This window comes from Bradyrhizobium sp. UFLA05-109 (genome assembly GCF_054185165.1).
Window position 1 is genome coordinate 110,673 of sequence record NZ_JBBIAR010000012.1, and the last position, 56,260, is coordinate 166,932.

Annotated in this window: 53 protein-coding genes and 1 pseudogene (2 of these 54 only partly in view); 17 read left to right on the forward strand and 37 right to left on the reverse strand. The window is 63.8% G+C overall.

Annotation, left to right across the window (positions count from 1 at the left end; all coding sequences use genetic code 11):
- From Q3C01_RS11285 to Q3C01_RS11300, 4 genes are all read right to left on the reverse strand, one after another.
- A protein-coding gene (locus Q3C01_RS11285) for a tetratricopeptide repeat protein (protein WP_458145394.1) crosses the window boundary here: on the reverse strand, positions 1-1,357 show its 5' portion. Its footprint begins 425 nt before the window's first position; the window shows 1,357 of its 1,782 coding nt (coding positions 1-1,357); the start codon lies at positions 1,355-1,357; the stop codon falls past the left edge of the window.
- 567 nt (positions 1,358-1,924) lie between these two features.
- On the reverse strand, positions 1,925-3,229 hold the full coding sequence (locus Q3C01_RS11290) for a sensor histidine kinase (RefSeq protein ID WP_458145395.1): 1,305 nt from the start codon (positions 3,227-3,229) through the stop codon (positions 1,925-1,927).
- Positions 3,230-3,680: 451 nt separating this feature from the next.
- Positions 3,681-4,640, reverse strand: a complete 960-nt coding sequence (locus Q3C01_RS11295; RefSeq protein ID WP_458145396.1) for an ABC transporter substrate-binding protein — start codon at positions 4,638-4,640, stop codon at positions 3,681-3,683.
- Positions 4,641-4,825: 185 nt separating this feature from the next.
- Positions 4,826-5,773, reverse strand: a complete 948-nt coding sequence (locus Q3C01_RS11300; protein WP_458145397.1) for a tetratricopeptide repeat protein — start codon at positions 5,771-5,773, stop codon at positions 4,826-4,828.
- A gap of 104 nt (positions 5,774-5,877) precedes the next feature.
- On the opposite strand from Q3C01_RS11300, the gene Q3C01_RS11305 reads away from it, so the two are divergent.
- Complete coding sequence (locus Q3C01_RS11305) at positions 5,878-6,153, forward strand: GNAT family N-acetyltransferase (RefSeq protein WP_458145398.1); 276 nt, start codon at positions 5,878-5,880, stop codon at positions 6,151-6,153.
- Between the two features lie 62 nt (positions 6,154-6,215).
- Here Q3C01_RS11305 and Q3C01_RS11310 read toward each other — a convergent pair whose 3' ends face one another.
- A complete protein-coding gene (locus tag Q3C01_RS11310) occupies positions 6,216-6,641 on the reverse strand; it encodes a DUF3597 domain-containing protein (RefSeq protein WP_458145399.1) in 426 nt (141 codons plus the stop codon).
- 337 nt (positions 6,642-6,978) lie between these two features.
- Here Q3C01_RS11310 and Q3C01_RS11315 point away from each other — a divergent pair, with 337 nt between their 5' ends.
- Together Q3C01_RS11315 and Q3C01_RS11320 are read left to right on the forward strand one after the other, a co-directional pair.
- The gene (locus tag Q3C01_RS11315) at positions 6,979-7,881 is read left to right on the forward strand and encodes a DUF2189 domain-containing protein (RefSeq protein WP_458145400.1); all 903 of its coding nucleotides are present in this window, start codon (positions 6,979-6,981) and stop codon (positions 7,879-7,881) included.
- 180 nt (positions 7,882-8,061) lie between these two features.
- The gene (locus Q3C01_RS11320) at positions 8,062-8,886 is read left to right on the forward strand and encodes a lytic murein transglycosylase (protein WP_458145401.1); all 825 of its coding nucleotides are present in this window, start codon (positions 8,062-8,064) and stop codon (positions 8,884-8,886) included.
- Positions 8,887-8,949: 63 nt separating this feature from the next.
- Here the strand turns inward: Q3C01_RS11320 and Q3C01_RS11325 are convergent, their stop codons facing one another.
- Positions 8,950-9,210, reverse strand: coding sequence for a hypothetical protein (locus tag Q3C01_RS11325; protein WP_458145402.1), 261 nt, complete (start codon positions 9,208-9,210; stop codon positions 8,950-8,952).
- Between the two features lie 735 nt (positions 9,211-9,945).
- Here Q3C01_RS11325 and Q3C01_RS11330 point away from each other — a divergent pair.
- The 3 genes from Q3C01_RS11330 to Q3C01_RS11340 all read left to right on the forward strand — a co-directional run bounded on the left by Q3C01_RS11330 (position 9,946) and on the right by Q3C01_RS11340 (position 12,762).
- On the forward strand, positions 9,946-10,098 hold the full coding sequence (locus Q3C01_RS11330; protein ID WP_084801802.1) for a DUF1127 domain-containing protein: 153 nt from the start codon (positions 9,946-9,948) through the stop codon (positions 10,096-10,098).
- Between the two features lie 122 nt (positions 10,099-10,220).
- Positions 10,221-11,660: a methylenetetrahydrofolate--tRNA-(uracil(54)-C(5))-methyltransferase (FADH(2)-oxidizing) TrmFO gene (gene trmFO, locus Q3C01_RS11335; RefSeq protein WP_458145403.1), complete on the forward strand. Its 1,440-nt coding sequence runs from the start codon at positions 10,221-10,223 to the stop codon at positions 11,658-11,660.
- A gap of 7 nt (positions 11,661-11,667) precedes the next feature.
- Positions 11,668-12,762, forward strand: coding sequence for a serine/threonine protein kinase (locus Q3C01_RS11340; protein WP_458145404.1), 1,095 nt, complete (start codon positions 11,668-11,670; stop codon positions 12,760-12,762).
- 136 nt (positions 12,763-12,898) lie between these two features.
- On the opposite strand, the gene Q3C01_RS11345 is transcribed toward Q3C01_RS11340, so the two are convergent.
- From Q3C01_RS11345 to yajC, 6 genes are read right to left on the reverse strand one after another with little or no spacing between them, the layout of a single operon-like run.
- Positions 12,899-14,164 carry a threonine ammonia-lyase gene (locus tag Q3C01_RS11345; protein WP_458145405.1) on the reverse strand — a complete coding sequence of 422 codons (1,266 nt, stop codon included), beginning with the start codon at positions 14,162-14,164 and terminating at the stop codon, positions 12,899-12,901.
- Positions 14,165-14,209: 45 nt separating this feature from the next.
- Positions 14,210-15,070, reverse strand: coding sequence for a phytoene/squalene synthase family protein (locus Q3C01_RS11350; protein ID WP_458145406.1), 861 nt, complete (start codon positions 15,068-15,070; stop codon positions 14,210-14,212).
- Positions 15,067-15,450, reverse strand: coding sequence for an Mth938-like domain-containing protein (locus Q3C01_RS11355; RefSeq protein WP_458145407.1), 384 nt, complete (start codon positions 15,448-15,450; stop codon positions 15,067-15,069). The genes Q3C01_RS11350 and Q3C01_RS11355 overlap by 4 nt, the downstream gene beginning before the upstream one ends.
- A gap of 59 nt (positions 15,451-15,509) precedes the next feature.
- Positions 15,510-16,529, reverse strand: coding sequence for a protein translocase subunit SecF (secF, locus tag Q3C01_RS11360; protein WP_458145408.1), 1,020 nt, complete (start codon positions 16,527-16,529; stop codon positions 15,510-15,512).
- Positions 16,530-16,539: 10 nt separating this feature from the next.
- Positions 16,540-18,138 carry a protein translocase subunit SecD gene (gene secD, locus Q3C01_RS11365; RefSeq protein ID WP_458145409.1) on the reverse strand — a complete coding sequence of 533 codons (1,599 nt, stop codon included), beginning with the start codon at positions 18,136-18,138 and terminating at the stop codon, positions 16,540-16,542.
- Positions 18,139-18,184: 46 nt separating this feature from the next.
- Positions 18,185-18,538, reverse strand: coding sequence for a preprotein translocase subunit YajC (gene yajC, locus Q3C01_RS11370; protein ID WP_458145410.1), 354 nt, complete (start codon positions 18,536-18,538; stop codon positions 18,185-18,187).
- Between the two features lie 182 nt (positions 18,539-18,720).
- On the opposite strand from yajC, the gene Q3C01_RS11375 reads away from it, so the two are divergent.
- Complete coding sequence (locus tag Q3C01_RS11375; protein ID WP_458145411.1) at positions 18,721-19,704, forward strand: ATP-binding protein; 984 nt, start codon at positions 18,721-18,723, stop codon at positions 19,702-19,704.
- A gap of 191 nt (positions 19,705-19,895) precedes the next feature.
- Here the strand turns inward: Q3C01_RS11375 and Q3C01_RS11380 are convergent, their stop codons facing one another.
- Together Q3C01_RS11380 and Q3C01_RS11385 are read right to left on the reverse strand one after the other, a co-directional pair.
- The gene (locus tag Q3C01_RS11380; protein WP_458145412.1) at positions 19,896-21,296 is read right to left on the reverse strand and encodes a peptidoglycan DD-metalloendopeptidase family protein; all 1,401 of its coding nucleotides are present in this window, start codon (positions 21,294-21,296) and stop codon (positions 19,896-19,898) included.
- Between the two features lie 109 nt (positions 21,297-21,405).
- Complete coding sequence (locus Q3C01_RS11385) at positions 21,406-22,056, reverse strand: protein-L-isoaspartate(D-aspartate) O-methyltransferase (protein ID WP_458145413.1); 651 nt, start codon at positions 22,054-22,056, stop codon at positions 21,406-21,408.
- A gap of 254 nt (positions 22,057-22,310) precedes the next feature.
- Between Q3C01_RS11385 and Q3C01_RS11390 the strand changes: the two genes are divergently transcribed.
- Positions 22,311-22,682, forward strand: coding sequence for a response regulator (locus tag Q3C01_RS11390; protein WP_458145414.1), 372 nt, complete (start codon positions 22,311-22,313; stop codon positions 22,680-22,682).
- Positions 22,683-22,884: 202 nt separating this feature from the next.
- Here Q3C01_RS11390 and surE read toward each other — a convergent pair whose 3' ends face one another.
- The 12 genes from surE to Q3C01_RS11450 all read right to left on the reverse strand — a co-directional run bounded on the left by surE (position 22,885) and on the right by Q3C01_RS11450 (position 34,953).
- Positions 22,885-23,652: a 5'/3'-nucleotidase SurE gene (gene surE, locus Q3C01_RS11395; protein ID WP_458145415.1), complete on the reverse strand. Its 768-nt coding sequence runs from the start codon at positions 23,650-23,652 to the stop codon at positions 22,885-22,887.
- Positions 23,653-23,782: 130 nt separating this feature from the next.
- Positions 23,783-24,148, reverse strand: a complete 366-nt coding sequence (locus tag Q3C01_RS11400; protein WP_458145416.1) for a hypothetical protein — start codon at positions 24,146-24,148, stop codon at positions 23,783-23,785.
- 94 nt (positions 24,149-24,242) lie between these two features.
- Positions 24,243-25,574: a serine--tRNA ligase gene (gene serS / locus Q3C01_RS11405; protein ID WP_458145417.1), complete on the reverse strand. Its 1,332-nt coding sequence runs from the start codon at positions 25,572-25,574 to the stop codon at positions 24,243-24,245.
- 197 nt (positions 25,575-25,771) lie between these two features.
- Entirely contained in the window at positions 25,772-26,578 is an 807-nt protein-coding gene (tatC, locus tag Q3C01_RS11410; RefSeq protein WP_458145418.1) for a twin-arginine translocase subunit TatC, read from the reverse strand.
- Positions 26,575-27,150, reverse strand: coding sequence for a Sec-independent protein translocase protein TatB (gene tatB / locus Q3C01_RS11415; RefSeq protein WP_458145419.1), 576 nt, complete (start codon positions 27,148-27,150; stop codon positions 26,575-26,577). The genes tatC and tatB overlap by 4 nt, the downstream gene beginning before the upstream one ends.
- Before the next feature lie 83 nt (positions 27,151-27,233).
- A complete protein-coding gene (locus tag Q3C01_RS11420) occupies positions 27,234-27,467 on the reverse strand; it encodes a twin-arginine translocase TatA/TatE family subunit (RefSeq protein ID WP_449383300.1) in 234 nt (77 codons plus the stop codon).
- A 166-nt stretch (positions 27,468-27,633) separates the two neighbouring features.
- Entirely contained in the window at positions 27,634-28,377 is a 744-nt protein-coding gene (gene scpB / locus Q3C01_RS11425; RefSeq protein ID WP_458145420.1) for an SMC-Scp complex subunit ScpB, read from the reverse strand.
- A gap of 18 nt (positions 28,378-28,395) precedes the next feature.
- On the reverse strand, positions 28,396-29,235 hold the full coding sequence (locus Q3C01_RS11430; RefSeq protein ID WP_458145421.1) for a segregation and condensation protein A: 840 nt from the start codon (positions 29,233-29,235) through the stop codon (positions 28,396-28,398).
- Entirely contained in the window at positions 29,232-30,260 is a 1,029-nt protein-coding gene (gene nagZ / locus Q3C01_RS11435; protein WP_458145422.1) for a beta-N-acetylhexosaminidase, read from the reverse strand. The genes Q3C01_RS11430 and nagZ overlap by 4 nt, the downstream gene beginning before the upstream one ends.
- 52 nt (positions 30,261-30,312) lie before the next feature.
- Positions 30,313-31,794, reverse strand: coding sequence for an SPOR domain-containing protein (locus tag Q3C01_RS11440; RefSeq protein WP_458145423.1), 1,482 nt, complete (start codon positions 31,792-31,794; stop codon positions 30,313-30,315).
- Positions 31,795-31,944: 150 nt separating this feature from the next.
- Positions 31,945-33,735, reverse strand: a complete 1,791-nt coding sequence (argS, locus tag Q3C01_RS11445; RefSeq protein ID WP_458145424.1) for an arginine--tRNA ligase — start codon at positions 33,733-33,735, stop codon at positions 31,945-31,947.
- Between the two features lie 9 nt (positions 33,736-33,744).
- Positions 33,745-34,953, reverse strand: coding sequence for a deoxyguanosinetriphosphate triphosphohydrolase (locus Q3C01_RS11450; protein ID WP_458145425.1), 1,209 nt, complete (start codon positions 34,951-34,953; stop codon positions 33,745-33,747).
- Between the two features lie 109 nt (positions 34,954-35,062).
- Here Q3C01_RS11450 and erpA point away from each other — a divergent pair, with 109 nt between their 5' ends.
- A complete protein-coding gene (gene erpA / locus Q3C01_RS11455; protein WP_027527378.1) occupies positions 35,063-35,392 on the forward strand; it encodes an iron-sulfur cluster insertion protein ErpA in 330 nt (109 codons plus the stop codon).
- Here the strand turns inward: erpA and Q3C01_RS11460 are convergent.
- Positions 35,389-36,912, reverse strand: coding sequence for an MFS transporter (locus tag Q3C01_RS11460; RefSeq protein WP_458145426.1), 1,524 nt, complete (start codon positions 36,910-36,912; stop codon positions 35,389-35,391). The two genes, erpA and Q3C01_RS11460, sit on opposite strands and share 4 nt — an antisense overlap.
- Positions 36,913-37,055: 143 nt before the next feature.
- Here Q3C01_RS11460 and Q3C01_RS11465 point away from each other — a divergent pair, with 143 nt between their 5' ends.
- Entirely contained in the window at positions 37,056-37,646 is a 591-nt protein-coding gene (locus Q3C01_RS11465) for a LysR family transcriptional regulator (RefSeq protein WP_458145427.1), read from the forward strand.
- Positions 37,647-37,798: 152 nt separating this feature from the next.
- Here the strand turns inward: Q3C01_RS11465 and Q3C01_RS11470 are convergent, their stop codons facing one another.
- Together Q3C01_RS11470 and Q3C01_RS11475 are read right to left on the reverse strand one after the other, a co-directional pair.
- Entirely contained in the window at positions 37,799-38,686 is an 888-nt protein-coding gene (locus Q3C01_RS11470) for an ABC transporter substrate-binding protein (RefSeq protein ID WP_458145448.1), read from the reverse strand.
- 21 nt (positions 38,687-38,707) lie between these two features.
- Positions 38,708-38,782 (reverse strand): annotated as a pseudogene (locus Q3C01_RS11475) (twin-arginine translocation signal domain-containing protein); the annotation flags it as partial.
- Between the two features lie 547 nt (positions 38,783-39,329).
- On the opposite strand from Q3C01_RS11475, the gene Q3C01_RS11480 reads away from it, so the two are divergent.
- The 3 genes from Q3C01_RS11480 to Q3C01_RS11490 all read left to right on the forward strand — a co-directional run bounded on the left by Q3C01_RS11480 (position 39,330) and on the right by Q3C01_RS11490 (position 41,177).
- Positions 39,330-39,533, forward strand: coding sequence for a hypothetical protein (locus tag Q3C01_RS11480; RefSeq protein ID WP_458145428.1), 204 nt, complete (start codon positions 39,330-39,332; stop codon positions 39,531-39,533).
- Positions 39,533-40,183, forward strand: a complete 651-nt coding sequence (locus tag Q3C01_RS11485) for a hypothetical protein (RefSeq protein ID WP_458145429.1) — start codon at positions 39,533-39,535, stop codon at positions 40,181-40,183. The genes Q3C01_RS11480 and Q3C01_RS11485 overlap by 1 nt, the downstream gene beginning before the upstream one ends.
- Before the next feature lie 91 nt (positions 40,184-40,274).
- Positions 40,275-41,177, forward strand: coding sequence for a hypothetical protein (locus tag Q3C01_RS11490; RefSeq protein WP_458145430.1), 903 nt, complete (start codon positions 40,275-40,277; stop codon positions 41,175-41,177).
- 106 nt (positions 41,178-41,283) lie between these two features.
- On the opposite strand, the gene Q3C01_RS11495 is transcribed toward Q3C01_RS11490, so the two are convergent.
- Positions 41,284-42,729, reverse strand: a complete 1,446-nt coding sequence (locus Q3C01_RS11495) for an MFS transporter (protein ID WP_458145431.1) — start codon at positions 42,727-42,729, stop codon at positions 41,284-41,286.
- Positions 42,730-42,822: 93 nt separating this feature from the next.
- On the opposite strand from Q3C01_RS11495, the gene Q3C01_RS11500 reads away from it, so the two are divergent.
- Entirely contained in the window at positions 42,823-43,755 is a 933-nt protein-coding gene (locus Q3C01_RS11500; protein WP_458145432.1) for a LysR substrate-binding domain-containing protein, read from the forward strand.
- On the opposite strand, the gene Q3C01_RS11505 is transcribed toward Q3C01_RS11500, so the two are convergent.
- Entirely contained in the window at positions 43,752-46,058 is a 2,307-nt protein-coding gene (locus Q3C01_RS11505) for an ATP-binding protein (RefSeq protein WP_458145433.1), read from the reverse strand. The two genes, Q3C01_RS11500 and Q3C01_RS11505, sit on opposite strands and share 4 nt — an antisense overlap.
- A gap of 146 nt (positions 46,059-46,204) precedes the next feature.
- On the opposite strand from Q3C01_RS11505, the gene xth reads away from it, so the two are divergent.
- Positions 46,205-47,002 carry an exodeoxyribonuclease III gene (gene xth, locus Q3C01_RS11510; protein ID WP_458145434.1) on the forward strand — a complete coding sequence of 266 codons (798 nt, stop codon included), beginning with the start codon at positions 46,205-46,207 and terminating at the stop codon, positions 47,000-47,002.
- Positions 47,003-47,065: 63 nt separating this feature from the next.
- On the opposite strand, the gene Q3C01_RS11515 is transcribed toward xth, so the two are convergent.
- A complete protein-coding gene (locus Q3C01_RS11515) occupies positions 47,066-47,893 on the reverse strand; it encodes a tetratricopeptide repeat protein (protein ID WP_458145435.1) in 828 nt (275 codons plus the stop codon).
- A complete protein-coding gene (gene ilvD, locus Q3C01_RS11520; RefSeq protein ID WP_458145436.1) occupies positions 47,880-49,604 on the reverse strand; it encodes a dihydroxy-acid dehydratase in 1,725 nt (574 codons plus the stop codon). Before ilvD ends, Q3C01_RS11515 begins: the two co-directional genes overlap by 14 nt.
- A gap of 443 nt (positions 49,605-50,047) precedes the next feature.
- On the opposite strand from ilvD, the gene Q3C01_RS11525 reads away from it, so the two are divergent.
- Positions 50,048-51,244, forward strand: coding sequence for a DUF418 domain-containing protein (locus tag Q3C01_RS11525; protein WP_458145437.1), 1,197 nt, complete (start codon positions 50,048-50,050; stop codon positions 51,242-51,244).
- A gap of 37 nt (positions 51,245-51,281) precedes the next feature.
- Here the strand turns inward: Q3C01_RS11525 and Q3C01_RS11530 are convergent, their stop codons facing one another.
- The 4 genes from Q3C01_RS11530 to Q3C01_RS11545 all read right to left on the reverse strand — a co-directional run bounded on the left by Q3C01_RS11530 (position 51,282) and on the right by Q3C01_RS11545 (position 54,034).
- A complete protein-coding gene (locus tag Q3C01_RS11530) occupies positions 51,282-51,494 on the reverse strand; it encodes a hypothetical protein (protein WP_458145438.1) in 213 nt (70 codons plus the stop codon).
- A 148-nt stretch (positions 51,495-51,642) separates the two neighbouring features.
- Complete coding sequence (locus tag Q3C01_RS11535) at positions 51,643-51,819, reverse strand: hypothetical protein (RefSeq protein WP_458145439.1); 177 nt, start codon at positions 51,817-51,819, stop codon at positions 51,643-51,645.
- A 195-nt stretch (positions 51,820-52,014) separates the two neighbouring features.
- Positions 52,015-52,206 carry a hypothetical protein gene (locus Q3C01_RS11540; RefSeq protein WP_458145440.1) on the reverse strand — a complete coding sequence of 64 codons (192 nt, stop codon included), beginning with the start codon at positions 52,204-52,206 and terminating at the stop codon, positions 52,015-52,017.
- A 91-nt stretch (positions 52,207-52,297) separates the two neighbouring features.
- Complete coding sequence (locus tag Q3C01_RS11545; protein ID WP_458145441.1) at positions 52,298-54,034, reverse strand: adenylate/guanylate cyclase domain-containing protein; 1,737 nt, start codon at positions 54,032-54,034, stop codon at positions 52,298-52,300.
- Positions 54,035-54,384: 350 nt separating this feature from the next.
- Here Q3C01_RS11545 and Q3C01_RS11550 point away from each other — a divergent pair, with 350 nt between their 5' ends.
- Positions 54,385-56,260 carry the 5' portion of a lytic transglycosylase domain-containing protein gene (locus Q3C01_RS11550; RefSeq protein WP_458145442.1) on the forward strand. It continues 323 nt past the right edge of the window, so the window shows 1,876 of its 2,199 coding nt (coding positions 1-1,876); its start codon is at positions 54,385-54,387; the stop codon falls past the right edge of the window.

The window sequence follows — 56,260 nt, forward strand, 5'->3', positions numbered from 1 at the left end:
CGCGGTCCACCAGCTCGATAGCAGCGTCGATATCGCCAGAGAAAGCCGTTACCCGACCCGCGATGGCAAGCGCCTCCGGGTCGTTCTCGTCAACACTTAGTGCCAATCGCGAAAGCCGCGCCGCTTCTTCAATCACTGACTTCGGATCGACAGCCCATCCATGACTGATATTGTGAAGGTGGCAACTTGCTGCAAACGACGCCGCAGTACCATACCGAGGGTCAATCTCCAAAGCACGATACAACAGCTGGAGAGCCTCTGCTGAGCCCTCGCGGGTAGAAGAATAAAGCCGTGGTGCGGCTCGGAGGTAAAGATCATATGCGCTGAGGTCGTCTGGCCGCCGCCGCGTCGCCAGTTCGATTTCAGCCTGCAACAATCTTGGCGCGATTGCGGAGACAACCCTCTCCGTCATCTGGTCTTGAAGAGCAAAAATATCGCTCAAGTCGCCCTCAAATCGATCCGCCCAAAGATGGGACCCGATCGCCGCATCGATCAATTGGCCGGTAATGCGGACTTTTCCGGCAGCTTTACGGACGCTGCCTTCAAGGACGTAGCGCACGCCAAGCTCGCGCCCGACCTGTTTGATATCGACGGCTCTGCCCTTGTACGCAAAACTCGAATTACGCGCGATGACGAACAGCGCCTTGAACCGTGAGAGCGCTGTCGTGATCTCTTCCACCATTCCGTCAGCAAAATACTCCTGCTCCGGATCACCGCTCATGTTCTGGAACGGCAGAACCGCGATAGAGGGCTTGTCGGGAAGAACGAGAGGTTGACTGGTCTCGGCCGATGATTTCGTCGGCGGTGCCAAGGAAGAGCCGGCATCAATCCGACAACGCCAGGCCCGCATAGGTTCAGCAATATTCTTCAACGGTTGCGGTCCCATATCCTCGAGGGCCATATCGACCTTGCCGCGGATCTGCCGGTAGGCATCATCGGAAATGCAGATGCCACCGGGCTCTGCCAATCCTTCCAGACGCGCCGCGATATTCACGCTGTCGCCAAATATGTCGTTTTCATCGACGATAATGTCGCCGACGTGAACACCGATCCGAAATTCAATCCTTTCTTGCTGCGCTACGTCGATATTCTGAGCAGCCATACCGCGCTGGACTTCGGCGGCGCACCGGGCTGCGTCTACTGCGCTGCCGAACTCGACCAGCATGCCGTCGCCCGTCGTCTTGACGATGCGACCTCGATGCGCGGCGATGGAGGGATCGAGTAGCGTCTTTCGGAACAATTTCAGATTGGCGAGCGTGCGTTCCTCATCAAGGCCCATCAATCGGCTATAACCGGCCACGTCTGCCGCCAGCACCGCCGCCAGTCGCCTTTCCACGCGCTCGCTGCTCAATATCACCCCCATGCTTCGGGGAAACGAATGCCTACATAGCAGAAATCGTAGGCCGATGTCTGGCTAGACCCAATGTCCGATTTGGCTAGGCATATGTCATCCGCTTCAGCAACCGTAACATCCGCCGCTACGCTGGGTATGATCGCTGGTCGTCACCCAGCTTGGGTCAGCGCACGAAGCCAACTTCATTCTTTCGCGAGGCGCTTTGCAGCCGCCTCGCCTTGGTCGGCATCCAACCGCGCACTTGATCAAACCTCGAACCTTCCCTCGATCGCATAGACTAATGGTTGCGTCCCGCATGCTGGGTACCGAAAACCTCTCAGCCCGTGCCGGGGCGCCACCGAACATCAAGCTGGTCGTTAAAACTCCCGGCACATAACAGCGTAACATCCGCAGGCTTCTGACAAAGCGTTGACGGCTCGCGTCGGCGCTGGCGGCCGAATACAGTGTGGACAGTCGCGTCGCCGCCGGTCGGTTGGCTGGATGTCTGCTTATCCGCTGATAGCGGCGGAATAGCAGACATCCCTCAACTACCGCTTGGGGCCCAAAGACAAAAGACGGGCAATCGGTTGATCATGATGGCCGAGCAGGGATCGCAAACTGAAAGAGAGCCCCGCGCGGCTGGCAAGCGCTGACCCAAAGGCGTCCGCCATGGGCTTCGACGATTGAACGGCAGATTGTTAGCCCCATTCCCATGCCGTTGGGTTTTGTCGTGTAGAATGGTTCAAACAGACGCGAGAGGGTCTCCGGGCTAAGCCCAGGACCCGTGTCCTGAACCCCAACGTACAGATCGTTCAATTCGATCTGATGGGTGGTGATTAGCACCTGTCGAGCGCCCTCACTAACTGCGCCCATCGCTTGCAGCGCGTTGAGAATGAGGTTAAGGGCGACTTGCTGAAGTTGGACCCGATCACCGGCAATGATAGGCAGGCCCTTCGCGAGTTGGCTCTCCACTGAGATCCCGTTCTTCAGCGCTTCTCCTCGGGTAAGGTCAATCACCTCCTGTAGAGCCTCGTTCATATCTACCCGATCTAATCGGGGCGACGCCTTCTGCATGAGCGCACGCATTCGACCGACGATGGCACCGACCCGGTCAGCGTCCTTGAGGGCAGCGGCGAGCGCTTCTCTGACCTCCCGCAAATCTGAAGGGTTTCTATCCAGGAAATGCAGCGCCGCAATAACGTTGTTGCGCGCCGCGGCAATCGGCTGATTGACCTCATGCGTGATAGAGGCGCTGAGTTCCCCCATTGTTACGACGCGGTTCGTGTGCGCCAGCTGCATCTGCAACTCGCGCAGCTCCCGCTCGCGGCGGGTGATCTCTAGGGCAATGGCAGCCTGCGCGGCGAAGTCCGTGACCAGCTCAATCTCGTTCTCCGTAAAGGGCTCTATGCGCCGCCGCCCAACACCAAGCGTTCCTATTAGCTCGTCGTTTCTGAGCATCGGCACGATGAGGGCTGCCCGAACACCTAGTTTGGATAGATACTCTCGGTCAGTTTCTCCGGCAGAATTGCATTCGAGATGTGTGGCTAAGTCGGGGATGTGGAGAGGTGACTTGCTTGCGTAGAGGCGACCTAGAAAGCTGCCGTGTTCCCAGAGCGTTGGAGGCAGATACATCTCTGACACTGCGGGACTCAGGTTATATGCAACGAGACGAAAGCCTGCGTCCTCGGCCAAACGGAAGGCGCCCGAATCTGCTCGGCACAGACGTACTGCGCTGTCGATGATCGTGTCGAATGTGGGCTGCAAGTCATGTGGCGACCCGGCAATAGCGCGCAGCACTTCCGAGATGGCCGCCCGTTGCCGAAGAATCTCGGCCAGCTCCTTTTGCAAACGGCCATGAGCAGCTTCATGCGCTTCGCCGGTTTCGAGCTGGTCCATCGCCGCTCCTTTCCCAAACTACATTGCAGCGCGTCGAATGGACGCCGGGACTCGGCAATGCGCCGCTGCTGGCCGAGAACTGTCGCAAACTTTCAATGCCGCGTTCTCCTTTGAGCCGCCTAAACCTAAGGCCTTCTAGCGCGATATGGAAAGTCGAGAACTTTCCTCCCAAAATATGGAAGAGGAGCCTGATGGATCGCCTGGAAGCGATGTCGACCGCCTGAGAGGCTATCGCCCCAGCTGCCCCTCGGAGGTCTGTATCGGGTCACGAGCAGTAATGCTCTGACTGATCGCAAGATTTCCGCTCGACCATCAGAAAGCTACGTCTGCGCCTTTGTAAATACACGCCTTATGACGCGCCAAGCCTCGCTGATAGCGGCGGAATAGCAGACATCCCTCAACTGCCGGTTGGGGCAACTTCCGGACTCATGCATTGCAGCAAGCGGGACTGCTATTCGATCACCTCATCGGCGACGCTCAACAACGCTGGTGGGACCGTGATGCCGAGCGTCTTTGCCGTTTTGAGATTGATTGACAACGTCATCTTGGTCGGAAACTCCACCGGCAGCGCGCTTGGCGCAGCGCCGTGCAGAATCTCGTTAACGAAATAAGCGGCGCGGCGATAGCACCAGCGCAAGTCGACACCGTAGCTGATCAGCCCGCCATCCTGTACGTGCTCACGATACCCGTACACTGTGGGCAGCCGCTTCGCGGCGGCGAATTCGGCAATTTGCCGTCCCACACTCAACAGCAGCCCGGTCTGCAGAACGATGACGACGTCGACCTGCGAACTTGCGAGCGTCTTCAAGGCAAGTTCGATCTCCGTCGGATTGTTGACATCGGCCTCCACGACCGTCATTTCGAGCGCCTCGGCTGCTTCGGCCAATTCCCTTCGCTGCGGAGGGGCCTTCGGATCGTGAAGGTTGGTGAGAAGCCCGATCCGCCTTGCGCCCGGAGCAATCTCGCGGGCAATCTCCATTTGCTTGGCGGGCAATCCAGCGACATAGGGCTCGATCCCCGTCACATTGCCCCCGGGCCGCGCTTCGCTCGCGATCAGTCCGATATGGACGGCATCAGCCAGCGCCGGGCAGACGATCGGGATCACCGACGTCGCAGCGTGTGCCGGAACTGCGGCATTGACGGCAGCGGCCACGATCACAGCGGGCTTCAGCGCCACGATTTCCTGTGTGAGCCGCGGCAGCCGGCCCTGAAATCCCTCGGCATAGCGGGGCACAAACTCGAAGTCCCGGCCATCCACATAACCGAAGCCCCGCATGCCATCCAGAAAATCATCGGCAAACGCCCCCGCCATCTTGCTTTCTGATCCGGACAGCCAGGCGATGCGGGGCCGCTCCTTTTCCGAGCTTTGCGACCATGCCCCGACCGGCCAAGTGACCACCGCGCCGCCCAAAGCGCCGAGGAATATCCGTCTACCGATGTGGACTATCATCGGGGGATCTCACTGGATGGCGTTCCCAATGAGAGACAATATCATCAAAGCGCGCAGTCGCCCACGAGCAGTAATGCTCTGACTGATCGCAAGATTTCCGCTCGACCATCAGAAAGCTGACGTCTGCGCCTTTATGAATACACACCTTATGACGCGCCAAGCCTCTGCAGCGCCTCGCGTGCCGTCGGAAGGCCCGGTCTCAATTCCAGCGCCTTGCGGAAATCGGCGATCGCGCCCTGCTTGTCGCCGAGCTGCATCTTGGCCTGGCCGCGGTTATTCCAGGAAAACGCATCCGAGGGATCGTATTGCAGCGCCTTGTCGTAGTTGGAAAGGCCGCCTCTGTTATCGCCCTGAAAGAGCCGGATCATGCCGCGATTGCGCCAGCCGCGCGCATCGGTCGGCGCCAGCCGGATCGCCTCGCCATAGTCTGCGGCGGCGCGATCGAGTTGCTCGCTGTCGCGATAGACGTTGCCGCGGTCGATATAGGCGAGCAGATCGGGCGCAAGCCTGATGCGCGTCGTGTAGTCGGCGAGCGCGTGCGCCATGTCGCGCTTGCGATAGAAGGCCAGGCCGCGATTGCCGTAAGCCATGGCATAGTTGGAATTGAGCTTGATCGCGGCGTCATAGTCGGCGATCGCGCCGTCGAGGTCGCCCTTGTTGTAGCGGGACTCGCCGCGATTGTTGTAGGCAATCGCCAACGACGGATCGAGCTTGATTGCCTGGTCATAGTCGGCGATGGCGCGGTCGAAATCGTGCTTGAGGGCGTAGACGCGACCGCGATTATTGAAGGCACAGGCGGAAGTCGGATCGATCTCGATGGCCTTGTCGAGATCGCTAAGCGCGGCATCGAACTCGCGCCTATCGGTCAGGACATGGCCGCGGTTGCAATAGGCGGCGGCGAGCTTGCGCCCGGTCTCGCTGCGGGCATCGATCACCGCCGAGCACGCCTTGACGCGGTCGTCCAGCGCGGTCGTGGTCCCGATGCAGGCGTCCCAGGCCTTGGCCGCCGCCTCGCCGTCCGTGGCCGATGCCGGCGCAGCCCAGGCAAGCGTCAGCATGGCCAGCGAGGCCACAAGACCGATCGAGACACGCATGTGACGGATATCTCCCCTGCGACGATGTCCCTTGGTCGCGTCTTGGCAGAGGCGGGTTCACACGCCTAGATCTGGGCCTGCAACGACTGACGGGAAGGATAGGCATGTCGGCAGCGGTACGTGACAACAAGGACAAGAGCCGTTTCGAGCTCGATGTCGGCCAGGAGGTCGCCTTCGCCAATTACCGGCTGACGCCGTCGGCAGTCATCATCACCCACACCGAGACGCCGCGCGCCCTGCGGGGCCGCGGCATCGCATCCGAGCTGATCAAGGGTGCGCTGGAATTGATCCGGCGCGATGGCAGGAAGGTGGTCGCCGGCTGCGGCTTTGTCGTCGACTATCTCGACAAGCACCCGGAATATGCAGACCTCGTCGCGTAGGACCGGAGACTAAAAAGGCCCGCGATCACGCGGGCCTTTTTCGACGTCGAGGGCGCTTGCCGTCAGTGCTTGATCTCCGGCGGCAGCTTGCCGCCATTGGCGGCGAGCTTGGACATCACCTGCTTGTGCAGCCAGACGTTCATGGTGGCGGAATCGTTGGTGTCGCCGGTGTAGCCGAGCTCCTTGGCGAGCTCCTTGCGCGCGGCAAGGCTGGAGTCGATGTCGAGCGCTTTCATGAGGTCGACGATCGAGGTGCGCCATTCCAGCTTCTCGCCCTTGTGCGCGGCGACCGCCTTGTCGACGATCGCGGCCACGTCCACGGTCTGCGCGGGAGCGGCGGATGGCGCAGCGGAAGGTGCGGCAGACGGCGCCGACGCTGAGGGAGCGGAGCCTGCCGGCGTCTCGCCGGAGGTCGCGCTGCCGGCCGGCGCAGCCGCGGCAGGATGGCTGCCGAAGATCGCGCTGGCGATTTTACCGAAAATGCTCATGTCTGCTCCCCGAAAAGGATCCGTTGGAAGGGCCTCGGATGTCAACCTGAAGGCCGAGTTTCTGTGCCGCGTCCGCTGCCTGGGCGAAGCACATCACAGCATCAGCTTATCTGCGGCGAAATGACGACCGAATGACATATTCGCGGTTGCACTGCGACATCGAATTTCACCCAAGCGTGAGGGACAGGCCCTGCGAATGGGAGTACGCTTTCATTTCAGTTCGCGATCCCCGCCGGTCTTCGCGTCTGGTTTGGAATTGCGATTGTCCAGAAAATAGCGGCCGCTTGCGCCGTTTGGCGGCGCGGCATGTGGCCGCGCGGCAAGGGAGCAAGCGACCATGGCCACACTCTACCAGGGCAATGTCCCCAGCATGGTCCAGTCCGCTGACGCGGCTGGACCGGTCATCCGGACCATTCAACTGTCCGACCTGCACGACGCGCTCAAGCTCGGCTGGGAGGATTTCAAGGCCGTGCCGAGCCACGCCATCATCCTCTGCATCATTTATCCGGTGCTGGGCCTCGTGCTCGCACGCGGGGCGATGGGCTATTCGGTGCTGCCGCTGCTGTTTCCGCTGGCAGCGGGCTTTGCGCTGATCGGCCCGTTCGCGGCACTCGGTCTTTACGAATTGAGCAGCCGTCGCGAACGCGGCGAGAACGCCAGCGCCTGGGATGCCATGGACGTACTGCGTTCGCCCTCCTTCGGTGCCATGCTCGGGCTCGGCGTACTCTTGCTTGCGCTGTTCGTGACATGGGTCGCGACCGCGCAGGCGATCTACGTAGCGGCGTTCGGCTACGAAGGCGTCAACAGCATTGCGGACTTTGTCACGCGCGTGCTGACGACAGCGCAGGGCTGGTGGCTGATCGTGGTCGGCTGCGGCGTCGGCTTCCTGTTCGCGCTCGCCGCGCTCTGCATCAGCGTTGTCTCGTTCCCGCTGATGCTCGACCGGCACGCTAGCGCCGGCGAAGCCATGGTGACCTCGCTGCGGGCCGTGGCGAAGAACCCGGTGCCGATGGCAGCCTGGGGCCTGATCGTCGCGGCGCTGCTGGCGCTCGGCACGATCCCGGCGTTCCTCGGCCTCGCCGTCGTTATCCCCCTGCTCGGCCACGCCACCTGGCATCTCTATCGCAAGGTGATCGTATCGGATCCCAACGTACGGCATGACGCTCCGCCGCCGCGCCCGCGCAAGCCGGCTGCCGATTTTCCCGCCAACCTGTTCCCCTGGCGGAATCGGTCGGAGTAAAACGTAAATCACGTTGCTGCGAGTCCGCCGGCTGATCGCTTGCGGACTCGCTCAATATCCTTCCTTTAACCCTGCTCGTAGTTGAGCAGACGCCGCTGGCCCATGGGCCTTGTTTTAGCCGCGGTTGGAACCGACATTCCGCGCCGCCGGTCATCCACTTCACGGAATCGATTTGTTCGAATGACCCCGACGATCTCTCGTCTCGCTCTCGCAGCCTTCGCCCTCACCGCCTCGATTGCCTCAGCCGGGCCCGCGCTCGCCGCAGTCGCCTGCGGTTCCGGCAATTTCGATGCCTGGGTTGCCGACTTCAAGACCGAAGCCGCCGCCAAGGGCATCTCTCAGCAGGCGATCACGACCGGCCTTGCCGGCGTCACGCTGGATCAAAGCGTGCTGTCGCGCGACCGCTCGCAGAAGGTCTTCAGCCAGAGTTTTGAGGAGTTTTCGGGCCGCATGGTGCCACCGCGCATGCAGCGCGGCTCCAACATGATGAAGCAGTACGGCTCGGTGCTGTCGCGGATCGAGCAGACCTACGGCGTGCCGGGCGAAGTGCTGGTCGCCATCTGGGGATTGGAGACCGATTTCGGCGTCAATACCGGGAAGTTTCCGACGCTGCGCTCGCTCGCGACGCTTGCCTATGACTGCCGGCGCGCCGAACAGTTTCGCGGCGAGCTGATGGACGCGCTGCGCATCGTCCAGCGTGGCGATCTCGCACCGAGCGAAATGAAGGGTGCCTGGGCCGGCGAGCTCGGCCAGACCCAGTTCATGCCGTCATCCTGGATGAGATATGCCGTCGACTTCGACGGCAACGGTCGGCGCGATCTCCTGCACAGCGCGCCCGACGTGCTCGCATCGACCGCCAACTATCTTGCGAACTACGGTTGGCAGCGCGGCAAGGACTGGGAGCCCGGCGGCCCTAACTTTGCGGTGCTTCAGCAATGGAACAAGAGCGAGGTCTACGCCAAGACGGTCGCTTATTTCGCGACCCAGCTCGCGCGCGCTCCCTAGGAAGCTTTCGAAGAGATCGAGGGGCCGATCGCGTCGCGACCGGCCCTCCTTGTTCCCTGGCGTTTACTTGCCCGCAGTGGCGTGCATCGCCTTGTTGAGGTGCGCGCCGCACACCCCCATCTTGCCGTTCAACAGCGCGTCCTGGGCCGCAGCGATCTCCTTCTGCGCCGCGAACTTGCCGTCACCGTCGGACATGTTCTCGATCGCGGTCTCGGTCTGCTCGAGATTGGTGGCGCTGCATCCGCCCATCTTCTTCGCGGCCTGCGCGGGAGCGACGGCGAATGCGACGGCGGCAATTGCAATGACCCCTAGTAACGTCTTCATTGTTACCTTCCTTCTCTTATCGTTGCGCAGCCCGACGGCATTGCCGGAATCTGCGGGCGAGATTGTTCCTCGACCGCTGCAAGTTTTGAGAATGAATTCCCCGCGAGAATTGCGTGATATTGCGCGGCGCGCAGAGCTCTCATGCGAAATTTCTGATTTTCATTACGGTTTTGTAATTTAGCTCATGCACGCTCGGCGTGTGTGCAGCGCAGCGAGGACGTTGAGGGTCTGGGTCGGGGGTATCACGGACCGGGATCGGGGCTCAGTGCCGAGCTCAAGCGGGAATCAACGCCAGCTGCGGGACGAAGCGACTGATCAGTCCCGCCTCACGGCCGCTCGGTGGCAGCGTCCCGCGAACCGCTTCAGATGACAAAATAGTGAACTAATACTCAGTTCTATGAACCATAATGCATGCGATTCGCGCATACGAGGGATAGGGTATGAATTCCGCGTGGCGGCTTGCGGTGGGCATATTGCAACATATTTCCGCAACAGGCGGAACTCACAAGAAATGCTACAAATCCGTGATTTCTCGGGAGTTTATCACAAACTCAGGTTTACCGGGGCTGGCTCATGACGGGAGCGCCAACGGGTTAATCGTTCCTTACCAGCGCTATGCGATATCCGCTTAGCTGCATCGCAACATCGGAACTTCCGCAGTGCAGCAGTCCCTTCTATATTCATTTCAACGATGATGCTCAGGTCAAGGGCTGAATCGAACTACAGGAGACTACCATGCTGCTCTCGCTCATCCGTATGATCCACGCTTTCCGGGACTATCAGCGCAACGTTGCTGAACTCTCGCAGCTCAGCGATCGCGAACTGGCCGACATCGGCCTCGACCGTTCGGACATTCCGCGCGTTGCCGCCGGCGCCTACAAGGGCTGATTGGCCTTCACGGACCGGACCAACCGATAGCGCCCGCCTCGTGCGGGCGTTGTCGTTTCTGGGGTGAGAAACGCCATCACGGCGATTCCACTCGAGACTGAAAAGCGCTACCTGTCGCGCCCATGACAGGATCCCACTCCAAGACCAGTTCCAAGACCGTACACATCATCGGCGCGGGCCTCGCCGGCTCCGAAGCCGCCTGGCAGGTTGCCAGATCAGGCGTAGCCGTGGTGCTGCACGAGATGCGGCCGAGCCGCATGACCGAGGCCCACCGCACCGACGGGCTCGCCGAGCTCGTCTGCTCGAACTCGTTCCGCTCCGACGATGCCGCCAACAACGCCGTCGGCCTCCTGCACGCCGAAATGCGTCGTCTCGGCTCGCTGATCATGCGCGCGGCGGACGCCAACCAGGTTCCCGCAGGCGGCGCGCTGGCCGTCGACCGCGAGGGCTTTTCCGCGGCCGTCACCAAGGCGCTGAACGAGCATCCCCTGATCGAGATTGCCCGCGGCGAGGTCGGCGGCCTGCCGCCGGCCGACTGGGACAATGTGATCGTCGCGACCGGCCCCCTCACCTCTGCGCCGCTGGCGGACGCCATCCGCGAACTGACGGATGAAAGCGCGCTCGCCTTCTTCGATGCGATCGCGCCGATCGTGCACCGCGACTCCATCGACATGTCGGTCGCATGGTTCCAGTCGCGCTATGACAAGGTCGGTCCCGGCGGCAATGGCGCCGACTACATCAACTGCCCGATGACGAAGGAACAGTATGACGGCTTCGTCGCCGCGCTGATTGCCGGCGAGAAGACCGAGTTCAAGGAGTGGGAGACCAACACGCCCTATTTCGACGGCTGCCTGCCGATCGAGGTGATGGCCGAGCGCGGGCCCGAGACGTTGCGTCATGGCCCGATGAAGCCGGTCGGGCTGACCAATCCGAACGATCCGACGACCAAGCCGTACGCGATCGTGCAGCTCCGCCAGGACAACAAGCTCGGCACGCTCTACAACATCGTCGGCTTCCAGACGAAATTGAAATACGGCGAGCAGCAGCGCATCTTCCGCAGCATTCCGGGACTGGAGAAGGCCGAGTTCGCGCGCCTTGGCGGCCTGCATCGCAACACCTTCCTCAACTCGCCGAAGCTGCTCGACGGCCAGCTCCGTCTGCGCGCGCAGCCGCGGCTGCGCTTTGCCGGGCAGATGACGGGCTGCGAGGGCTATGTGGAATCCGCCAGCGTCGGCCTGATCGCCGGCCTCTATGCGGCGGCGGACGCACGTGGCGAGCAGCTCGCCAGCCCGCCGGCGACGACGGCATTGGGAGCGCTGCTCGGCCACATCACCGGCGGCCATATCGAGACCATCGAGCCGGGCACGCGCTCGTTCCAGCCGATGAACGTCAATTTCGGCCTGTTCCCGCCGCTTGCGACCCTGCCGACCAAAAAGCCGGACGGCACGCGGCTGCGCGGCAACGAGAAGACGGTCGCCAAGAAACAGGCGATGAGCGCCCGTGCGCTTGCCGATCTCGATCGCTGGATCGCCGATCACCAAAACATCGCCGCAGCGGCGTGAGCCTGTCATGAGCCTACCCAAAGAAGACGCCGCAGTGCTCGCGGCGCGCTGGACCGAGGGCGTGCTTCTGAAGCGCGACGTGTTCTCGACTGTCGAGCGCGGCCGTTTCAGGAGTGAGCGCGGAGAGGTCGATGCGGTGCTGCGCCGGCTCGACGAGGTGCCGTGGTGGTCGTTTGTGCTGGCGCGCCATCTGTTCGCGCGCGAGAAACATGCGCTGGCGCTGGCTAAGGGCCTGAACATCGGCCCCGAGCTGTTATGGGCCGGGCGTCGCGCGCTGGTCCGCGGCTTCGTCGACGGGGTCGCGCTGCATCTGGCCAAGCCGCATGGCAATGTCGCCTACTTCCGTTCCGCCAAGGACGCGCTGCGTCGGCTTCGCCGCGCCGGCATCTGCCATAACGACCTTGCGAAGGAGCAGAACTGGCTGGTCGGCCGCGACGGCCGCGCCTATGTGACCGACTTCCAGCTCGCCGCCTGCTTTGAGCGTCGCGGCCGGCTGTATCGCATTCTCGCCTACGAGGACCTCCGGCATCTGCTAAAGCACAAGCGCTCCTATGCGCCCGAGGCGCTGACGCCAAGGGAGCGCAAGATCCTGGCGAAGAAATCCTTTGCTGCTAGCCTTTGGCTCGCCACCGGCAAGAAGGTCTATCGCGCGATCACCCGCGGTCTGTTCAATTTCACCGACCGCGAGGGCGGTGGCCGCAGGCTGGTCAACGACGCGCCCGTGCTGGCCGATTTGATCCGCAAGAATCCCGCCGTGCGCGATACCGCCATCGTCGCCTTCGCCGACCGTCGATCCGGCGTCGGGCTCTACGCCTTCGTCGAGGCGGACCAGTCGGCGCTCGAAGGCCAGCTTCGCAACGAGCTCGCCGCTGCGAAGGGACCAAAGCCGCCCGAGCATATCCAGGTCGTGCATGCGCTGCCGCGCGATGCCGTCGGCAAGCCGCGCACCGAGATCCTCCAGCTCGTGGCGATGAACCAGCTCGATCTGATCGAGCCGATGATCACGAGCGACCAGGACCGCGCGTTCCTCAAGGATATCCTCGAGCAACGCAAGAACTTGCGCGACCGCTTCAACTTCGAGGCGGATTTGCCGACAAGCTAAAGGGTGGGGCTCTTTACACGTTGGGAGTCTCGATTGCGGCGACACCCCCACCCCAGCCCTCCCCCGCAAGCGGGAGAGGGAGCGCACCTCCTTCGTGGCAAACATTCAAGCCTAGTCCCGACGCGCTAGCTGCGGCTCACGTGCAGCGCGCGCTCAGGCCGGAGGCGCCGAGCTTGGCCATGACCTCATCGAGATGGGCGGCATCGCGCGTCTCGATGACGAGCTGAAGCAGCGTCGCCTTGGCCGGCAGGTCGGAGAAGGTCCGCTGGTGCGAGACCTCGATAATGTTGGCGCCGGCTTCCGCCAAGAGCGCGGCCACGGCGGCGAGCTGGCCCGGCCTGTCGGGAATGTCGAGCGACAATTGCGTCAGCCGTCCCTCGCGCGCGAGCTCGCGGGTCAGCACCGAGGCGATCAGCCGCGTGTCGATATTGCCACCGCTCAGGACAAGGCCGACCTTCTGGCCGGCAAAGCGCGAGGGATCGCTCATGATCGCAGCAAGTCCGGCGGCGCCCGCCCCCTCCACCACGGTCTTCTCGATCGAGATCAGGGTCGCAACGGCGCGCTCGAGCTCTGCCTCGTTCACGAGCGCGATGTCGTCGACGAGGCGGCGGACGATCTCGGTCGTGATCTTGCCTGGCGACTTCACGGCGATGCCTTCGGCCAGCGTGTCGCCGCGCGCGGGCAGGTTGCCGTCATGGACGGCGTTGTACATCGAGGGATAGAGCCAGGCCTCGACGCCGAGAATTCGCAAGGACGGCTTGAGCGCCTTGGCCGCAATGGCGATGCCACTGATCAGGCCGCCGCCGCCGATCGGAACGACCAGCGTATCCAGCTCCGGCACCGCCTTGAGCATCTCGAGCCCGACCGTGCCCTGCCCGGCGATGACGAGCGGATCGTCATAGGGATGGACGAAGATCATGCCGCGCGCATCGCCGCTTGCGCGCGCGAAGGCGGCGGCCTCTTCCAGGGTCGCGCCGGTGACGATCACCTCGGCGCCGTGATGCCTGGTGTTCTCGATCTTCACCATCGGCGTGCCGACCGGCATCACGATGGTCGCGGGAATGCCGAGGCGCTTGGCGTGATAGGCAACGCCCTGCGCATGATTGCCGGCCGACATCGCGATGACGCCGCGTTGCCGTTCCTCCGCAGAGAGCGCAGTCAGGCGGTTGAGGGCGCCGCGCTCCTTGAACGAGGAGGTGAACTGGAGATTTTCGAACTTGAGCCAGAGATCGCAGCCGCAGATCGCGCTCAGCGTCCGGCTGTAGTTGCAGGGCGTCTCGACGATGGCGCCGCGGACCACGTCCGCGGCCGCGCCCACGTCGGCGAGCGTGACCGGAAGGCCGCTCAGGTCGACCGCCGGATCCAGCGTGTCGTGCGAGGTGGTGTCGAGTGCTTCGGCCATAGGGTAATATAGGGCATTTGGCAGGACCCGGCGATACGGGAGCCGCTATTTGGTAAATTGCCGCGACCGCGAGGCCCGCCAGAGCGTCCACAGGGTTCCTAGCCGCGACGGCGGCTGCGGCAGGAAGGGATTGCGATCCGCGCGGGACAGGCGCGCCAGATCGCGGCGCGCCGTTGCCAGCGGCAGGAACGCCGGCCTTGCCGACGGCGGTATCTCCGCCAGCAGCGAGGTCGCCGTCGCGATATGCTTTCGCGCCTCGCTCGCAAGCTCATCCAGCGCCGCGCGCAGCGTCGGCGTCTCCTTGCCGGCAAACACCTCCTCGACGGTGCTGCCGTGGCTCTCCAGGAGTTGCTGCGGCACGAAGAGCTGCCGATGCGCGGCATCGCGCGGCAGGCTCGCGATCACCTGCACCATGCCCTGCACGAGGCCGGCGTGGCGGGCGAGATGATCGACCGCCTCAGACGGCCGCGCGCAGATCCGTGCGGCAAGCGACAACAGCGCCGAGCACGTTTCGGCGAGATACCCCTCCAGCGCGGCCATGGTTGGCATCGGGTCATTGTAGAGGTCGAACTGATGCTCCTCGACGAGTCGCGACAGCGGCTCGACCGGCAGATCGTAGTCGCGGATCGCGACCAGGAGCTCGGCGGCGACAGGATTACCCTCAGCGCTGCCATGGACATGGCCGGCCAGCATGTCGGTCCACCATTGCAGGCGGATCTCGCCCGGCAGCGGCTGGGTCACCTGATCGCGGACGCGAACGATCTCGGCGTTGAAAGCATAGAGTGCGAGCAGCGCGCGGCGCTCATTGGCTGATACGAACAGGGTCGCGGCGTAGCGCGCGAAATCGTGGCTGCGCACGAGATCGGCGCAGAAGGCAGCGTCAGTCGCTGGCGCGCTGCCGCTCATGGCACAGCGATCAGGGCCGCCGCGACCCGCCGCCGCTCGCCGATCATGATGTTGTAGGTACGCACGGCAGGGCCGGTCTGCATCGTATCCAGCACCACCCTCACCGCCTTGAGCGCCTGGCGCAGCTCTGGCGGCGGCAGCCAGACGCCGGCACCGGTGCCGATCAGAAGCGTGTCGATGCTGTTGGCCGCGGCAAAGACCCGCTCCAGCGAATAGCGGTCGATCTTGGCGGGATCGGTCACGTCCCACGCCCAGATCGCGTCGGGCAGGCACAGCAGCGAGCCGCGATGCGACATGCCGGCAAAGGCGAAGCCGCCCTTGCCATAGGCGTCGATCGGCGCCGAGCGCGGGAAATGTGGAGCGTTTGGATCGCCGGCCATGGGATTCGTCCGAATTGGCTAATGCCCTCGCAAACTCCTGCGAGGGCCCGCGGTTCGGATCATGGCCGATTTTTCTTGGCCGGCGTAGCCGGATCCACGGCATCCTCGCGGTGCTCGCCGACGCCGAGATAGATCAGGATCGGGGCCGCGATGAAGATCGAGGTGTAGGTACCGACCAGCACGACGCCGAACATCATCACGGCGGTGAAGCTGTGGATGGCGTGGCCGCCGAACAGCAGCAGCGCGAGCAAGGCCAGCGTCACCGTGACGTGGGTGATGATCGAGCGCGACAGTGTCGAGTTGATGGACTCGTTGAGGAGCTGCGGCATCGGCATCTTCTTGTAGCGCCGCAGCATTTCACGAATACGGTCATAGATGACGACTGTATCGTTGAGCGAGTAGCCGAGAATCGTCAAAAGCGCCGCGATGCTGGTCAGGTCGAAATCGACCTGGCTGATCGACATGAAGCCGATCGTGAGCACGATGTCGTGCACGTTGGCGATCATGGCGCCGAGCGCGAACTGCCACTCGAAGCGGAACCAGAGATAGATCAGGATCGCGACGATCGCGAGCATCAGGCCGAGCATGCCGTAGGCAAGCAGCTCGCCGGAGACGCGCGGGCCCACCACCTCGACGCGGCGGTATTCGACGGTGTCACCGAGCGCGCCGCGCACCTTTTGCACGGCTTCCTGCTGGGCGGCATCGCCGCCGGGCTGCTCCGCAACGCGGATCAGGACGTTCTCGGGACCGCCGAACTGCTGCAACTGGACTTCGCCGAGCCCCAGTGCGTCGAGCGCAGTGCGCATTGCCGCGATGTCGGCGGTGCCCGACTTGGCCTGCACCTCGAGCAGCGTGCCGCCGCGGAAGTCGATGCCGAAATTCAGCCCGTGGGTGAAGAACAGCGTGATCGCGACGATCGACAGCGCCGCCGAGATCGGGAAGCTGATACGGCGGAAGCGCGTGAAGTCGAAATGCGTATTGTCCGGTACGATGCGCAGCGACGGCAGCAGGCCGAGCGCGGCAACCACGGTGAGGACGGCAATGAGGACGCCAAGCCCGATGAGAACGAAGTGAGTCACAATCAGGCTCCTAGATCGGCACGCTCTGCGGCCGCTTCCACCGCACCCACCAGGCCACGATCAGCCGGGTCAGCGTAAAGGCGGTGAACACCGTGGTGATGATGCCGATGCCGAGCGTCACGGCGAAGCCGCGCACCGGACCGGTACCGATATAGAACAGCACGGCAGCGGCAATGAAGGTCGTTATGTTGGAATCGAGAATGGTCGCAAGCGCCCGCTTGAAGCCGGCGTCGATCGCCGAGATCGCGTTGCGCCCGCCGCGCAGCTCCTCGCGGATACGCTCATAGATCAGCACGTTGGAGTCGACCGCGATGCCGACGGTGAGCACGATGCCGGCGATGCCGGGCAGCGTCAGCGTGGCGTTGAGCAGCGACAACAGGCCGAAGATCATGGCGACGTTGATCGCCACCGCGATGTTGGCGAACACGCCGAACAGCCGGTAGGTCAACAGCATGAAGACGATGACCATGATCGAGCCGACATAGGCCGCCAGCTCGCCCTTCTCGATCGAGTCCTGGCCAAGGCCCGGACCGACGGTGCGCTCCTCGATGACGGTCAAGGGCGCCGGCAGCGCACCGGCGCGCAGGAGGATCGCAAGGTCGTTCGCGGATTGCACCGTGAAGCTGCCGGAGATCTGGCCCTGGCCACCGGTGATCGGCTCGCGGATGACGGGCGCCGAGATCACCTCGTTGTCCAGCACGATCGCGAACGGCAGGCCGACATTCTCCTGCGTGGCCTGCGCGAACTTGCGCGCGCCCGACGTATTGAACTTGAAGTTGACGACCGCCTCACCGGTGCGCTGATCAAAGCCCGGCTGGGCATCGGTCAGGTCGCCGCCGGAGACCAGCACCTGCTTCTTCACGACGTAAGGCACCTTGGGCGAGCTCGCGCTCATCAGGAGCTCGGATTCAGGCGGCAGGCTTCCCTTCTGCGCCTGGTCGGGCGGCACCGAGGGGTCGACCATGCGGAATTCCATCTTCGCGGTCTTGCCGAGCAGCTCCTTCAGGCGGGTCGGATCCTGCAGACCCGGCACCTGGACCAGGATACGGTCGGTGCCTTGCCGCTGGATCACCGGCTCGACGGTGCCGAGCTGGTTGACACGGCGCTCGACGATCTGAATCGACTGCTCGATGGTCTGGCGCACGCGCTCGGTGATCGCGGCCTGCGGCACGGTCAGGCGAATCAGCCCACCGCCCGCATCGCTGATCTCAAGGCTGCGCTGGCCGTTGGAGCCGAGCAGCCCGCCGAGCGGCTGCGAGAGGTCGCGCAGCTTGGACAGTGCATTCTGAAGGTCGGTGTCCTTGACGCGGACCTCGACCGCATCGCCCTTCGACGCCAGCCCGGTGTAACCGATCTTGGCCTCACGCAGCACGCGGCGAACGTCGTCGCGGACCTGGTCGAGCTTCTCCTTCTTGACGTAATTGGAGTCGACTTCGAGCAGCAGATAGGAGCCGCCCTGAAGGTCGAGGCCGAGCACCAGGCGGCGCTGCGCCCAGGCGGGCCAGGTCTTGACCTGTGCCTCGGGAAAGAAGTTCGGGACCGCGCAGAGGCACACGATCAGCGCCACAAGGATGATCCCCAGCGCCTTCCACCGCGTGAAATACAACATCGAGTGAACCTGTCAGATCAGTAGACTACGAGGCTCGAACGAGCGATCAGCTCGCCGAGTCGTCCTTGGCGCTGTCCTTGGCCGGCTCGCCCTTGGCGCGTACGCCGGAGATCATCTGGCGCATCTGCCGCACCCGCACGCCGTCGGAAATTTCGAACTCGATCTGGTCGTCGTCGACGACCTTGGTGACCTTGCCGACGAGACCGCCCGAGGTCACGACCGTGTCGCCGCGGCGGATGTTCTTCACGAGGTCGGCATGGTCGCGCACCTTCTTTTGCTGCGGCCGCAGAATCAGGAAGTACATGATCACGAAGATCAGGGCGAACGGCAGCAGCGACATCAACATGCTGTTGGTGTCGCCGGCGCCCGCGGCCTGGGCATACGCAGGGGTAATGAACATTCGGACGATCCTCGTGAACGGAAGAAGGCCGGCGTTGCCCCCTTTGGGCCAGCCGGGCCGGTCAAATTTCGCGCGGACTATAGCGGCAGCGGTCCCAATTGCAACGCTGCCAGACTGACGATTTGGCCACCTTGCGGGCGGCGCTCAGGCCCGATAAGGCTGCATTCTCAGGAACTTCCGACATGCCAAAAAAACCAAGCAAAACCGCCGGCGCCAAGGCCACCAAGGCCCTCGTCAAGACCCCTGCCCGAAAGCCCACCCGCTTCGCGGCAAAACGCCCCACAACGGCCGGCGCCGACCTCGCACAGGAGCGCATCGTGCGTGCGCTCGAGACCATCGCGGCGCACCTCTCGACCCAGACACCGGCCATCGCCGCGCCTACCTCGTTCGAGCGTGCCGACGCCTTCGTCTGGCATCCGGATGGCCGCCTCTCGGCGGTGCCACGGGTCAGCCGTGTCGACCTCTTCCTGCTCAAGGGGATCGACCGGATGCGCGACATCCTGATCGAGAACACCGAGCGCTTCGCAAACGCCCTCCCCGCCAACAACGCTCTGCTCTGGGGCGCGCGCGGCATGGGCAAGTCGTCGCTGGTGAAGGCTACGCATGCCAGCATCAATGCGGAGCGGAAAGCCTCCGACAAACTCAAGCTGATCGAGATTCATCGCGAGGACATCGAGACGCTGCCGGCGCTGATGGAGCAATTGCGCGGCTCGTCCTTCCGCTTCATCGTGTTCTGCGACGACCTTTCCTTCGACGGCAATGATGCGTCCTACAAATCGCTCAAGGCCGTGCTCGAAGGTGGCATCGAGGGCCGGCCCGACAACGTCATCCTCTACGCCACTTCCAACCGCCGTCATTTGCTCGCGCGCGACATGATCGAGAACGAGCGCTCCACCGCGATCAATCCGGGTGAAGCGGTCGAGGAGAAGGTCTCGCTGTCGGACCGCTTCGGCCTGTGGCTCGGCTTCCACCGCTGCAGCCAGGATGAATATCTCGCGATGGTGCGCGGCTATTGCGGACATTTCGGCATCAAGGTCGACGACGAGGCGCTGGAGCGCGAGGCCCTGGAATGGTCGACCACGCGCGGCTCACGCTCCGGCCGCGTTGCCTGGCAGTTCGTGCAGGAGCTGGCGGGACGGCTGGGTGTGAAGCTGACGGCGAATTAAGAGCCGGAGGGTCCCGAAGTCGGAAAGTCGTGCCCCACTCACTGCTGTCATTCCCCGCGAAAGCGGGGAATCCAGTACGCCGCGGCTTCTCCGTATCCCGTCGCTGTCTCTGGAATACTGGATCGCCCGCTTTCGCGGGCGATGACAGCGTTATTGTGGTGATCGCGAGCGCCCCTCCTAGAGCTCGCGTCTCACGCCCCGTTCAGGAATTGAAGCGGGTCAACCGGGTTTGATCCTTTGCGGATCTCGAAGTGGAGCTGCGGCGACGCCACCTCCCCGGATTGACCCGATTTGGCAATGACCTGGCCACGCTTGATGGTGTCGCCGCGCTTCACCAACAACTCACTCGCATGGGCATATGCGGTGACGTAGCCGTTGGAGTGCCGAACCAGGACCAAATTGCCGTAACCTTTCAGCTCGTTGCCGGAATAGGCAACGACGCCGTCTTCAGCGGCCTTGACCGGCGTGCCTTCGGGCACCGCGAGATTGATGCCGTCATTGCTCTTGCCGTTGGTCTTGGCGCCGTAGCTCGTGATCACCTTGCCGCGCACCGGCCAGCGGAAGGTCGGCAGCGCGCCGGTAGCGTCCGCGGCCTTCGCCGGCGTCTCGGCGGACTTCTCTTCGACGTTGGCAGTGGCTTGGGCCAGCCGTGCGCTCTGCACCGGTGCGGCAGCCGCGACCCTGGTGGCGGGCACGGTTGCGACCGCGGCTGGCTGCTGAGCAACGGCAACGGGCGCTGCAGCTACCGCCACGGGAGCAGCCGGCGCGGCAACGGCCGCGGTCTTGCCGCTCGGCACGGTCAGCTTGGTGCCGAGCTTGAGCTTGGCGGACGGATCGAGACCATTGGCGCGCGCGAGCTCGGCCACCGGAATGTGGTTCTTGCGCGCGATGCTGGCGAGCGTGTCGCCACGATTGACGAAGTGAGTGCCGGCCGGCGCGCTGGCGGCCACCACCGGTTTCGCTGCGGGCGCCGCGACTGGCGCTGCGGCAACCGGAGCCATGGCCAGCGCAGGCGCCGCGGCGACTGCCGCCGGATGCGGAATGACGATCTGCTGGCCGGGCGAGAGCGCGCGCGGGCCCTTGTAGCCATTGGCGGCGAGGATCGCCTGCGGAGTGACGTGATAGCGTTTGGCAAGCACATCGAGCGTGTCGCTGGTACCAACGATGATCCTGGTTCCACCGGCGGGACGGGCCGCGGCAACCGAACGCGGCGGCACGGTACCAGTGGCCTCGAGATGCGGCTGTGCCGGCGGCGCATAGGACCCCATGCCACGCCCGCCTCCGGCTACACCCCCGCTTGCTGCGACGGGAGAGGATTGTGGCGCGGCGATCGCAGGTGGCGGCAACGGCTGGGACTGATAATAGCCGGGCTGTGTCTGCGGCCGTGCATATTGCGGCAGCTCGCGCTGCTGCGGCGGCGCCTGCTGCACCGACCCGGTGGAGTCCTGGGACGCGAAGGGATTGGAGAAGTTGGACTGCGAAAGCCGCGACGACATATCGGCGCTGCATCCGGCGAAACCGAACGAGATCAGCGCCAGGACCGCGACCTGCGGCACGCGGCGCGAGTAAAGCAACTCGGCAAGAGCGGACATGGTTACTCACTCGTACGCAACTGAACTGGTCTTTTAAGTAAACACGCGCCGAGTAAATAACCGCTTAACCCTCCCAATAAGGTGTTGGCAGCACTGCCGATCCGGAATTCTACAACTCGCGGGCCACGCCAGGCAGCGCGGGGACGAAGCGGACGTCGACGAGTTCCCTGCGCTCGGTCCCAGTCTCGGTGCGGGTCAGACGGATCAGGGTCTGCACCCCCTGATGGGGTCCGACCGGCGCAATCAGGATGCCCCCGACCTCGAGCCGCTCGATCAGATTGTCCGGGATCTCTTCCATCGCGGCGGTGACGATGATGCGGTCGAAGGGACCGATATTGGGCGGCAGATCGAGACCGTCGCCGAGCATCACCTCTACATTGTGGCAGGCGAGATTCTCCAGCCGGGCGCGCGCCGTATCAGCGAGTTTGCGATAGCGCTCGACCGTCAGGACATGCCCGGCAAGCCGCGACAACACTGCGGCCTGGTAGCCGGAGCCGGTGCCGATCTCCAGCACGCGATGCTGCTTCTGCAACCGAAGCTGCTCGGTCATGTAGGCAACGACGAAGGGCTGGCTGATGGTCTGCCCGCAGGCGATCGGGAGCGCGCTGTCGCGGTAGGCGTCCTCGCGGTCCGCCGCCTCGACGAACAGATCGCGCGGCACCTCCTCCATGGTGCGCAGCACCGCCTGATCACTGATGCCGCGACGTCGCAGCGTGAGCTGAAACAACATCTTTTCCGGCGGATGCTGATTGGTGGTCATTGGCTAATTTTTCGTCGCGTTTTCATCTCGGCCGGGCCGAACCCGCCATGCAGTTGCGACCTTCGTCGCAGCCGCGGGATTCTTGTTCCGGCGCAGGAACCCATGATAAACTTCTGCCACGGCATCTGACCACAGAATCTGCTTTACGCGGAATTGGTCATGCCGCCATTTCCAGATCGGGGTTTGTCCAAACGCTCGTTGCGTCGCATGGTTTTATCTGCGAACGTTTGATGGGAAGGGCAAGGACTCACGGAATGACTGCGACACGGCCTTCGGGCGGTTCTGTTTTCCTCGTCGAGGACGAGGTCATGATCAGGATGATGGTCGCAGACATGCTCGAAGAGCTTGGCTACAAGGTCGCGGCCGAGGCTGGCGACATTTCCGAAGCGATGCGGCTTGCACAGTCGACCGAATTCGATTTCGCCATCCTCGACGTCAACGTCAATGGCAAGGTGATCTCGCCGGTCGCAGACGTCATTAAGGCCAAGGGCCGGCCCTTCATCTTCGCCACCGGCTACGGCTCGTCCGGCCTGCCCGAGCAGTATCGCGACCGGCCCGCGCTGCAAAAACCATTTCAGCTCGACGCACTGGGCAAGACCATCGAGTCCGCGCTGCGCGGTGGCTGACGCCGATTAGGCATCGCCGATCCTACGTGCTGCGATGCTGGACTTATGCCGGTGATTTGCCCGACACGTCAATCGATTTCGAAAAATACGAACCCCCTGCCCGGCAACCCTCGGCTACTTTGCATGGGGTTGTTTTCGATGATTTGCTGGACGGCCCCCGAAGACGTCAGGCCGAAGGCCTCTCACGACGGCGAACCCGGCCCTATTTCAGCGTCTCGCCGAGCGCCTGCGAAAAGGCCTCATCGGTGCGGTCGAGCTTCAGCGGCGTCACCGAGATGTAACGCTCGCGCAGCGCGGCGAGATCGGTGCCATCCTCCGGCAGGTCCATCATCGCGGCGCGCTCGAAGCCGATCCAGAAATAGGGATTGCCGCGGCCGTCGCGGCGCTCGTCGATCCTGAGGAAGCCGAGATTGCGCTTGCCCTGCCGCGTCACGCGGATGCCGAGAACCTCCTCCGGCGCGCAGGACGGAAAATTGACGTTGATCACGGTGTTCCTGGGCACGCCGGCCTTGAGCACCCTGCGCAGGATGTCGGGGCCGAACTTGCGCGCGGTATCCCATGGCGGACGCTCACGCGTCTCGACGCTGAATTCCTGTGACAGCGCGAACGACGGCAGGCCCAGAATGGTGCCTTCGAGCGCACCCGCGATGGTGCCGGAATAGACGACGTCCTCGGCGACGTTGCGGCCCTTGTTGACGCCGGACAGCACGACGTCGGGCAGCGTCGCCCCAAGGATATGGCGCGCGCCCATGATGACGCAGTCGGTCGGCGTCCCCCTCACCGCGAAGTGCCGAGGGCCGACCTCGCGCAGGCGCAAGGGATCGTTCAGCGACAACGAATGCGAGACGCCGGACTGGTCGAGCTCGGGTGCCACGACCCAGACATCGTCGGACAGGGCGCGTGCGATCTCCTCCACGACCTTGAGGCCGGGCGCGTGGATACCGTCGTCATTGGTGCAGAGAATGCGCATGCGTCAGATCGATTCCTGAGGGGGCCTCTGAGGAGGTCTTATCCGGCTATGACCGATCAGGCAAACCGGCGAAAGGGGGGAGTTTCCGGGCCGTCTGGAACCTACCAACGGCTTTCGGCACGCCCGTCGCCTAGCGGCGGATGCGCCATTGCGGCAGGAAGCGCGCCAGCCGGCCTTCCGCTCGCAAGGCGAGCACGACCGGCGGGGCAGGTTTCGGAGGTGGTGCGACGGGTGCCGGTGCAGGCGGCAGGTCAATTACAACTTGCACCGGTGCTTGCGCCTGCGGATAGCGCGTGCGCGCCTGCGTCAACGCCTTGTCAAAATCCTCGAGATTGATCCCGGGCTTGGCGCGCCGGCTTTGCACGAAATCGTCGTCCCAAAGCCGCGCGATCTCGATGTCGAGCGCGCCGCGCAACCGCTGGTCGACCGCTTGGACGCCAAAGCCGGTCACCGACCATTGTCTGCCGATCCAGAAGATGTCGCGGTGCAGGGCCATGAATGGTCGCCGGAGAAGTCGGACGGCCGTCAGGATAACCGGCCGCCCGATCTTCGCAACCAAACGTTTCCGCGTTTCAGGCAGGCAACATGCCCTACTCGCGCGCGACCACCTTCAGCCCGCCCATGTAGGGTTGCAGCACGTCCGGAACGGCAATCGAGCCGTCCTCCTGCTGATAGGTCTCCATCACCGCAATCAGCGCGCGTCCGACCGCGGTGCCGGAACCGTTGAGCGTATGGACGAACCGCGGCTTGCCGTCTGGCCCGCGCGAACGCGCGTCCATGCGGCGGGCCTGGAAATCGCCGCACACCGAGCAGCTCGAGATCTCGCGGAATGCCCCACCCTCGCCCTGGCCCGGCATCCAGACCTCGATGTCATACGTTTTCTGCGACGAAAAGCCCATATCGCCGGTGCACAACGTCATCACGCGATAATGCAGGTCTAGCCGCCGCAACACCTCCTCGGCACAGGCAAGCATGCGCTCGTGCTCGTCCTTGCTCGTCTCCGGCGTCGTGATCGACACCAGCTCGACCTTGGTGAACTGGTGCTGCCGGATCATGCCGCGCGTATCGCGCCCTGCAGCGCCCGCCTCCGCGCGAAAACACGGGGTCAGCGCGGTCAGCCGCATCGGAAGTTGTTTCTCATCCTGGATGGATTCGCGAACGAGGTTGGTGAGCGCCACCTCCGCGGTCGGAATGATTCCGAGACGCTCGGTCTGCAGCCGCTCATGATCAGGCGCGGCGAGCAGCTCGCCCTTGATCGCCCAGAACTGGTCGTCCTCGAATTTCGGCAATTGCCCGGTGCCGAACATGACTTCGTTGCGTACCAGGAGCGGCGGGTTGATCTCGGTGTAGCCATGCTCGTTCGTATGCAGGTCGAGCATGAACTGGCCGATCGCACGCTCCAACCGCGCGAGGCCCTTTTTCAGCACGACGAAGCGCGCGCCCGAGAGCTTTGCCGCAGCCTCGAAGTCCATGTAGCCGAGCGCATGGCCGAGATCGTCATGCAGCTTCGGCGTGAACGCGTAGTTGCGCCTGTTGCCGAACACGTGGTGCTGCACGTTGCCGTGCTCGTCGACGCCATCAGGCACTTCGGCAAGCGGAAGATTGGGGATCGCCGAAAGCTCCTTTGCCAGCTCCTCGTCGGCTGCCTTCGCGGCCGCTTCGAGCTCCGGCATCGTGGTCTTGAGCTCGGCGACTTCGGCCATCAGCCTGGTCGCGCGCGCCTCGTCCTTCGCCTTCTTGGCCTCGCCGATCTCCTTGGAGGCGGCGTTGCGCCGGGCTTGGGCCTGCTCGGAAGCCAGGATCGCCGCCCGCCGGTTCTCGTCGATCGCCAGCAGCGACGCCGACATCGGCTTCAACCCACGCCTGGCGAGGCCGGCGTCGAAAGCTTGCGGATTGTCGCGAATCGTCTTGATGTCGTGCATGGCTGTGGTCCTGGGGCTTGTTACAAACCTTCAACTTTCAGGTTGCAGGTTTGCAAATGGCGGATTTCCCCTAGCACGGCTGTCATCGCCCGCGAAAGCGGGCGATCCAGTATTCCAGAGACAGTGCGAGGGTACGGAGAAGCCGCGGCGTACTGGATTCCCCGCTTTCGCGGGGAATGACACCGGATGATTTGGGCCTATTCCGCCGGATTGGCGCTAGACGAAGTACCGCTGGACGATTGCGAAGCCGCCGCCTTCTTCTCCACCATCGATACCGCGATGATCGAGCCCTCATAGAGCGCCAGCAAGGGTATGGCGAGCGAGCACTGGCTCAGCACGTCGGGCGGGGTCAGGACGGCCGCGATTATGAATGCGATGACGATGAAATAGCGGCGCTTCTCGCGCAGCATCTTCGACGTGATGATGCCGATGCGGCCAAGCAGCGTCAGGATCACCGGGAGCTGGAAGGCGACGCCGAAGGCGAAGATCAGCGACATCATCAGCGACAAATATTCGCCGACCTTGGGCAGGAGCTGGATCTGCGCTGTCTCGTCGCTGCCGGCCTGTTGCATACCGAGCGAGAAGCGGATCAGCATCGGCAGCACGACGAAATAGACCAGCATCGCACCCAGCACAAAGAAGACGGGGGTCGCGACCAGATAGGGCAGGAAAGCCTGCTTCTCGTGCTTGTAGAGGCCGGGCGCCACGAACTTGTAGATCTGCGTGGCGACGATCGGGAACGAGATGAAGCCGGCGCCGAACAGCGCGAGCTTGAGCTGGGTGATGAAATATTCCAGCAGCGCCGTGTAGATGAACTTCGAATTCTCCGGCCCCGCGACCCACACAAACGGCCAGACCAGCACATTGTAGATCTGCTTGGCGAAGAAGAAGCAGAAAATGAACGCGATGCCAAAGCCGAGCAGAGCCTTGATCAGCCGCGCGCGCAGCTCGATCAAATGGTCCATCAACGGCGCCTTGCTGGCCTCGATGTCGGCGTCGGTCATGACGCTTTGGCGTCCTTGATCGCTTCAGGTAGCGCGGTGTCCTGGACTAAGGTGTCCTGCATCATGGGAGCCGCCTCAACCTCGCGGGTGATCGCGAGCGGTTCATTTGCTGCTGCATGCGCCTCCGCTTCCACAAAGGTCGCGGGCGTGGGGGCTTCCGGTGTCGTCGGCATCACCGGTGCTTCGCTTGAAGCCGCAGGCGCTTCACTTGACGTCGCCGGCGCGTCGCTTGACGTTGCCGGCGGCTCGATCGCGGGCGTGGCCTCCGCCGGCTTGTCGATGTCCTCGATGCGCAGCGCCTCGTTGACGTCCTTCGTGAGCGAAGTCATCAAATTGTTGCGGGTGAAGCCGGAGGCCGCTTCCTTGACCTCATCGAAGCTCTTCTTCAGGTCGGCCATCTCGGCCTCGCGCATGGCTTCCTGAAATTGCCCCTGGAACTCGGCGGCCATCTTGCGGGCCTTGCCCATCCATTGGCCGACCATGCGCAGCACACCGGGGAGCTCCTTCGGGCCGATGGCAACCAGCGCAACGACCGCGATGAGGACCAGTTCACTCCACCCGATGTCGAACATGAAGTCTTCCGTTCAGGCAAGCCGCGATTGGCCCAATCCTCGACGTACGGGATCGGGACCGCCCATGTCTGCCGATCTTTGGCTCAGACGGCCTTGCTGCCGACGTCGGACCGTGCCGCAGTCGGCGCGGCGTTGTGCTCGATGGACTTGGCGGCGTCGGGCTTGTCGGCAACCTTGTCGTCGTCCTGCATGCCCTTCTTGAAGGCCTTGATGCCTTGCGCCACGTCGCCCATCAGATCCGAAATCTTGCCGCGGCCGAACAGCAGCAGGACCACTGCGATCACCAAGATCCAGTGCCAAATGCTAAGTGAACCCATCCTGCAACCCTCCAAACACGCATGGCCGGAGACCCGGCCGATCTTCACAGAAACCTAGGCTTCGCAGGTGTCAAAAACAAGGACCAAGGCAGCGCCAATTCGCTGTTGGCGCTAGGTAATCTTGCTAGTGTTAACTGGTCACGGCAGTCCGTAGAACGACGGGCCGTCAGCCCTCGTCACTGCCCTCGCCGCCGCCTTCCGGCGTCTCCGGTTCCGGCTCTGGCGCCGGGGCCAGCGCAAGGTCCAGATCCTCGCCGGGCTCGAGCGGATCCTCGTCCTCACGCAGCGCTGGGTCGTCCGACGGCGTCGGCACGCTGAAACCGGTCGGCAGACGCGAATCCAGAAGGCCTGTGCCCTTCAGCTCCTCCAGGCCCGGCAGGTCGCCGAGTTGTTCCAGGGTGAACTGCGACAAAAAATCCTCGGTGGTTCCGAAGGTGAGCGGACGGCCCGGTGTCTTGCGCCGGCCGCGCGGCTTGATCCAGCCGGTCTCAAGCAGCACGTCGAGCGTGCCCTTCGAGGTCACCACGCCGCGGATCTCCTCGATCTCGGCGCGCGTCACCGGCTGGTGGTACGCGATGATCGCCAGCACCTCGATCGCCGCACGCGACAGGCGGCGGGTCTCAGTGCTCTCGCGCGTCATCAGCCAGGCAAGGTCGCCCGCGGTGCGGAAGGTCCATTTGTTGGCAACGCGCACGAGGTTCACGCCGCGCGTCGCATATTCCGCCTGCAACTGCACGAGCGCAGCCTTCACGTCGACGCCTTCGGGCATGCGCTTGGCAAGGGTAGCGGTATCCAGCGGTTCGCTGGATGCAAACAGCAGCGCTTCGAGAAGCCGCAACTCTTCGGGACGTGCCTGGGATTCGTTGTCCATCGGCTCGATCTCTTCTACCCGAACTTCCGCCAAAGCCATGGCAGCTTCTCCTTTCAACTAACCGGCCGGTGCTTCAGGCGCGGGAGGCGCGCCTGGTACCGGTTGATGCCGCCCCTTTCGGAAATAGAGCGGCGCGAACGCCTCTTTCTGGTTCAGTTCCAGCTGGCCTTCCCGCACCAGTTCGAGCGCGGCGGCAAAGCTCGAGGCGAACACCGTCGCACGCTGCGACGGATCGGCGACGTAGCGGATCAGGAAGTCGTCAAGACGACCCCAATCGTCCGATTCAGTAAGGCCCCCGACCAGCCGCTCCAGCGAGGCGCGCGCTTCGGCGAGCGACCAGACCGTCCGCTTCGCAAGATGCACGCTCGCCAGCACGCGCGACTGCCGCTGCGTGGCGTAGGCCGTGAGCAGGTCGTAGAGCGTCGCGGTGTATTTCGGATGCTTGACCTCGGCGATCTGCTCTGGCTCACCGCGCGGGAAGATGTCGCGCAGCAATTGCTGCCTGTTCATCAGCCGGTTCGCCGCCTCGCGGATGGCCTCGAGCCGGCGCAGGCGATTGGCAAGCGCGGTAGCCATCTCCTCCGCGCTCGGACCTTCCGCCGTCGGCGGTTCCGGCAGCAAAAGGCGAGATTTCAGGAAGGCAAGCCAAGCCGCCATCACGAGATAGTCGGCCGCAAGCTCCAGCCGGATCTTTCGCGCGGCCTCGATGAAGTGGAGATACTGATCGGCGAGCGCCAAGATCGATATCTTGGCCAGGTCGACCTTCTGCTGCCGCGCCAGCGCGAGCAGCAGATCGAGCGGACCTTCATAGCCCTCGACATCGACGACCAGCGCCGGTTCGCCCTCGGCGAGCTCGGCGGGCCGCCCGGTTTCAAACGATAGGATTTCTGCGGTCATGCGGATGCCGTGTTCGCCTGTGCGATCAATGCGTCGAGTTCAGCCCGCGCAGCGGTCCGGTCGAGCGGCTGCGGCGCCATGCGCGCGGCCAGCGCCCTGTTCGCGCGCTCCAGCGCCTTGCCCGACAATTCGGGCGTTTGGCCGGCGACCTCGTGCATTTCCTCGATATTCCCGTTGCAATGCAGGGCCATGTCGCAGCCGGCTGCAAAAATCGAACGCGTGCGCTCGCTAATGGTGCCTGCCAATGCGTTCATCGACACGTCATCACTCATTAACAAACCCTGGAACCCGATCACGCCACGAATCACCTGCTCAACCATTGTCGCAGATGTCGTCGCCGGATGGGCGGCGTCGAACGCGCTAAACACAACATGTGCAGTCATCGCCATCGGCAGGTCAGCCAATGGCTTGAACGCGGCAAAATCGGTGCGCTCCAGCTCATCCCTTGGCGTGTCCACCGTCGGCAACCGAAAATGGGTGTCAGCCGTCGCCCGGCCGTGACCGGGGATATGCTTCAGCACTGGCAGCACACCGCCCTGTTCGAGCCCGTCCGTGACGGCGCGGGCGATCGCGGCGACCCTGGCCGGCTCGGTTCCATAGGCCCGGTTGCCGATCACTGCGTCGGCGCCCGCGACCGGTACATCGGCGAGCGGCAGGCAGTCCACGGTGATGCCAAGATCGGCCAGATCAGCCGCGATCAGCCGGGCGCTGAGGCGCGCAGCCGTCAGCCCCAGCACCGAATCAATATCGTAAAGCTTTCCGAACACGGCGCCGGACGGATAGACCGGCCAATGCGGCAGGCCCAGCCGCTGCACCCGCCCCCCCTCCTGATCGATCAGGACGGGGGCGTCCGGGGAGCCCGCGACGGCGCGCAATTCCTGAACAAGCGAAGCCACTTGAGCCGGGGTCCCGATATTCCTCTTGAAGAGGATGAAACCCCACGGTCGTTCGGCACGGATAAAATCCCGCTCGGCGGCGGTCAATTCCGTTCCGGATACGCCGGTAATGAAGGCCCGCGTGCTCATAGTCGCCGATTAACCGTACCCCGCTAGGGGGTCAAGGAAACGGCCGATAATACTACGGGATAAAGCACTGACCGCCGGCGGTCTTCAGCTCGGTGCAGAACTGGACGGCTTCCTGACGGGTCCGGTACGGACCCACCATGGCGCGGTACTTCACCTTGTTGTCGGCCAAGTCCACCCGCTTGATCACCGGCGAGCGGGATCCGAGCGCCGACGGGAACTTGCCCTGGAGCACCCGGAAGGAATCTCGCGCGGCGGATTCGGTATCCTGGGACGATATCGAGACCATGTAGCTGCCACCGCCCTCAGCGGGGACCGGGGCGATCTGCGTCGGGTTGGTCGCGGCCAACCGGGTCGGCGGCGCAGACGGGTCCGGCGCACCGCCCTGCGGCGCCAGCGACATCGGCTGGCTGGCGCTGGCGTTGGCCGAGGCCGGCGGATTGCGTGACGCGGCTGGCGCGGTGGCTGCCTTCGGCGCCCCGGCCGGCTTGGCTGCGGCCGCAGCCGGCGTGCTATCGGTCTGATCGCCCTTCACCGAAAGCGTCTTGATCCGGCGCGGCTCGCTGTTGGGCATCGTGCCGTTATTGGGCGCGACGGCTGGCGGCGGCACGGTCGACGGTGACACACTCGCGACCGGCGGCGGATTGGCGTTCGGATTGAGTGGCGGGAAGACGACGCGCGGGCCGCCGGACTTGGCGTTGACGTCGATCGGCGCTTCCTCGCGCGGCACGATCTTTTCGCTGCCGTCACCGGTGACCATGCGATCCGGCACCTTGGCAGAGGCATCGGCGGGCGCGGGCACGACCTTGGTCGGCGTATTGTCCGCCTTGATGATCGGCGGTTCGCCGCTGCGGGGCGATCCCAGATAGGTCTTGTAGGCGAAGGCGCCCCCGGTTCCAACCACGGCCAACGCAAGGATGGCCGCAACGGTCATCAGCCCGCCGCGCGTCTTGTGCGGAACCTCTTCCTCGAGTTCGTCCTCGGGATAGTCGCTCTGATAGGCGTAAGGATCGTCGGGATAGGACGGATCGCGCTGGAAATCCTGCTGCCCCCCTTCGAGCTGACCGTAAAGCGCGTCGTCATAGCGCGACGGATCGATCGGATCATCGTGTTCGGGATAGGCCTGGGACTCCTGGTAGTCGGGCTCTGCCGTCGGCTGCTGCTGTGCCGGGAAGCGCTGCATCGGATGCACCGGGTTCACCGCCGGCGCGTAGCTCGGCTGCTCGGGCACAGCCGGCTGCGGCTGAACGTTGGCACGCCGCATCCAGGACGGCGGTCCGGGCGGCGGTGGCGGCTCCACGTAATCATCTTCGTAGCTATCCGGCGCGTAGCTTTGCGCGGGTGGCTGGTACGGCGCGGGCGCCGGCGGAGCTGGCGGCCTTGCGGCGGGCCGGCCCTGCGAAGCGAATGGATCGTTCTGGCCAATCAACCGGGCGAGCTCGGCCAAGGGATCGTTGTCCGCCCCGCCATGCTGATCGCCGCCGCGATCATAGTCATCGGAAGGATACGGTTTGTTCTGATATCGTCGTTCGGCCATCGTGATGATGCGTCCCCTTCGGGAAAGCCGCCGGTCCTCGATCCGAACCGCGGCCTCCACCCACAAGGCATTCAACCAAGTCGCATTACGTAAGCGAGCCGGCTTCTGCCGGTTAGCCCCCACAGATTCCCTGAAGTAGTCCGCCCCAAACTACCGCATCTCGTCCGGGGCATGGACGCCGAGAATGGCGAGACCCGATGCCAGAACCGAGACGACGCCCTGGACCATTGCCAGCCGCGCCTTTGTAAGCTGTGCATCATTATTGATAATGAAGCGTAAATAGGGCAGGTCGCGCCCCTTCGTCCAAAGCGCGTGAAATTCGCTGGCTAAATCATAGAGATAAAAGGCAATTCGGTGCGGCTCGTGGGCCGCGGCGGCAGCTTCCACCGTCCGTGGATAAATTGCGAGCCGCCGCAATAAATCGAGTTCCACCGGGTCCGAGAGGCGCTCTATCGCCGAATCCAGCAACCAGGCGATCCGCGATTCGGTCGTCTCCGGCAGGTCGGGAAATACCTCTGCCCTGGCGTTGCGGAAGATCGAGTGGCCCCGGGCGTGACCATACTGGACGTAGAACACGGGATTGTCGCGCGACTGCTCGATCACCTTGGCGAGGTCGAAATCGAGCACCGCATCGTTCTTGCGGTAGAGCATCATGAAGCGGACGGCGTCCCTGCCGACTTCGTCCACCACCTCACGCAAGGTGACGAAGTCACCGGCGCGCTTGGACATTTTGACCGGCTCGCCGTTGCGCAGGAGCTTCACGAGCTGGACGATCTTGACGTCGAGCGCGGCCTTGCCGGCCGTGACGGCCTTCACCGCCGCCTGCATCCGCTTGATGTAGCCGCCATGGTCGGCGCCCCACACGTCGATCATGTCGGCAAAACCGCGGTCGAACTTGTTCTTGTGGTAGGCGATGTCGGACGCGAAATAGGTGTAAGAACCGTCCGACTTGATCAGCGGACGGTCGACGTCATCGCCGTAAGCCGTAGCCTTGAACAGAAGCTGCTCGCGGTCCTCCCAGTCCTCGACCGGCGCGCCCTTCGGCGGCGGCAGGCGGCCCTCGTAGATATCGCCCTTGGCACGCAGGAAATCGATCGTCTCGGTGACCTTGTTGTTGCCGCTCTCGATCAGCGAGCGCTCGGAGAAGAACACGTCGTGGCGGATGTTGAGGGCGGCGAGATCGCCCTTGATCTCGTCCATCATCATCGCGATCGACTTTGCGCGCACGGTCGGAAGCCATTCGGCTTCACTCATCGTGCGCAGCTTGTCGCCGTGCTCCTTCGCCAGCGCCTCGCCGACCGGCTTGAGATAGTCGCCCGGATAGAGGCCCTCCGGGATCGGGCCGATATCCTCGCCAAGCGCCTCGCGATACCTGAGGAACGCCGAGCGTGCGAGCACGTCGACCTGGGCACCGGCGTCGTTGATGTAGTATTCGCGCGTAACGTCATGGCCGGCGAAATCGAGCAGGCTTGCCAGCGCATCTCCGAACACGGCGCCGCGGCAATGGCCGACATGCATCGGCCCGGTCGGGTTCGCCGAGACGTATTCGACATTGACCTTCCCGCGCCCGCTCAGGCCCCCGTAGCTCGCCCCCTCGCGCAGCAGGGTGCGCAGCGCTTCCGCCCAGGCGGACGGCTTGAGCGTCAGGTTGATGAAGCCGGGTCCGGCGACATCGACCTTGGCGATCAGCGCATCCGCACGCAGGCGTTCAGCGATCTGCTCGGCGAGATCGCGCGGCTTCGCCTTGGCCTCCTTCGCCAGCACCATCGCGGCGTTGGTCGCCATGTCGCCATGGGAGGGGTCGCGCGGCGGCTCGACCACCACGCGCGAGAAATCGATGCCTTCCGGCCAGTTGGCCTCCGCCGCGAGCGCGCGGCAAACGGCGTGCACGCGCACGAGCACGTCGGCGAAGAGATGCAGCGATGAGGGTGTGTCGGCCATGGCCGCCGCCTAACGCAAATCCGGGGTCGAGTCAAAGAGCCGCTGGTGCTCGGTCAGGGCGAAACGGTCGGTCATTCCGGCAATGAAATTGCCGATCCGGCGGGCCCTATCGGCCTCGTCATCCGCCTCCGCCCCGGTCAGCCATTCCGGCGGCAGCTCGCCTGGCGAGGCCTGATACTTCGCGAACAGGTCGAACAGGATCTGTTCCGCCTCCCCCATCACGCGCATCACCCGCTGGTGACGGTACATGTGCTGATAGAGGAAGGTCTTGATCGCGGCCTCCTGCCCCGCCATCGTCGGGGGAAAGGCGATCATCGCCCGGCTCTGCTGGCGCACGTCCTGGGCTGATTGCGGCTGGATCGCCGCTAGGTTGGCCTTCGCCTCGGCGAAGACGGCGCCGATCAGATGCGAAATGAGCTCGCGAACCAGCTCGGCGCCGCGCCTGACGTCCTCGAGGTTCGGATAGTGCGCACCGATCTCGGCGATGATCTCGGCCATCAGCGGGATCGTCTTGAGATCATCGACCCCGAACAGGCCCGCGCGCAGGCCGTCGTCGATGTCGTGAGCGTCGTAGGCGATGTCGTCGGCGATCGCCGCGACCTGTGCCTCCAGCGAGGCAAAGCTCCAGAGCTCCAGGTCGTATGCCTTGACGTAGTCGGCGATGCCGACGGGAACGCCGTGCTCGCGGTAGCGTCCGACCGGCGCACCGCCGCGATCGGTCAGCGGGCCGTTGTGCTTGACGATGCCCTCGAGCGACTCCCAGGTCAGGTTGAGGCCGTCGAAATCGGGATAGCGGTGCTCGACCGCCGTGACGACGCGCAAGGTCTGGGCGTTGTGATCGAAGCCGCCACAGATCTTCAGGCACGCATCCAGCGCCCGCTCTCCGGCGTGTCCGAAGGGCGGATGGCCAAGATCATGCGCGAGCGCCAAGGTTTCCGTGAGATCCTCGTCGAGCCCGAGCTGACGGGCCAGCGCGCGGGCGATCTGCGCGACCTCCAGCGAATGGGTCAGGCGGGTGCGGTAGTGGTCGCCTTCATGGAACACGAACACCTGGGTCTTGTACTTCAGGCGGCGGAAGGCGGTCGAATGGATCACCCGGTCGCAATCCCGCCGGAACGGGCTGCGGGTGCGGCTTGGTGGCTCCGTGACCAGCCGGCCGCGGCTGCGATCGGGATCGCAGGCATAGGGTGCGCGGGGGGCAGCCATTCCGACGGACACGGCGAATTTAGTCCCTATCCATTTGATTCTGCGGACCTCTGCACATAACTATGTTGGACCCGGAATACCAAATGAATTGGATATGACGCGGGACGACCGGAGAGATGCAATGACGACTGCCGTGACCATCAGCGACCGGGCCGCGCGCCGAATTGGGGAGATCCTCAAGGGCGAAGGCACCGGCGCAATGCTGCGGATCTCGGTCGAAGGTGGCGGCTGCTCGGGCTTCCAGTACAAGTTCGACATCGAGCGCGACCGCACCGACGACGACCTCGTCATCGAGCGCGACAATGCGGTCGTGCTGGTCGACTCGGCGTCGCAGCCGTTCCTGGCGGGCTCCGAGGTCGACTTCGTCGACGACCTGATCGGCGCCTCCTTCCGCGTCAACAATCCGAACGCGACCGCCTCCTGCGGATGCGGGACGAGCTTCTCGATCTAGCCCAAATCAAAATCCGAAAAACAACCCCATGCAAAGTAGCCGGGAGAGCCGGCATCAGGAACTTCGGGATTAGCGAAACGATTTGACACGTCGGGCAAATCAGGGGCAATATGTGATCGTCGCAAGGTCAGCATAGGCGCTGCGGCTATCCCAATGCCCCGACTGGACGCGCCCGATACAGCCCGCCGCCATCCAATCAGACCAGACAGTTCGAATCTCGTCAGCGGCGCCAGTTCTACTATGCTGCACAATCTTGCCGGTTGACGCACAGGCTCCGCGTCAGGCCGACAATCCTCCTGTCGGCTTGCCGCCAATCGCCTCGGTAGGATGCGCCGGTGTAGCAGCCAGCCTGCGATCGCCATGTTCATGATGTTCCAGGCGATGCCGTTGACCAGCGCCGCTGCATAGGAACCGGTCCAATCGTAGATCGCACCGGCCAGCCAGCCGCCCAGCGCCATGCCAGCGAGAGTAATCGAGATGGCGAGGCTGACGCGAAGACCGGCCTCCTGCGCCGGGAACAGCTCGCGAATGATCACCGCATAGCTCGGGACGATGCCCCCCTGCGCCAAGCCGAAAATGGCGGAAATGACGTAGAGCGAGACCAGCCCGTTGAACGGCAGATAAAGCGCGAGTGCGATGGCCTGCATCGCCGAACCCAGCACCAAGGTCGGCAGCCCGCCGATCATGTTCAACACCCAGCCGAAGATCAGACGGCTCGCCACACCAAAGCCGAGCATGACGGCCAGCATCTCTGCGCCGCGCGCTGTGCCGTATCCGAGATCACCGCAGTAGGCGATCAAGTGGACCTGCGGCATCGACATGGCGACGCAGCAGCACAGGCCGGCGAAGCCCAGCAGACCTTGGGTCACGCCCGGAGCCAGGCCTATGGTTTGGTAGGTGCTGCCGGTGCCCGCCGCTTCGCGCGTAGCCGTCAATACAGGCCGCCGCAGCAGGACCAGGGAAAGCGGCAGCATGGTCGCCAGGCAGAACAGGCCGATGCCGATATGGGTCTGCCGCCAGCCGACTGCAGCAATGAAGTGTTGGATGATGGGTGGCCAGACCACGCCGGCAAGGGAGCTGCCGGCGGTCGCTAGCGAAATGGCGAGGCCGCGGTGCCTGTTGAACCAAAGCGAGGCGTCGGCCACCAGGGGCGCGAAGCTTGCTGCGCCGCCGAGGCCGATCGTGACGCCGGACACAATTGCAAAGGCGAGCAGGCTTGGCGCGAACGCGGCGAGGACGTAGCCGAGACTCATCAGGATCGTGCCCCCGGCGAGCGGCGACAGGATGCCGAAGCGATCTGCCAACCGGCCGACAATGATGCCGCCGATCATGAAGCCGATGGTCGTAAGTGTGTAGGGCAGCGTCGCGTCGGCGCGCGACGCGTTGAAATCGGCTTGTACGGCCGGCAGCGTCACGATGAGCGACCACATGCCCACGCAGCCGAGTGTACTGAGGGTGATGGAGACGACGAGGCGCGTCCATGAATATGAAGTCTCGATCGACGGCATGTCGGGCGGCACGATGGCAGGCTTCCTCGAAGCTTGTGTCCAAGCCGGCCATAGCTACGCCCCCGCCCTCACCCACGACAAAGCAGGATTTCTCTTTTGTAGAGCGAGCGAAACTCATGCACCCTGCGGCCCTGTCGCATAGTCCGGAGCCGGCCATGACGTATCTGCTGCCGCCACTCAATGCCTTGCGCGCCTTTGAGGCCGCTGCCCGCCATCTCAGCTTCAAGCAGGCCGCCCACGAGCTGCATGTCACGGCCGGCGCCGTCAGCCAGCAGATCCGCCTGCTGGAGGAGCGGCTAGGTGTACAACTCTTCGAGCGGCGAACGCGGCAGGTGATCCTGACGTCTGCCGGGGAAACCTATCTGACGCGGATACGTCAGGCGTTTCGTTGCCTCGCCGACGCCACTGCCGAACTCAGGCCTGAGGGCGTCACAAGCCTGCTGCATATCGGGGTGCATGCGGGTTTCGACGTTGACGGGTTGCGGACGCGCCTGGCGCAGTTCCGCAAGGCGCAGCCGCAGGTCGCCATTCGGCTCAGCCAGCCTGCAGGTCTGCACGAGCTGCTCGAAGGCAAGGTCGATGTCGTGATCGCGGATAGATTGCGGCGATGTCCGGGTTACAGGTGCGAGCCTTTAGAGAGTGGTTTTCTGATCGGCCCGCTCGGCACGGCGGATTGTCCCGAGATCGAAACCCTGCGTTCTTGCCTGCTTGGCCGTGTCGAGCTTGAGCCTGCTACGACAACCTAGGCGCACTGGTCGTCGCCCCCCGAGCGCGCCGTTGCGCACCACTTCGACATACGCCAGCGTAGCCAAGATCGGCCCATTCCCCGATTGAGCCGTCAAGTTGGCCATTGAGAGCACTGTCACCGTAATGACGGGCGTCAACCGAGCTTGCCTGTCTATTCGATCACCTCATCGGCGCAGGCCAGCAGCGTTGAGGGGATCTGAAGCCCGAACGATTTTGCTGCGTGGAGATTGAGGACCAGCTCCGTATTGGTGATTTTCTGGACCGCCAAGTCGGCCGGCTTCTCGCCCTTGAGAACACGCGCCGCATAGGAACCCATCATGTACCCGCCATCGGCAAAGCGCGTGCCGAAGCTTGCGAGACCCCCCTCTTCGACGGCCTCGCGACAGTCATGGATTGCGGGCATCCCATAAAGACGAGCCAGGTAGGCGAGAAGAGCATGGTCGATAAAGAATGGCAGGCCCCCGCCAAAGACCAGCACGGCCTTGCGATCGCGCGGGAGCGCCGCGAGCTCGGGCTCGAGGAGATGCTCGCCTGTCCACGCTATGATCAGGAGTTCAAACCCGAACGCATCGGCCGCGGCTTGAGCCTCGCGGATTTCAATGTCGTTGGTAGGCTTGTTGGTGGGATCGGTCACGAGGACGACACGGCTGGTCTGCGGGACCAATTGGCGCAAAATTTTAATTCTTCGCGTGATGAAACCTGTCACAGGACAGGCCACGCCCGTCAGATTGCCGCCTGGCCGATCAAGACTCTCGACAAGGCCAGTCGCCACGGGATCATCGGCGAGAAAGATGATCGGAGTGGTGCTTGTTACAGTTTTTGCCGCCAACGCCGCCTGATCTGAATACGCAATGATCACGTCGGGCTGTCGCATGAAAAATGCAGCACCGTACCTCGCCAAATGATCTGCCTGATATCCGGGCCCGGCCCTTCGACTGAATTGGACCTCGAAGCCATTGATGCCGTTGTCCCTCACGCCGCTTTCGAACTTCTCATTGAGGTGGCCCCATCGGCCATCAAGCAAGCCAATCACGGGCACGTTCTGCTGCGCGCTTGCGACACAGGGCCATCCAAGGGCCGCACCGGCCAAAAGGCCTGCGGACGTCGCTCCCCCGATAAAATGCCTTCGGTTCATCCTACGCGCGCTTTCAAGCAAGCATCAGGGGGCCTGGCGCGGTATGCATTGAATGCCAACGCCCATCTCGATGGGCATTGGTTGCGCGGAGCAGGCCGAAAGTTCACTCGATCATGCGGCGCGAGCGCTGGCGGAGCCTCTTGCCCGATCGATGAATTTGCGGCGCGCGGAGCTTATCCGTGGACATCATGAAAGCGGCCGCCGACGCAACGCCTTGGGTTGCCTGTTCAGATCGGGGCCCGCTTCCTCGCACGGCGCAGCTCCGCCGCTCGCGCTCGCCAACGGCTTGAACCACAAGGTCGCTTCATGACACAGATGAAGTCATGTTTACCCGTCTCCATTCAAACAGCGGCCCGGATCATCTTATCTGATCGTTGCATTGGCGCTGAGCGCGTCGTTTGTCGCCGTCCCGGCGAGCGCGGCCGGGCGGCCTTCCATCTCGGGCTGCTGGAGCCAGACCTCGCCTCTGCCCTACGGGCAACCGCCGCGCGGGGACGTAACGCGAACCTGGTGCTTCAACCGAAACGGGTTAGTGAGGACAGTCGAGATGGCCTGCCGGCCCGGCGGCGGCTGCGACGGCCGGGATGGAGAGGCACGCTATCGCTGGCGGCGGCCACATATGTCGATCGCCTACATCTATCGTAACGGCATGGACGAGTGGCGCCGTTGCCGCGTCGACTTCTCTACGAAGGACCGCATGGTGCTCGAGAACTGCAATCTCCCATCCGATCCGTGGGTGCGCGAACGGTGATGGCGCTGCTGCGCAAGCTTTCTGCCGCAATCTTGCTTGTCGGCCCTTACGCTGGTGGCGCGATAGGCGCAGACCTGCCGAGAGCGCCGCAGTCGGCGGCGGTCGCTTCAGTCTACGATTGGACCGGCGTCTACATCAGCGGCCATGTCGCCAACAGCATTAGCCCTGCTCCGACAACGCGCCACTGCAATGCAGACGGCTGCCGGCGGGGCCCGATCGGCGACAACTGGCGACTTACTCCGGCAGCAGCTCGCGGGATCGAAACGGAGGTTCAAGGCATGCGTTACGTTGACGAGGCAAAGGTCATTTGGAAGACCAAGGTGCCGTCCGAGGGCCAAGCTGACACGGTTGAAGGCGAACTGCTTCGCGCGGTCGAAAAACTACGCCGCGAGGGCCGCGACAACGGCAATATCAATTGGGACGCCGGTTTTGAAATTCTTCTCGGCTACCTAAAATTACATCTCCTCGACGCCGGCGTTTATCCGGCTGACATCTTGGCAGTCACCAAAGGCATCCTCGATCAACTCTCCGATCCGGAGCACCCTGTTGTCGAAGACGGGCCCTACGACGAGCTCGCAGACCGCGTCGTTGAATGGTACCGGCACTACGGCAGTCAGCCTCATGTTCACAATCCAGATCTCCACCGGTAGTAGGATCAGATTCCGCCTCTTAGTTGCGATTGAATTATTGTAGTCGTCCGCTTCGGCCTCGGGCGCGTGGAAGGAATAGAGCTTGTATCCAATGCGCATTATCGATCGTCTGTTCGCTTGCCTCGTTCTATTCCTTGCATTAGCAGCCGTCCCGGTGCTTCCCGTGCACGCTGCCGAAACCTGCCCGTTCATCAGCGCCCAGGAGCTCGCCGGCGCGATGCCGGCGCTCAAATGGTCGTTGATTTCAAATCAGGACGGCCGCGGCTGCATCTACCAGGGCGGACGTGGCGACACGATGATGCTGACCGTGTTCCGCAATCCCGACAATGAACGCGCCAGGGAATTATACGCGACCTTCGTCAAGACGCTTGGCGAGCGCATGCCGCTTAACGCCGTGTCCGGGATCGGCGACGAAGGCCAGGGCGGAACGAGCGCCGCCGGCGCGCAGCGCCAGGAGGCCTCGGTCGTCGCCTTGTCCGGCGATTACATTCTGCAGATCAGCGTCTATCCGATCGGCCGGCGCGCCGACGACACGATGCTCGGACCGCTCACCGCAGTCGCTCGCGTTGCCATCGGCAATGTAGGCAAGACCAGCGAGCGGTTCGGCGATTGCGAATGGCTCACGGCCGCGGATGCCGACGGCTTTCTCGACAAGAGTACGCTGATGGTCCAGCGGACCGGCGCTGGCAGCTGCATGATGTTCGATCGCGAGGGCAACACCATGGTCGTCGCGGTGGTCGCGATCTCGCGCGACACCGTCATCAGCATGATGAAACGCACAGCCCCGTGCCAACACGTGGCGATACCGGAGCTCGGCAGTGAAGCGTTCGGCGAACATTCCTGCACCAAGGGCAACGGCAACGCCGTCAACATCTATGTCTGGAAGAACGGCAGGCAGGCTTCGATCCTGTTCGCGCCGGTCAAGCCGCATCCGGAGTCCGGCTCGGTCGAGCGCCTGAGGGCGGTCGCTGCGCGAGTCTATGGAAAACTGTGACGGCGCTGGCATGTTCGCGCGAGGCGTAGCGAAAAATCGCAGGCCGCCGCGTACGGCGCTGCGACCGATGCACGCCAGCTCGCGCCTTTCATATCGCGAGCGGTATTCATCTCTCGGAGCGACCAAGCAGAGCGAATGCGAAGGCGGCGAGACCGAGTGTACACGCGGCGACCACGGCGAACGCCGTTGTGTAGGCGTACGGATCATCGCGCTGCAGCAGGGCGCCGATCAAGGCGATCCCGAATGCGAAGCCGATCTGTCGCATCGTCACGCAGATCGCCGATGCTGTCGCCGCACGATCAGGCGGCACAGCCGAGACGGCCGCAGCCGTTATCTGCGCGTTGAACACTGCGCAACCGCTACCACCGATGAGCAGCGCGCCGACTACGGCCCAAATGGCCAGTGGCGCGCCGAGGTCGCGGGCCGCGAGCGCGAGCAGTAGATCCGCTCCGCCCACGATCCCGAGCCCACCAGCGAAGTAACAGCGCGCCGGCAGCTTTCCGGCCAGCTTCGCCCCAACGGATGGCAGCAGGAACATGGGCACTGTCAAGGCGGTCAGCAGAAAGCCCGTAGCAGCGGGGCTTAGCGCCATGGGCCCTCTCGCCATTTGCGGCAAGTGGACGAGAAGGGCCCAGAATCCGATCGAGCCTGCAATGGGGACAAGGCACATCGCGACAAATCGCGACGAGCCAAACAGCGCAAAGTCAAACGCGGGCGCAACGTGCTGCCGCTCGACGCGGATGAAAAGCGCCAAGGCGATGATGCAGCCTCCAAACGCGGCAGGCGTTGGGATGACGCCCGATCCTGCAGGTCCATGACCAGCGAGCATGAGGGACGCGAGCGACCCGACGCACAGCGCAAGTGTCGCTGGCCCAACCCAGTCCAGTGGAGCAGACGTCGCTGAAAGGGCTTCGTCGCTTGCGGTTCGACCAGTCAATAGCACCAACGCGACGCAAATTGGTATGTTGATCCAAAACACCCACGACCATCCCAACACGGCCGCAATGAGCGCGCCAAGCGGCGGCCCGGCCACCATCGACGCGCCGATGACTGTCCCCGACATGCCGAACGCCCAGGCCCGGCGAGGACCGGGATAAGCGGCCGCGAGGAGTGCCGACGCAGAGGCCGTAAGCGCAGCGCCAGAAATCCCTTGCAGTACCCGCCAAGCCAATAGACTGGAGAGAGTCGTCGCGGTCGCACACAGTACCGAAGCCAAGGCGAAGAGAACGGCGCCAGTCATGAACACGCGCCGTCGTCCGTACCGATCGGCGACCGCGCCCGCCAGCGGAAGCGCGAAGATCAACGCCAGACTATAGACGTCGATAACCCAGGCCTGGTCCGCAACCGGCGCGGAAAGACTGGATGCAATATCTGGCAACGCCGCCGACAGCGCGGTGAGATCGAATTGAAACAGGAAGCCGCTCACACACGCGGCGATCAGCGTTGATAAGGCGCCACCAGTGGGCTCCGAAGCGGCGGTCGTCTGTTCCGCCGTCCTATCCACTGGGGGCTGAGACGCTTGTGTCCGTTTTGTCGAAGACGCGTTTGGCATGCGGCTGTCATGCCTCACAACTCTCGGCAAACGCGAATGATCGTTCCTCAAAAGGGCATGAATCTATATCATGCTCTTGGAGAACCAGCCCTGATGACCCGACGCCTGCCCCCTTTCGGCCCGCTCGTTGCGTTCGACGCGGTCGCCCGCCACCGCTCGTTTACGCGCGCGGCCGACGAACTGGGTGTGACACAGAGTGCAGTCAGTCATCGGGTACGCCGTCTTGAAGACTTCCTCGGCGTGCAACTTTTGAAACGACTTAATCCCGGGGTCGAACTGAGCGACGACGGCGCAAGATTGCAGGGCGAACTGGCACCTCTTCTAGACGGGATAGCGAGCCTTGAGCCGAGCTTGCGGCGTCGACCGGACCGACAGACGCTGCGCGTGGGCGCCGGCTCTTCGTTGGCCGCATGGTGGCTGGTTCGCCGGCTAAGAAGCTTTCGCGCACGCCACCCCGAGATCGAGATTGACTTTGTACCTGTGGAGGCCACCGCTGCAGGCGAGCCGCCGCTGGACGTGCGGATTTTGTGGACCACTCTGGCAGAGTCTCGCGCGACGTCATTGCAAGCCCCGCTTTTTCGCGAGCGTGTCTTCCCAGTCTGCGCTTCGTCGATACTTCCGCGCGGTAGGCCGCTGTCTGATCCAGCGGCGTTGCTCGACCTCCCCTTGATCCAGAAAGGCCATACCCCATCGGGTGAATGGAGCTGGGCCTACTGGTTCCGGAAACTTGGGCTCAAGCGCCCCGAGCCGCGCGACCTTGTCCTGGGAGACATGGGCCTTTGCCTGACGGCCGCCGTGGAGGGTGCCGGCGTCGCCATCGGACGCTCCCTCCTCGTTGCCGATGCGATCGGCGACGGACGTCTTGTCCCTGCGCTTGCAACCGCTCCCTACGTGCTCTCGACCAAGGTCCACATTGCACGTTGGAGCCCGGATCTCGTTGGAGACCGCAACACCCAAGTTCTGGTTAGCTGGCTCGCGCAGGCCGCCGAAGAGACAAACAATGGCATGTCAAACGGCTCATCTTAGGCGTCGGCTTCGATCGTCGTTTCGGCCGGTTCGTCTGGCTGCAGCGGCGCGTCATTCGCAGCCATCTGATCCAGTGCCCGCAGCAGCGCCGCGACGAGCGCAGGCTTGCGCAGCGGCTTTGCCAAGAAGTCAGACATCCCTGCCTCCCGGCAGATCTTGACGTCCTCGGGGAACGCGTTGGCGGTCAGGGCGATGATCGGCAGCGCCGCGAAGACACCACCCGGCGCGCGGATAGCCCTCGTCGCGGCAAGGCCGTCCATCTCGGGCATGCGCACGTCCATCAGCACGACATCATAGCCGCCGTCCGCGGCGGCCTCGACCGCCTCGACGCCATCAGTCACGACGCGCAGGTCGACGTCGAATTCGCCGAGCATCTTGCTCACGACCATGCGGTTGACGGCGTCATCCTCCGCCACCAGCACCTTGAGCGGCCGATCGAGCGCCGCGATGCGAGCTTTGAGCTCATCGGCTTCGTTGCGATCAGCCTCTTGGTCGGACACCAGCGCCTGGCTCCACGGCAGCACCAGCGCGAAGCGGAAGGTCGAGCCCTCGCCCGGCACTGAGGTGACGCCGATCGTGCCGCCCATCTGCTCGATGATGCGCCGGGAGATCGCCAGGCCCAGTCCGGTGCCGCCGAAGCGTCGGCTGATCGAAGCGTCGGCCTGTGTGAAATCGGCGAAAAGCTGACCGACCTTCTCGGAAGCAATGCCGATACCGCTGTCGGTCACGGTCCATTCGACCGTTGCGAGCAGATCCCGCCGAGCCTGGCAGGTGGCTGATATCGTCACCTCACCGCAATCGGTAAACTTCACCGCGTTGGAGGCGAGATTGAGCAGCACCTGCCTGATCCGGGCGACGTCGCCGCGCAGCGCCGGCGGCAGGTTCGGATCGAGCGCGACCTTCACGGTGAGGCCCTTGGCCTTGGCACTGGCGCGGACGACGGTGGCAACCGTCTCGACCAGCGCCTTCGGCGAGAAGTCGATCGCCTCGAACTCGAAACGACCGGCCTCCAACTTGGAGAGGTCGAGGATGTCGTTGAGGATGCGCTGGAGATTGTCGCCGGACTCGCGGATCGTGGTCACGGCCTCGCGCTGCTCCGGATCGAGCGAAGTCTCGAGCAGCATGCTCGCAAGCCCGAGCACACCGTTCATGGGCGTGCGGATCTCGTGGCTCATCACGGCGAGGAAGTTCGATTTCGCCCGGTTTTCGGCTTCGGCCTTTTCCGCGCGCCAGCGCTCGGTGACATCGCGGCCGAAACCGCGATAGCCGAGGAACTGGCCGTCGCGGTCGTGTGACGGCTTTGCCGTCAGCGACCACAGCCGTGCCTCGCCGCCGGCGACGACCTTGATGCTCATCTCGTGCAGCGGCTCGCTCTGCTCCATCAGGCCGATGATGTTGTAGGCGGTGCTCATGTCCTCTGGACAGAGCATGTCGAGCACGTCGGCGAAATGCGCGCCCTGCAGCAGCGGCAGCGGCATCTGCGCGACCGCCGCGAAGCGCTCGGGCACGTGCACGAGATGCCCTTCCGCATCAGTCTGCCACAGCCAGTCGCTGGCGTTCTCCTGAAACTCCTTCAGCAAGAGCGAGATGATCTCGGTCTGCCGCTCGAGCGCGAGATGCGCCTTGAGATTGCCGAGGAACAGATTGCCCTGCGAGACGATGTTGCGCGCCATGAAGAACGCGAACAGCAGCAGGAACACCGCAGTCACCAGATACGGCCCGCTGCCGCACAACAGCAGCGCACCGACGCAGGCGAGCGTAATGGTGGCGAGATAAACGAGGCCCGCGCGCGGGAAGGTCGAGAGCGTGAAGGCGCCGCCCGAGATCATGCCGACCATCAGGCAGGCCAGGATCAGCTGGCTGGTCGGCCCGACATGGCTGAACAGCGCGAGCGGCAGCATGCCCCAGATCGCCGCGAGGAAAAACGCCTGACGCATGATCTGCCGTGTGGCCCGCGGTGAGGCCTCCTGCGGCGGATGAACGCGGGAGCGCTGCCAGGCGCGCAACGCCAGCTCGGCAACGGCCGTGATCGTCACTCCCCAGACGACGAGGAATTCGTTCCAGCCCCTGCCCCAGAAAAGGATCAGCACGATCGCGACCGTGAGCATCTTCACGGCCATGGTCACCGGGATCAGTTGCGTGACCGCATCGACCTGCTTGGCCCGGATCCGGCCCATCTCGCGCTCGCTGAGATCGGCCGTCAGGCCGTCCTCGATCTCGAAACCGCCGAGCCAGTAGAGGAACGCGCCCATCAGGCCGTTGCGCGGCTCATTGGTGTCTGGGGAATTGCCGGGCCATCCCATCCATCAGGACCTTTTCGGCATGAATGGCAGAGCTTCCGCTTAAACCGGGTTAATTTCTTGGGAGATTTTGTGCTTCCCGGCCAGCCGTCCTTGACGGCTGCGTTTGCAGTTTGTTCTAACGATGCCCCAGCCTGGAGTACCCTCTCATGACAATCCGCATTGCCACCTGGAACGTGAACTCGGTCCGGCAGCGGATCGAGCATCTGATGACCTGGCTGAAGGAGTGCTCGCCCGACATCGTCTGCCTCCAGGAAATCAAATGCGTCGACGATGCATTCCCGCGGCTGGAAATCGAGGCGCTCGGCTACAACGTCGTCACCCACGGGCAAAAGACGTTCAACGGCGTGGCGCTGCTGTCGAAACTCAAGTTCGACGAGACCAAGTCGGGGCTTGCCGGCGATGATGAGGACGCGCACGCCCGCTTTCTCGAGGGCGTGGTGACGCTGAAGCAGGGCGTCCTGCGGATCGCCTGCCTCTATCTGCCTAATGGCAATCCGGTCGGGACCGAGAAATACCCCTATAAACTCAAGTGGATGTCGCGGCTTTTCGAGTATTCGCAGGAGCGTCTCAAGGCCGAGGAGCCGTTGATCCTCGCCGGCGACTTCAACGTGATCCCCGCCGCCCGCGACGTCCACAATCCCGCCGCCTGGACCGAAGACGCCCTCTTCAAGACCGAGACACGGGAGAGTTTTCAATCCCTGCTCGGCCTTGGGCTCACCGATGCGCTGCGCGCGGTGACCGACGAGCCCGGGCTGTACACCTTCTGGGATTATCAGGCCGGCGCCTGGCAGAAGAACCAAGGCTTGCGGATCGACCATCTCCTGATGTCGCCGCAGGCGAGCGACAAGCTCGCCAATGTTGGGATCGACAGCTATGTCCGCGGCTGGGAGAAGCCGTCGGACCACGTGCCGGTGTGGGCGGATTTGGATTTCGAGGCAGCCTAGACTGCCTCCTGAAATGGTGGGTTACGCCTTCAGCTAACCCACCCTACGCAGCCTACGCTGCGATCAATCGCGGCGGCCCTGCACCCACTGCTCGAGCATTTGCAGGCACATCGCGCGGTCGTCATCGGAGGCTTTTGCGATGGCGCGGTTGTAGCTTTCCTTGATCCAGGTCTCGTCCGGACCCGCGCTGTCACGCGCCAGCGTCAGCCACATCAGACCGCGCGCGGCCTGCCGCGGCAGGCGATCGCCGTTGAACAACATCTGCCCGAGCAGCGCCTGTGCCTCATGCTGCCCCTTCTGCGCGGCAAGGCCCAGCCAGCGCGCGCCCTGCGTGAAGGCATCGCGCGAAGCGTCTGGCGACTTCAGATAGAGCCGGGCGAGGTCGTACTGCGCATCGGCGTTGCCGAAATAGGCTGCCGCATAAGAGAACAGCTCGCGCGCCCGCTCCTGATCCGGCTTCACCTTCGAGTTGGGGATGCCGTTGAGGTAATAGCGGCCGAGCGCAACGAAGGCGTTCGCCACCATCGGCGCCTGCGGCAGCGACGGACTGTCGGTCGCATGCGCGTTCACGAGCCGGCTGAAATAGTCGAACGCGCGCAAATCGTCCTGGGCGACGCCCTCGCCATTGGCGTACATCCGCCCAAGCTTCCACTGCGCGATGGGGTGGCCACCCTCGGCAGCATATTGCAGCGCGGTGAAGGACGCATCGGGATTGGTTGTCCCCGGCGGGACGGCCTTGCGGAGTGCTGCGGCGCTACCGGGCGCCGGTGAGACCACCGGAATGGCCGCATCCTGCGGATTGACCGGCGCACCGTCGAAGGCGAGCGCCGGCGCGGCCAGCGCGGAAGCCCCCAACACAAACGCAACTATGGTACGCCTAGATGTCCGCATAGCACTGTTTCTCGTGCGCGCCGCCCGGATGGGTCACTGCCCCACCGATCGCTGGTCCTACTTGCTGAGCATATTTCCAGAGCGCACCCGACGTATGGTTAGTCGCGCGGGAACGCCATTTGGTCTTGCGTTGAGCCAGCTCATCGTCGCTCAATTTTACGTTAAGAGTGCCGGCGACCGCGTCGATCTCGATGATGTCGCCGTCCTCGAGCAGCCCGATCGGGCCGCCGATCGCCGCCTCCGGCCCGACATGGCCGATGCAGAAGCCGCGGGTGGCGCCCGAGAACCGGCCGTCGGTGATGAGCGCAATCTTGCCGCCCATGCCCTGGCCGGTCAGCGCTGCGGTGGTCTGGAGCATTTCCCGCATGCCGGGCCCGCCCTTCGGGCCCTCGTAGCGGATCACGATGACTTCGCCTTCTTTGTAGGTGCGCTTCTGGACCGCGTCGAAAGCGTCCTCCTCCCGGTCGAAGCAGCGCGCCGGACCGGTAAACCTGAGGTTGGACATTCCCGCGACTTTCACGATCGCACCTTCTGGCGCCAAATTGCCCTTCAGACCAACCACTCCGCCCGTGACGGTGATCGGCTTGTCCGCCGGGTGCACCACGTCCTGGTGCGGATTCCATTTCACGCTCTTGAGATTTTCGGCGATCGTGCGGCCCGTCACGGTTAGGCAATCACCGTGCAGGAAGCCGTTGTCGAGCAGCGTCTTCATCAGAAGCGGGATGCCACCAACTTCAAACATGTCTTTGGCGACATAACGGCCGCCGGGCTTCAAATCCGCGACATATGGTGTCTTTTTGAAGATTTCGGCAACGTCGAATAAGTCAAACTTAATGCCGGCCTCATGCGCGATCGCCGGTAGGTGCAGCGCAGCATTGGTCGAGCCGCCGGAGGCTGCGACCACGGCGGCGGCATTCTCCAGGGATTTCAGCGTGACGATGTCGCGCGGCCGGATGTTGTCAGCGATCAGGTCCATCACCTTCTCGCCCGCGGTCATGCAAAAGGCGTCGCGGATTTCATAGGGCGCAGGAGCGCCGGCTGAGTACGGCAGCGCAAGCCCGATGGCTTCCGAGACCGTCGCCATGGTGTTGGCGGTGAACTGCGCGCCGCAGGCGCCCGCCGAGGGGCACGCCACGCGCTCGATCTCGTCGAGATCCTCGTCGGACATGGCGCCGACCGAGTGCTTGCCGACGGCCTCGAACATGTCCTGGACGGTAACCTGCTGCCCGCGGAAGTTGCCGGGCAGGATCGAGCCGCCATAGATGAAGATCGAAGGTACGTTGAGACGGATCATCGCCATCATCATGCCCGGCAGCGACTTGTCGCAGCCCGCAAGGCCGACGAGGGCGTCATAGGCGTGGCCGCGAACGGTCAGCTCGACGGAGTCGGCGATGCATTCGCGCGACGGCAGCGAGGAGCGCATGCCGTCATGGCCCATGGCGATGCCGTCGGTGACGGTGATGGTGCAGAATTCACGCGGTGTGCCGCCGGCCGACGCCACGCCCTTCTTCACCGCCTGCGCCTGGCGCATCAAGGCGATGTTGCAGGGAGCGGCTTCGTTCCAGCAGGAGGCGACGCCAACGAACGGCTGGTGGATCTGGTCGGTGGTCAGACCCATGGCGTAGAAATACGAACGATGGGGCGCGCGCGCAGGACCTTCCGTCACGTGGCGGCTCGGCAGTCTCTGCTTGATGTTCGTCTTGGCGTCCATCGCGATCCAGTTTCCTCGGTTAACTCTTTTCAGACCCGGAAAACGACACCCAAGATTTGAATGAACCCTGGGATTTTTTCCTTCGCTGTTGCGAGCGCCGCAGCCCCTGAAAGATTTATGTAGATTTTATTCATGGAGGGGTGTGGCCAAAAAGCGGCGCGAATGGGAACGGGCTGCAATGTCGGTTAAATCCGAGGCGAGTGTTGCGAAGACAGCACAATCGTGGCTCACGGGACACGATCAAGGCTACCTTGATACCGTCCTCGACTCCACCTGGCCACGATCTCAGATGTTGAGGCGTTCTGCATGCACCCAGGCTCAGGCCTTACCACGAATATTCCTCTGGCCGAGTCGCACCGCATGACGGATGATCCAGACAGGACGAGCCTGCTTGTTCTCGCGGTGCGCTTCGCCCATCGCGGCTTGCCCTTACCGACGCCGCCGTGAAATCCGCAACCGACCTCACAATCGCGAGTGCGCCGACCGATCCCTCGCATCGGGTCGGCGCGATCGACGCGTTGCGCGGGCTGGCCCTGTTCGGCGTTCTGTTGATCAACCTCGAGACCGAGTTTCGCGTCTCAATCTTCCGGCAACTTTTCCCGTCGAACCCGGACCCGACGCTGGACGGCGCCGTCGACGCGGCGCTCGCCCTGTTCGTGGACATGAAGGCGTTCGCACTGTTCTCATTCCTGTTCGGCGTGGGCCTCGCCATCCAGTTCGACCGGCTGGATACCTCGCCGCGACGGACGCGCCTTCTCGTCCGGCGGCTGCTCGTTCTGCTGCTGTTCGGCGTGGTCCACCTGGTCCTGATCTGGAACGGCGACATCCTCACCGAATACGCGCTGGCCGGACTTGTCGTGCTGCCCTTTCTATGGGCGCCGCGCTGGATGATCGCGATCGCGGCGGCGATCATGCTGATTTTCTATGTGCTGCAACCGGTGCTGCCGTCCCTCATCGCCTTCCCCGATCGGGCAACGCTGGTGGCGCTCGTGAAGACAGCGAACCAGACTTACGCCAATGGAAGCTTTGCGGAGGTGCTGGCGCTGCGCGTGCAGGAGCTTCCGGCCTTTCTGCCGCTGCATCTCTACGTGTTTCCGCGCACGATCGGCCTCTTCCTGGTGGGCATTCTCTGCTGGAGAGGCGGGCTGTTCACTGAGGCGACCGGACGATGCCGAAACCTGCTGGCGATCGCGGGCTTCGCGGCTGCCGCGGGCGGCCTGCTGTTGGCACGGCTCACGCACCCGCCTGCGGTTTTGGCGAGCCAGATCGTCCTGGCGTCGGGATACGCCGCCCTGGTGATCGCCGCCGAACAGACGTCAGCCGGCGCAAGGCTGCTCCGCTTCGCCGAGCCAGTCGGACGCATGGCCTTCACCAACTACATCGTCCAGTCGGTCGTGCTCGGCTTCATCTTCTATGGTTATGGCCTCGGACTATTCGGGGGGCTCGGCTCGGTGGCCGGCCTGCTGCTCGTCGTGACGATCTACGCCGCGCAGGTGGTGGTAAGCCGGCTTTGGCTCACGCATTTTGCCTATGGACCAATCGAATGGCTGTGGCGGGCGCTGATGTATGGCCAGGCGCCGGCGTTCCGGAACAAAGGGGATCGTCGAAAATCGTCGTCATGGGCCGCCGATCTCCGATGAAGAGAGGTCTCGCCGGATCAGGCGCGAGCAGCGTCCCTCAATGTGCGCCCTTCAGCGTGCAGGAAGTGGTGCAGGTCACCGTCGTGCCGCGATCGCAGGACTTGCAGGCAGCGACGCACTGACTCATGTCCCGGGCATTGTAGGAGCCGTAGTTGCGCATCGGGCAAACGGCAGTCGAACCGGTGATTTCCTGCTCAGGCTCGCAGGCCGCCGTCATGAGTGAAAGCAAGATGACTACAACAGCCCGCATGGGATGACCTGCAAAGGAACAGTTTCCTGGAGCCGCTGCACGTCAACAGCCTCCAGCATTCCCACCTGTGAGGAATCGCGGCACGCGAACAGCTTCTCACATCCGAAGAGGATGCGCGCCAAGAGTTAAGAACGGCTTTCGGCCGGCGTCACGCGGCAGCTTTGGGTGCAATCGCTCGCCGCGCCTCGGCCGCCAGCTCGTAATAATGCTCCGCGAGCTTGAGGTAGAACTCACGCTTTGCACTGTCGGTCGCCAGCTTGGCGATCAGCTCGCACTCGGCGGTGAGCGTCTCAAACCGCTCCAGTCTGTCCTGAAGTTCCGTCATCGGCGTGTCCCCATTTAACGCCTTCGAGGCGCCACGAGCGTAAGCCCGCGAAATAGGTCACGGCCAACATCGTTATCTGACTGAATCAATTTTTGTCCGATGCGACCTCGCCGACGGCGCATCGGGTATTCGGCATCTTGCGGATGATGATGCACCGCGTCGGCGTGACCCGGTTGCCGTCCAACGGGAGCGGCCTTACGCGCGAATGCCCTTCGTCGAGGGCTGGACCGTCAAACGGTAGGCCACGAATGCAAGACCGTCGAACTTCTCCACGACCTCGTCGCAGGCCGGGCAGCGGTACTCGCCGGTCGTGGGCTGCTCCGTCGCCAGCTCAAGCCGCCGAAAGCCCGCCTTGCAATGCGGACAAATCACATCGTCCTTCTTCATGGATCACCCCCGTAAAATCACGGGTGCATTCATAGCACACCTTGAGGCGGAACTTGGACCGGCTCAAAGCATTCGGAGCAACGCGTTTGGATCATTTATGCTCCATCCGCCAGGCACCATCCCAATCGGCGGCGGGTGGATCGGCCTGGAGCAGCTCGACGCGAGCCAGCAGCGTGCGCGACGGGCCATCGCCGGGAACGCTCTCCAGCGCCGCGTTGAAGGCGTTCCGGGCCTCGTCCCAGCGGCCAGCTCGGTACGCCGCAAGCCCTTCGGCATAGTGCGCCCGCAGGCCGGTCTGCTCCCGTGGGAGTGCGCCGGCCCTGCCCATCACCTCGAACACGGGCTGCGGCACGCTCTGGCCGACAACCGCGAGGCGGTCGATCTCGCGCAGCTCGAGGCTTGCGCCGAGCGCCGCGGCGGTCGCCTGCGAGATCAGGATGCGGGTGCCATAAAACTTGTTGGCCGCTTCCAACCGCGAGGCGAGGTTCACCGCATCGCCCATCACTGTAAAGCTCATCATCAGCTCCGAGCCGATGCTGCCGGTCAGAACCTCGCCGGTCGCGATTCCGATCCTGAGGTCGCACGGAGCGGGCATAGCGCGGATGCCGAGGAGATCGGGGAGCTGCTTCTGAAGCGCCGGCACCTGGTCGGCCATGTCGAGCGCAGCATGGCAGGCGAGCTGGGCCTGCTCGGCCTCCTCGATGAAGGGCGGGCCCCAATAGGACATGATGGCGTCGCCGATATATTTGTCGATGACGCCACGGTTGGCCCGAATGGGTTCCGACATGACCGTGAAATAGTGATTCATGACCTTGACGAGACCGCGCGGCGTCATGCCCTCGCTCATCGAGGTGAAGCCGCTCATGTCGCAGAACATGATGGTCATCACCCGCCGCTGGCCGTCGACCGCGACCTCGGGCCGGTCGATCAGCCCCTGCACCACCTTCGGATCGATGTAGCGGCCAAAGGTCTCGCGGATGCGCTCGTTGCGGCGGAGCTGCTCTATCATGCGGTTGAAGGCGGCGGCGAGCTCGCCGATCTCGTCCTGCGTCGACACGCTGATCGTATGGTCGAAGCGGCCCGCCTCGACCTCGCGCGTGCCGGCGAGCAACAGTCGCACCGGACGCGTGATGCCGCTCGAGACCAGCAGCGAAAAGGCAAGCCCGACGATCGCCGCAAGCACGGTCACCACAGCCGAGACGACGATCGTCTGCGTCTGGTGGCGGATCACTGTTCTTGTGCTCGCGAACACCTGCCCCAGCATGTCGGCGCGGATCGTGTCGATCCGCTGGTTGAACACATCGCGCAGCGTATCGACTTGGGTCATCGTATCACGCGCCGCGGCGAAATCCTTGGCGTCGATCTGCTTCAGCAGCCTGGTGTCGGCCTCTGTGAGCTCGCGGCGCAGCTCCGAAAGCGCATTCTCGATCCTGGCGTCGATGCGGCCGAGCGCTGCATTGTCGGATGGCGTGCTCTCGTCCTCGATGATCGCGTTGATCAATTTTCGCGCGGCGTCGGCTTCCTGGACGACCAGCGCGTCCAACTGCCGATAGTCGCGAAGGCGGGCCGCAAATCCCTCCTCGTCAGGCGGCGTCTGCATCTTGGCGATCACCATGCGCCGCAGCGCCAGCGCCCGCTCCAGCGAACGGACATTGGCACGCGCCAGACCGCCATAGGCTGGAATATACCGGTTGGTCAGCTCGTCCAGCAGGTGACCGACTCGACTCGACATCACCATCGACAGGATCGAGGTGACCAGCATGAGCACGATCAGCCCGAGGGCGATCCCGACGATCTTGCGCCTGATCGATTGATTGAAAATCGGCATGCGAGCTTGAGCAAGATGGGATTGAGGAACCTTGGGACCTCCATACACCGGAACCGTTACCTGAAACACGCGCAATTTGGTCTGAAATGCTGCTTCGCAGAGTTTTTCGCGGCCGCCGCCAGCGTGGCCTCATCAAAGATTAACGAGCGTTTACGATTTCGCGGAGCGCCCGGTGTCGTTCGGAGCGTGAGTTGCAAAAGCTCTCGGGTTCGATTTCAGCGGCATTTTTGCCGCAATGTTGCCGGAGCGTAACGGCGATCAAACGAGGCCGTGCTATCGTTTGAGTCGCTCAAGCCCGCGCACGTCGCGGATCTTGGTTTGTGCTGATGGTTTCGCAGGGGGACCATGGAATGAACCAGTGCCTACGCTTGCTTGCGTGTTTCATCACCATGGCTGCACTCGCGCTCGTCTCGACAGAGGCGGCGGCGAAAGGCCATCACAAGCAATCCGGTCAGAAGAAAACGCATGACGCGAAGGCCGGAAAGCAGCGCAGCGCTGCGGCCGGCAAGCAACGCCGCGGCAAGCACGCCGAGGCGAAAGGGAAATCGAAGAAGCAGGACGAGGAACCGTCGGAGAAGCCCTCGAGGCCGCCGCTGACCGGCGACCTCGCTGCGCTGAAGGACGCGATCGATCTGGCGCGCAAGGCCAAGACCGATGACGCCACCGCGGCCAGGAACCGGATCGCCGATCCCGCCGGGCAAAAGCTCGCCGAGTGGTTCATCCTGCGGCACTCCGAGACGACCGCCGACTTCAATCGTTACGTCGCGTTCATTGCCGCCAATCCCGACTGGCCGAGCATCGCCTCGTTCCGCCGCCGCGCCGAGGCGCGGCTCTGGCAGGAGAAGAGCGATGCGGCCACCGTGCACAAGTTCACCGCGGACCAGCCGCAGGGCGCCAAGGGAAAGTTCGCGCTCGCGCGCGTGCTGCTGGCCCAGGGTGATCGCGACGCTGCCGCAAGGCTCGTGCGTGGCGCATGGCGCACGGAGGAACTGTCCGAGCGCACCGAGAGCGACGCTTACGAAACGTTCGGCGAACTCTTGACCGCGGACGACCATCGCGCCCGCATGGACAAGCGTCTCGGCGCCAGGGAGTACGGCGCGGCACGACGCGCCGCCAAGCGTCTCGGCAGCGACGAGCTTGCGATCGTGAAGGCCTGCGCCGCAGTCAGCGGCAAGGAGAACAAGGCCAAGGACTATCTGGAGGACGTGCCGGCGGATGCGCGCCGCGATCTCGGCTACACGCTGTGCCGCGCGCAATGGCACCTGCTGAAGGACCACATCGACGATGCGGCGCAAGTCATCCTGGCAGCCTCTCCCGACACCATGGCGCTCCAGGACACCGACGCCTGGTGGCGCGAGCGCCGGCTCTTGGCGCGCAAACTGCTCGACCAGGGCAAGTTCCGGACGGCCTACGACGTGGTGCGCACGGCCGCCGTGCCGGCGATGGAGGTCTACCGCGTCGACTATCACTTCATGTGCGGCTGGATTGCCCTGCGCTATCTCGGCGATGCCAAGACGGCGCTGATGCATTTTGCCGCTATTGACGAGGGCTCGGTCAATCCGATCGCCCTGTCGCGGGGACACTACTGGCGCGGCCGTGCGGCGGAAGCCTTGGGAGCAACCGCCGACGCGCTTCGGAGCTACCAGGCCGCTGCCCGCTATTCGACCGCCTATTACGGCCAGCTCGCACGCGCAAGACTCGGCCTTGAGCGCATCGAGCTGCGAGCGCCCTCGCCCGTGCTCGCCTCCGACGCGGCGCAACCGTCAGACGAGCGCGTGCGCGCAGCGGACATGCTCTACGAGGTCGGCGAGCGCGACGTCGCGTTCTCCTTCATCGCCGATTTTGCCGGAGAGAGCACCGACGTTGCCGCGCTCGAAGCGCTCGGTGAGCTCACGGGCCGGCGCAACGACGCTCACGCGATGCTGGAGATCGGCAAGCTGGCGCTCGCCCACGGGCTCGCGCTCGACCACTACGCCTTCCCGACCATCGGCATTCCCCCCCACAAGCAGGTCGCACCCGAGATCGAGACGAGCGTGATCTATTCGGTGGCCCGGACAGAGAGCGCGTTCGACCAGCGCGACAAGTCGTCTGCCAACGCGGTCGGGCTGATGCAGGTCACACCGGAGGCCGGGCGCGACACTGCAAAGCGGTTCGGCGTCACCTACGACTGGGACCGCATGGTCTCCGATCCCGTCTACAACACCCAGATGGGTGCGGCCGAACTCA

Excerpts from the sequence above, each read along its gene's own strand:
- Q3C01_RS11500 (WP_458145432.1), top strand. The coding sequence starts at position 42,823 with ATGACCCGACGCCTGCCCCCTTTCGGCCCGCTCGTTGCGTTCGACGCG.
- Q3C01_RS11495 (WP_458145431.1), bottom strand. The coding sequence starts at position 42,729 with ATGCCAAACGCGTCTTCGACAAAACGGACACAAGCGTCTCAGCCCCCA.
- Q3C01_RS11390 (WP_458145414.1), top strand. The coding sequence starts at position 22,311 with ATGACTGCGACACGGCCTTCGGGCGGTTCTGTTTTCCTCGTCGAGGAC.
- Q3C01_RS11305 (WP_458145398.1), top strand. The coding sequence starts at position 5,878 with ATGTCGGCAGCGGTACGTGACAACAAGGACAAGAGCCGTTTCGAGCTC.
- Q3C01_RS11320 (WP_458145401.1), top strand. The coding sequence starts at position 8,062 with ATGACCCCGACGATCTCTCGTCTCGCTCTCGCAGCCTTCGCCCTCACC.
- xth (WP_458145434.1), top strand. The coding sequence starts at position 46,205 with ATGACAATCCGCATTGCCACCTGGAACGTGAACTCGGTCCGGCAGCGG.
- Q3C01_RS11505 (WP_458145433.1), bottom strand. The coding sequence starts at position 46,058 with ATGGGATGGCCCGGCAATTCCCCAGACACCAATGAGCCGCGCAACGGC.
- Q3C01_RS11430 (WP_458145421.1), bottom strand. The coding sequence starts at position 29,235 with ATGACCGCAGAAATCCTATCGTTTGAAACCGGGCGGCCCGCCGAGCTC.
- serS (WP_458145417.1), bottom strand. The coding sequence starts at position 25,574 with ATGCACGACATCAAGACGATTCGCGACAATCCGCAAGCTTTCGACGCC.
- Q3C01_RS11310 (WP_458145399.1), bottom strand. The coding sequence starts at position 6,641 with ATGAGCATTTTCGGTAAAATCGCCAGCGCGATCTTCGGCAGCCATCCT.
- Q3C01_RS11440 (WP_458145423.1), bottom strand. The coding sequence starts at position 31,794 with ATGGCCGAACGACGATATCAGAACAAACCGTATCCTTCCGATGACTAT.
- argS (WP_458145424.1), bottom strand. The coding sequence starts at position 33,735 with ATGGCCGACACACCCTCATCGCTGCATCTCTTCGCCGACGTGCTCGTG.
- Q3C01_RS11515 (WP_458145435.1), bottom strand. The coding sequence starts at position 47,893 with ATGCGGACATCTAGGCGTACCATAGTTGCGTTTGTGTTGGGGGCTTCC.
- Q3C01_RS11535 (WP_458145439.1), bottom strand. The coding sequence starts at position 51,819 with ATGACGGAACTTCAGGACAGACTGGAGCGGTTTGAGACGCTCACCGCC.
- Q3C01_RS11290 (WP_458145395.1), bottom strand. The coding sequence starts at position 3,229 with ATGGACCAGCTCGAAACCGGCGAAGCGCATGAAGCTGCTCATGGCCGT.
- trmFO (WP_458145403.1), top strand. The coding sequence starts at position 10,221 with ATGACAGGATCCCACTCCAAGACCAGTTCCAAGACCGTACACATCATC.
- Q3C01_RS11490 (WP_458145430.1), top strand. The coding sequence starts at position 40,275 with ATGCGCATTATCGATCGTCTGTTCGCTTGCCTCGTTCTATTCCTTGCA.
- ilvD (WP_458145436.1), bottom strand. The coding sequence starts at position 49,604 with ATGGACGCCAAGACGAACATCAAGCAGAGACTGCCGAGCCGCCACGTG.
- Q3C01_RS11355 (WP_458145407.1), bottom strand. The coding sequence starts at position 15,450 with ATGGCCGGCGATCCAAACGCTCCACATTTCCCGCGCTCGGCGCCGATC.
- Q3C01_RS11325 (WP_458145402.1), bottom strand. The coding sequence starts at position 9,210 with ATGAAGACGTTACTAGGGGTCATTGCAATTGCCGCCGTCGCATTCGCC.
- Q3C01_RS11540 (WP_458145440.1), bottom strand. The coding sequence starts at position 52,206 with ATGAAGAAGGACGATGTGATTTGTCCGCATTGCAAGGCGGGCTTTCGG.
- surE (WP_458145415.1), bottom strand. The coding sequence starts at position 23,652 with ATGCGCATTCTCTGCACCAATGACGACGGTATCCACGCGCCCGGCCTC.
- tatB (WP_458145419.1), bottom strand. The coding sequence starts at position 27,150 with ATGTTCGACATCGGGTGGAGTGAACTGGTCCTCATCGCGGTCGTTGCG.
- Q3C01_RS11545 (WP_458145441.1), bottom strand. The coding sequence starts at position 54,034 with ATGCCGATTTTCAATCAATCGATCAGGCGCAAGATCGTCGGGATCGCC.
- Q3C01_RS11330 (WP_084801802.1), top strand. The coding sequence starts at position 9,946 with ATGCTGCTCTCGCTCATCCGTATGATCCACGCTTTCCGGGACTATCAG.
- nagZ (WP_458145422.1), bottom strand. The coding sequence starts at position 30,260 with ATGAGCACGCGGGCCTTCATTACCGGCGTATCCGGAACGGAATTGACC.
- Q3C01_RS11385 (WP_458145413.1), bottom strand. The coding sequence starts at position 22,056 with ATGACCACCAATCAGCATCCGCCGGAAAAGATGTTGTTTCAGCTCACG.
- Q3C01_RS11530 (WP_458145438.1), bottom strand. The coding sequence starts at position 51,494 with ATGCGGGCTGTTGTAGTCATCTTGCTTTCACTCATGACGGCGGCCTGC.
- tatC (WP_458145418.1), bottom strand. The coding sequence starts at position 26,578 with ATGACCGACGCCGACATCGAGGCCAGCAAGGCGCCGTTGATGGACCAT.
- Q3C01_RS11400 (WP_458145416.1), bottom strand. The coding sequence starts at position 24,148 with ATGGCCCTGCACCGCGACATCTTCTGGATCGGCAGACAATGGTCGGTG.
- erpA (WP_027527378.1), top strand. The coding sequence starts at position 35,063 with ATGACGACTGCCGTGACCATCAGCGACCGGGCCGCGCGCCGAATTGGG.
- Q3C01_RS11350 (WP_458145406.1), bottom strand. The coding sequence starts at position 15,070 with ATGAGCGGCAGCGCGCCAGCGACTGACGCTGCCTTCTGCGCCGATCTC.
- Q3C01_RS11380 (WP_458145412.1), bottom strand. The coding sequence starts at position 21,296 with ATGTCCGCTCTTGCCGAGTTGCTTTACTCGCGCCGCGTGCCGCAGGTC.
- Q3C01_RS11485 (WP_458145429.1), top strand. The coding sequence starts at position 39,533 with ATGGCGCTGCTGCGCAAGCTTTCTGCCGCAATCTTGCTTGTCGGCCCT.
- Q3C01_RS11340 (WP_458145404.1), top strand. The coding sequence starts at position 11,668 with ATGAGCCTACCCAAAGAAGACGCCGCAGTGCTCGCGGCGCGCTGGACC.
- Q3C01_RS11420 (WP_449383300.1), bottom strand. The coding sequence starts at position 27,467 with ATGGGTTCACTTAGCATTTGGCACTGGATCTTGGTGATCGCAGTGGTC.
- Q3C01_RS11465 (WP_458145427.1), top strand. The coding sequence starts at position 37,056 with ATGACGTATCTGCTGCCGCCACTCAATGCCTTGCGCGCCTTTGAGGCC.
- yajC (WP_458145410.1), bottom strand. The coding sequence starts at position 18,538 with ATGTTCATTACCCCTGCGTATGCCCAGGCCGCGGGCGCCGGCGACACC.
- Q3C01_RS11480 (WP_458145428.1), top strand. The coding sequence starts at position 39,330 with ATGGCCTGCCGGCCCGGCGGCGGCTGCGACGGCCGGGATGGAGAGGCA.
- secD (WP_458145409.1), bottom strand. The coding sequence starts at position 18,138 with ATGTTGTATTTCACGCGGTGGAAGGCGCTGGGGATCATCCTTGTGGCG.
- scpB (WP_458145420.1), bottom strand. The coding sequence starts at position 28,377 with ATGGCTTTGGCGGAAGTTCGGGTAGAAGAGATCGAGCCGATGGACAAC.
- Q3C01_RS11315 (WP_458145400.1), top strand. The coding sequence starts at position 6,979 with ATGGCCACACTCTACCAGGGCAATGTCCCCAGCATGGTCCAGTCCGCT.
- Q3C01_RS11300 (WP_458145397.1), bottom strand. The coding sequence starts at position 5,773 with ATGCGTGTCTCGATCGGTCTTGTGGCCTCGCTGGCCATGCTGACGCTT.
- Q3C01_RS11345 (WP_458145405.1), bottom strand. The coding sequence starts at position 14,164 with ATGGCCGAAGCACTCGACACCACCTCGCACGACACGCTGGATCCGGCG.
- Q3C01_RS11375 (WP_458145411.1), top strand. The coding sequence starts at position 18,721 with ATGCCAAAAAAACCAAGCAAAACCGCCGGCGCCAAGGCCACCAAGGCC.